Here is a 57,671-nt window from a genome sequence, read left to right on the forward strand (position 1 = left end):
TCACAAGCCAACGACCAGTCAAGCGTCATCACCCTCGTGTACGACACGCTCAAGGCAGTGGAGGGCAATGGCTCGGTCATCCAGCGGCGTTATGTCTTCGAAGCGATGCCCGAACAAACCAAGCCGCGCAACCGCTGGGTGGAATCGCGGGCCTCGGACCAATTGACGGTGCGCGTCATTCCTCCGGCACTTCGCAAGGCTGTGCAGGAATCGGGCAAGGACCAATACTGGGCATCCACTGAGTTCCCGGTCGGCAACCAGGACCATCCCGGCATCGCCGTCGGCAACAAGGTCACATTCAACGGCACGGTCTACGAGCTCTATCTCCTGTATGACCTGGATACCGCCCAACAAACCTTGGACGAAATCCAGAACGTGCTGTGGGCCGGCGGGGCCGCGCTCATCCTGATGATCGGCGGCATTGCCTGGTATGTGACCAGGAACGTCGTCAGTCCCGTGAGCCACGCCGCCGTCGTGTCCGAGAAGCTGGCCGCAGGCCAGTTGCAGGAGCGGATGGTGGTCAAGGGCGAAGACGAAGTAGCCAGGCTGGGCGCCTCCTTCAACCACATGGCCGCGAGCCTGCAGGAACAGATTACGCAGCTGGCCACCCTGTCCCAGATGCAGCAGCGCTTCGTCTCCGATGTGTCCCATGAACTGCGGACACCGCTCACCACCGTCCGGATGGCGGCGGAAGTGTTGTTCGATGCCAGGGACGACTTCGACCCCATCAACAAGCGCTCCGCGGAACTGCTCTACAACCAGGTGGAGCGTTTCCAGTCGCTGCTCTCGGACCTTCTGGAGATTTCGCGCTTCGACGCCGGGGCCGCGGTACTGGACGCCGAACCGACCGACATCTTCCAGGTCGTCGCCCACGTCATCGACGGCGCCTCGCCCGTCGCCGCAGAGTACGGCTCCGATGTGCGCCTTACCTCGCGGCACAAGCGCATCATCGTGGAGATGGACGCGCGGAGGATCGACCGCATCCTGCGGAACCTGCTGCTCAACGCCGTCGAACACGGCGAGGGGAAGCCTGTCCACGTTTCCGTTGCCGCCAACCACGATGCGGTCGCGATCTCGGTGCGTGACTTCGGCATAGGGATGACCGCGGCAGAAACCGCGCGGGTCTTTGATCGTTTCTGGCGCGCCGATCCCGCGCGTGCCCGGACCACGGGCGGCAGCGGATTGGGGCTTTCCATCGCCGCGGAGGACACCAAGCTCCACAACGGTTGGTTGCAGGCTTGGGGGCGCAAGGGATCCGGTTCCAACTTCCGGCTGACGCTGCCCCTCAAGAAGGGGGGCACCATCGTGAAATCGCCTTTGCAGCTTGAACCCGCGGACATCCATTTGCCCGGCGCGGCGCCGGAGCGCCACATGCTCGTCTTGGAAGCGGGCGATCCGCCCCCGGAGCGCGGTTCCGCCGTGGAGACTGGCCCGGCGGACGATCCGTCACTGCCGCCCGCACTGCCTGCGGCGCCCGACAACGACGTCGACGATCACCAAGGGGGGACGGCACCATGACTTTCCGACGCACCCGAGGGTCCGGGCGTCCGTACCTATTAAGGGCCGTGATTGCCGTTCTGGCCGTCCTCATGGTGGTTCTCAGTTCCTGCGCGCAGATTCCGCGGTCCGGGCCGGTGGGAAAGAGCAAGGACGAAAGCGCGGGCAACCCGAACGCTCCCGTCTTCTTCCCGCCGCCACCGCACCCCGGAGCCACCCCGGAGTCCATCATTGAAGACTTCTATGGTGCAGGCAGCGGTTACGAGGGCGACTACGCGGTGGCCCGGCAATACCTCACGCAGGCGCTGTCCGTCAGCTGGAAGTCCGACAAGCGCACGCTCGTTTTCCGCAAGGCGACCGTCGTCAAGACCGGCGTGGAGAATGAGTTCAAGTACCAGCTGGACCTCGCGTACTCGGTTGACGCCGACGGCGTTGCGACCCAGTTCCCGGAAGGAACCACCGAGACAATTCCGGTGACGCTGGAACAGGTCGACGGCGAGTGGCGGATCTCCGCGGTCCCGGACGGCACCGCGATCCCCGAAGAGACGTTCAAGGTCATCTACGCGGCCCAACCCATCTATTTCTACGACCCGACGTTTACGTATGCGGTTCCGGACGTCCGGTGGTTCATCAAGAAGAACACTGTGAAGGCCATGACCAGCGCCTTGCTCGACGGCCCTGCGCCCTACCTCCAAGGTGCGGTCGTCAGTGCTTTTCCTTCCGGCATGAAGCTGGCGAGGGAGTCGGTGCCTGTGGTGTCGGGAGCAGCGCAAGTGGACCTTTCCGCGAAGGAACTCGTGGATGCCTCAGCCGAGGACCGGCAGCGCATGCAAAACCAACTGACCCTGACGTTCCGCAGCCAGCCTGACGTGGTGAACGTCCAGCTGCGGGCAGACCAGGACCTTGTCCGGGTGGAGGACAACGGCTCGGTCCTTCCGCCGGTGCTGGAGAAGAACGCTCCTGCGCGCCAAATCGCCATCAGTAACAACGAACTGGTGCGCTACGAGAACAACAGGGTGTCCGCCCTTCCGGACATGCAGCCGGTGGCCGGACTGAACCCGAGCGCTCCCGCCGAGTCTCCGACATCACAGGCGGTGGCCTTCCTCAACGGTGCCGGCACGGTTCTGTATTCGATGATTCCGGGCCAGCCCGCCCGGCAATTGACAACCAGGACCACCCTGAGCCATCCCTCGTTCAGCCCGCAGGACTGGGTCTGGACGGCAGGTCCGGGGGGCAACGGTGCCACCGAGGTGGTGGCGTTCAAACCGTCCAATGTTCCTCAAGGCCAGCCCGTCCCCACTGTGACGATGACGCCGCCATGGCTGGCAGGGCGCGTGGTGAGGGACTTCCGGGTTTCCCGCGAAGGGACCCGCGCACTGGTCATCTCCGAGATGAACGGCAAGTCATCGGTGCAGGTGACCGGTATTCTCCGCAATCCCGACGGCACGCCCAAGGATCTGACGCCACCCACAACCTTGTTCTCGTCCACACCTGTTGATCAAGGGGTCTGGGTCAATTCCACGACGGTCGCGGTGATGAAAGCCTCGTCAACCGATAACGTGGTTCCCGAACTGTTGTCCTTGACGTCGGGCCAGCCGCAGCTGTTGCCTGCATGGCCGAACCTGACAACCATCAGTGCGGGCAACGGACCCGAGCAGATTTTCGGACAGTCGGGGGCCGGTGTGTTCCAACGGGTGGGCAACGGCTGGGAACTGCAACTCAAGGGTCCGATAGACCCTTCGTTCCCCGGCTAGGCGCCTTCTGCGAAACTCGGGTTTCCACATAGCCCGCTTGGGGAGTGTTTGCCGACGGCGATGAGCCGGATGCTGGGGGCATGGGAACTGAAAGCCGTTGCCGGGAGCGCGACCCGGACCTTGCCGTCGTCCCGGGTGGCGGCGCGCGCCATCGGGGAGTCCATCATTCCCGATTGGCGAGGTTTGCGCTGGGCGCAGGGGACTCCTTCCTTGAGCTGCTGGCGGTTCTTGCCCCGGTGGAATGTGTGTGCTGCGGTTCCGAGGATTCGGCGCTCTGCGGCACCTGTGCACGGCACCTCCGCCTTCTGTGCTCCCGACCATTCCGCGCTGAAGGGCAAGCTCCGGCCTTGCTCACGGTGGATGGAACCGTGCTCCTGCCCGTTGTCGCGGGCGGACACTATCGGGACGAATTGGCCCAGGCCCTTCTCTCCTTCAAGCATCTGGGCCAGGGACGGCTTGCCTCGGTGCTCGCGCCTGCACTGGGCACGGCCATCCGGTCTGCCGTTGGCGACGGGGAGGGCATCTGCCTTGTCCCTGTCCCCAGCAGCAATGCGGCCTTCCGGCGTCGCGGATTCAGCCCGGTCCATCTCCTGCTCGGCCGCCTGCGGCGCCTGGACGCCTTGCCGGGCATGCACCTGGCGGATGCGTTGAAGACGGCGCCCGGACCGGGAAACGGGCAAAAGGGTTTGGGCCGCGGCGAGCGTGCGCGCCGTGTCCGCGGCTCCATGACCGTTCGGCTTCTCCGAAAAGGTTCCCTGGAGGGCCGGGCTTGCGTCATCGTCGACGACGTCCTCACCACGGGTGCCACCCTCGCCGAAGCCGCCCGGGCAGTGTCGGCGGCTGGAGGTGTGGTGTGTGGCGCTGTGGTCCTTGCAGCCACCCGGCCACCGGCCGGATGGGACCTTCCTACGGGCGGACCAGCTGCCCTGCCCGAATCGACTCAAACAAAAAATAAGTGACGAAAGGATGAATTACCCGTGGCGATGAACTAACGTCGGTTATGGGTACCAAGAACAGATGTACCTGTCGATAGCGGCTCGGAAAGGGGCTCGACTGTCCGTCAGATCAGCCCCGAGAAGCGCCCTTATCGTGTCACCTGAGTTGTTTGGAGGGCACCATGGAGTTCATGATCAGCGGCCGTAATCTGACCGTTTCGGATCGCTTCCGCGAGTATGCCGGCGAGAAGATTTCAAAGATTGAATCGCTTGGGGACAAGGTCCAGAGGGTTGACGCGAAGGTTTCTAAGGAAACCAACCCGCGCCAGACACCGGGCCAGCTCACGGTGGAAGTAACAGTTCTGGGCCGGGGCCCTGTGATCCGGGCCGAAGCGAGCGCCGCTGACAAATTTGCCGCCTTTGATCTCGCCTACAGCAAGCTGCTGGAAAGACTCCGCAGGGCCAAGGACCGCAAGAAGGTCCACCACGGCCGCCACACCCCCAAAGCCGTTCGTGAGGCTACTGCGACGCTTGAGCCTGCCAGCGCGAGCGAACCCATCTATGTAGAGGCCAGCAACCACCAGGAGCCAACGACGCCACCGGTGGAGAGCTCGCCCTACGACGTCGACAACGACATTCCGGCCGGTGATTCCCCGGTCCTGATTCGTCGCAAGGTTTTCCCCGCCGCTTCGCTCACCCTTGATGACGCGGTGGACAACATGGAATTGGTGGGCCATAATTTCTACCTGTTCGTGGACAAGGAAACCAACACGCCGTCGGTTGTCTACCGTCGCCGTGGCTGGACATATGGAGTAATCACTCTGGACTCCACATGCGAACCAGGAGACGAACCCGTGGAGGAACAGATCCACGCTTACCGTTCGAAGGACCAGGCCGCCACGGCCTAGGCCGCCTTCGTATTCCCATGAAAGGACTGGCATGGCCGCTTCGCTGAGCCTGTTGCAGGCACGGCGGATTGCATTGGCGGCCCAAGGACTGGACAAGGAACGGCCCACCGGCCCCGTGACTTCACGGGCGGTGGGCCGCACCTTTGCCCGCCTCCAGGTGGTGCAGATCGACTCCGTCAATGTCCTCTCCCGCAGTCACTACCTTCCGTTCTTCTCGCGGCTTGGCAATTACGACCGAAGCATCCTTCACGCCATGGCCGGGCGAAGTCCCCGGCGCATGATGGAGTATTGGGCACACGAGGCCAGCTTCATCCGCCCGGAACACTTTCAGGATCTGCTTCTTTGGCAAAACCGTGCCTGGGTGGGCGCGGCCCACCTGGAACGCGGAATCCGGGAGGACATGGCCAGCCGGATCCTGGGCGCGCTCGCCTCAGGGCGCCCCATGACTGCCGCGCAATTGACCGCGCACCTGGGGCACCAGGAAGATCGGCAGCACGATAACTGGGGTTGGAACTGGAACCTCGTCAAAAGGGTTTTGGAGCACCTGTTTGAAGAAGGACTCGTGACGGCTGCGTCCAGGACGGAGCAGTTCGAGCGCCGGTACACGCTGACGTCGAGGGTTCTTCCTCCGGGGCTGCCTGGAGTCGCTGCCCGCGCGGGATCGCTCCCGGACGGGGACTCCGATCTGTCGGTAGCGGCCATGGACCGGCTGATCGACGCCGCAGCCCAGGCCCACGGCATCGGAACAATCCGTTGCTTCGCCGATTATTTCAGGACTCCGGTGAAGGCCGCTGCGGCATCGATCGACAGGCTTGTTGCCACCGGGCGCCTGGAGCCGGTCACCGTGCGTGGCTGGGACCGGGCCTTGTACCGGCATGTGGACGCCAGGCTGCCGCGGGCGGCCACGGGCCGCGCACTGCTCAGCCCGTTCGATTCACTCGTCTTTGAGCGCAGAAGGCTCGAGGAACTGTTCGGCTTCCATTACCGGATCGAGATCTACACGCCTGCGGAGAAGCGCAAGTTCGGTTACTACGTGCTGCCCTTCCTCCTCCGCGACGCCGTGGTCGCACGCGTGGATCTCAAGGCGGACCGCGCGGCGAAGCAGCTTCTGGTGCGTGCCGCCCATGCGGAGCCGGACGCTCCGGCGGACACCGCCGTCGAGCTTTCCGCTGAGCTGCGCCTGATGGCCGAGTGGCTGGGCCTCGACGACGTCGTCGTGTCCCCGATGGGCGATCTCTCGCCGGCGCTCGCCTCGGAACTGGCCCGCGGCTGAGATCCGGAGGGGCCGGCAGCGGCCTTGCGGGCGTTTGCGCTCCGCTCTCAGGGAAACGGGGCCGCGTGGCGCTGGTCTCTCCCGTAGACTGAAACCGCCAGAATTCGGCAGCTTGAGACTGGGAGCAACTTTACGTGGCATCACTTATCGAAAAACTTCTCCGCACGGGTGACAAAAAAACCCTGAGGCAACTGCGGACCTATGCCGATTCCATCAACGCCCTCGAAGACTCTTTCAAGACCTTCTCAGACGCCGAATTGCGCGAGGAGACGGACAGGCTGCGCGCCCGTCACGAGGACGGCGAGCAGCTGGACGATCTCCTGCCGGAGGCTTTCGCGGCCGTGCGTGAGGCTTCCTCCCGCACCCTGGGCATGCGCCACTTCGATGTCCAGCTCATGGGCGGCGCCGCTCTTCACCTCGGCAATATCGCCGAAATGAAGACCGGTGAAGGAAAGACCCTCGTGGCCACGGCTCCGGCTTTCCTCAATGCGCTGACCGGCAAAGGCGTGCACGTCGTCACAGTCAACGACTACCTCGCCGAATACCAGTCCGAACTCATGGGCCGCGTCTACCGGTTCCTTGGCCTCAGCAGCGGTTGCATCCTGTCCAACCAGGATCCCGAAGTGCGCCGTCAGATGTACGCGGCGGACATCACCTATGGCACGAACAACGAATTCGGCTTCGACTACTTGCGCGACAACATGGCGTGGGACAAATCGGAGCTTGTGCAGCGCGGCCACCACTTCGCGATTGTCGACGAAGTAGACTCCATCCTCATCGACGAGGCCCGTACGCCGCTCATTATTTCCGGTCCGGCCCAGGGTGACACCAACCGCTGGTACAGCGAATTCGCCAAGGTCGTGCAGCGTCTCCAGGCTGAAACCGACTATGAGGTCGACGAAAAGAAGCGCACTGTCGGCGTTCTCGAAGCCGGCATCGAGAAGGTCGAGGACTACCTCGGCATCCAGAACCTCTACGAATCCGCCAACACTCCGCTCATTGGGTTCTTGAACAATGCCATCAAGGCCAAAGAGCTCTTCAAGCGGGACAAGGACTACGTCATCCTGGACGGCGAAGTCCTCATTGTCGACGAACACACCGGGCGCATCCTTGCCGGACGGCGTTACAACGAAGGCATGCACCAGGCGATCGAAGCCAAGGAAAACGTCGAGATCAAGGCCGAGAACCAGACTCTCGCCACGGTGACCCTGCAGAACTACTTCCGCATGTACTCCAAGCTCTCGGGCATGACCGGCACAGCCGAAACCGAAGCCGCGGAGTTCATGAGCACGTACAAGCTTGGCGTGGTGCCTATTCCCACCAACCGGGACATGCAGCGCATCGACCAGTCGGACCTCGTGTACAAGAACGAAATCGTGAAGTTCGAAGCTGTGGTGAAGGACATCGCGGAACGGCACGAAAAGGGCCAACCCGTGCTCGTCGGCACCACGAGCGTGGAGAAAAGCGAATACCTTGCCAAGCTGTTGGCCAAGGACGGCATCCGGCACGAGGTCCTGAACGCGAAGAACCACGCGCGGGAAGCCGCGATTGTCGCGCAAGCGGGACGCAAGGGCGCCGTCACGGTAGCCACCAATATGGCCGGCCGTGGTACGGACATCATGCTGGGCGGCAACGCCGAGTTCACGGCCATCGCCGAACTGGCAAAGCGCGGCCTGGACCCTGAAGAAAACTCCGAGGAGTACGAGGCCGCGTGGCCGGAAGCACTCGAAGCGGCCAAGCAGGCCGTCAAGGACGAGCATGAGGAAGTGCTTGAACTTGGCGGGCTGTATGTCCTAGGCACGGAACGCCACGAATCCCGTCGAATCGACAACCAGCTCCGTGGCCGCTCCGGGCGTCAGGGTGACCCGGGGGAGTCCCGCTTCTACCTCTCGCTGACCGATGACCTGATGAGGCTCTTCAACTCCGGTGCGGCCGAGCGCCTGATGAACAGCTCGGTGCCGGACGACGTTGCCCTCGAATCCAAGCTCGTGTCCCGTGCAATTGCGTCGGCCCAGGGCCAGGTTGAAGGGCGCAACGCCGAGCAGCGAAAGAACGTCCTCAAGTACGACGACGTCCTGAACCGCCAGCGCGAAGCCATTTACGGCGACCGCAGGCGGATCCTGGAGGGCGACGACCTGCACGAGAAGGTCCAGTTCTTCCTGGAGGACACCATCAACGCCCTGATCGATGCCGCCACGGCAGAGGGAACCGGCGATGATTGGGACTTCCACCAACTCTGGACCAATCTCAAGACGCTGTACCCGGTAACCGTTACCGCCCAGGAGATTATTGACGAAGCCGGCGGCAAGGCCCGCGTCTCCGTTGAATTCCTCAAAAACGAGATTCTTTCGGACGCGCAGCTCGTTTACAAGGAGCGGGAAGAAGCCATCGGCGCCGAGAACATGCGCGAGCTCGAGCGCAGGGTTGTCCTCTCGGTCCTTGGACGCAAGTGGCAGGAACACCTCTATGAGATGGACTACCTCAAAGAGGGCATCGGCCTGCGCGCCATGGCCCAAAGGGATCCGCTGGTCGAGTACCAGCGTGAGGGATTCACGATGTTCCAGAGCATGATGGAGGCCATCCGCGAGGAGAGCGTCGGTTTCCTCTTCAACCTGGAAGTGGAAGTAACGCCCGCCGAAGACGTGGTGGTGGTGGACGGCAGCCCCGAAGGCGGTCACGTCGAACATCACGATCCGCAGATCCGCGCGGCCGGCCTCGAAGCCCCGGAGAAGCCTCTCCAGCTGCAGTACACAGCACCTGGAGAGGACGGCGCGAGCCAGACCCGCGTTGAGGGGCGGACCTCGGGACGCTCAGGCAACCCGGCCAAAGCCGCCGCCGATGACAAGCAGCGTGGATCCAACAAGAGGAAGCGCCGCTAACACTGCAGCGAAAACGGAGAGGGACCAGAACACCAGTTCTGGTCCCTCTCCGTTTGCTGCTTTGAACCCCGCTGTCAGCCGATTTCGAGGGCGGTGACCTTCCACGCGCCGTTGTTCCCTTCAAGCCTCATGGCTACGGCGCGGGAGCGGAGCTCTTCGGAGACGACCACGCTGGCCTCATACACTCCGTCCGTCACCGCGCAGAGGTGCACGGAGCGGACCATCGGACTTCGGTGAAGCCTGGATTGCCCGCCCTGGGCACTCGCGGCATGGGCCCTGGTCAGTGCGGCCCTATGCTGCAGTGCGGCGAGGCAGCCCGGATCCAGGGTCCGTGAGAGCTGTTGCACCGGCCGGGTACCGGCAAGGACTTCGACCGCAGCTTGGGCGATGGTACGGGCCAGTGCACGGATTTCCCCGTCGAGGCCAAGGAGCCGAGCTGGTTTACCGGTAGACGATGGCCCCTTATCGGAAGGCCCGCCCACCCCGGCCTTGGCGCGAGGCGAAACCACTGTTGAACGGGAGGCGATGGGTGGCGAAGCTGCCAGTCGGTCTGCATGGGGTGCGGTGTAGATGGCTGGTGATGCAGTCATGGGCTTCCTCGGTTGCGAATCGCTGGTCGGCGGCGGATGGCGGTGGATCGGCTGGTGGCTACCCAGGTGGTGGTTGCAGGATCTGGCCCGGGATAAGGAGACCAGGGTCGTCTCCGATGACGTTCCGGTTTGTGGCGTACCATTTCGGCCAGTGGAGGGCAATGTCGACGTCGCTGGCCATGGGGCCGAGCTGCCGGGCGGCAATGGACCACAATGAATCTCCCCGCTTCACCACCACTTCGCCTCGCTCCGGTGAGGCATGCTGTTCGGCTGCCCGCTGTGGCCTGGTTCCCAGAAGCCCCGGGTCGGCGACGGGTGGCCGGGGCTGCCAATGCGGGTCGATCTCGGATGATCCGGACTCACTCAAGGGAACGGCTGAGGGATGGCGAGAGAGGCCGCGGCCGGGCGTCCATTGGGCAGAGATGCTGCTGGACGTCGCGGAGTCGTGGGTCGGGCTCCAGGCCGGTTCGAGCTGTTCCGTTGGCGACGCGCTCGCCAACGGAATCCCCGAGAGATTCAGGCCCAGAATCGCAACAGCCAGTCTGCGCATGAAAGCCGGGCTGAGTTTGGCGGCGGCGCCCGCGCAACGATCCTTGCCTGATTGCCGGAGGAGCGCGGCGGCCACTGCCAGAAGGAACGTCGCGATCCACCAGGCCCCGATTCCCAGTCCAGCGGCAATTGCGATAAATCCCAGGAGATCGTCGAACATGGGTGCCTGGAGTCGTTCCGCCGCGGAGTGCCACCGGTCTATCAAGATCAAGCCGGCGACAGCGAGCAAAAGAGAGAGCGCCAGGATGGTCACTGCCATTGCAACGTCGTTCCGAAGGAGTCTTTTGCTCTGTTCCATGGGTTCCCCTTACCCAGTTGATGTTATTTGATGCACTTTGATAGCGATTGATTTATTTTGACCACAATAAGTGAATTTTGTCTAGGATTTGCTTGACTGTGAAGAAGGATTGACCACGGGGGAGTGCCCGCTTACGCTGACGCAATGCGTTGGGATGCTCTGTTTGAAGACATGGAGGCGCAACTGGCCTCCGAGCGATTACTGGGACTTGAATCCGAAATTTCAGAGCGGGCGCGGGTGGAGATCGCCGGCATCGAGGTGTTCGACAGGCTGCGTGGAGCCATCGGCCGGAAGATTGAGGTGAAGCTCCGGTCCGGGACACAGGTGTCCGGGACGCTTAGCCATGTCGGCAGGGAAACCTTGGTCCTGGACGAAGGTCGCCACCAGTGGTTGGTGCCTGTAACGGCCGCCCTGACATATCAGGGCCTGGGCCGGCACGTCCTGCCGGGACAGTCGAAGGTGTCGCAGCGGCTAGGCCTGGCCAGCGCGCTCCGAATGCTGGCCCGCGACAGGGCGGAACTGGCTGTTCATTTGCTTGAGCCGGTGCGGGAGGAGCGGACAATGCGCGGCGTCATCGATCGCGTGGGCAAGGACCACTTTGACCTCGCCATGATGTTGCCGGGCGAAGTCCGCCGGGCCGGCAATGTTGTGTCGGTGGCGACGGTTCCGTTCCAGTCACTCGCCGCGCTGCGTTCATTGCGGGGCCGGGACACCTAGTGGGGGCAGGCTTCCCGCCGCGACCTGGGCAGTGATCAGGACGACTTTGACTTGGCCTCTTGGATGATCCTGCTGGCCTCGGCATAGCGTTCCTCGATGTACTGCTCCAGCATCTTCTCTTCGACGCGCCACTGGCCCCTGCCACCGACTTGGATGGCCTTGAGTTCTCCGCTTCGCACCAAGGCGTATGCCTGCGGGGAGTTGATCTGAAGCTGTTCGGCGACATCAGCCAGAGTGAGGAATCGGGGCATGCATCCATTTTGCCACTGTTCCACCCACTTGCCGGGGTTATCCACAGTTGACGTAATTTGAGCCATGTGGCTTTCGGATGCGAGCAAAATGCGGTCAGAATATAGGCCAGTGGAGGTCGACGCCGACAAACTACGCAAATGGGGGAGCAAGATGGGTGTAACTATGGCGGCCGCTGGAGCTCGGCTCAGGAAACCGTCATGGAGGGATCCGAGGCTTTTGGTGGGGATTCTCCTGGTCTTGGCATCGCTGGCTGGAGTCATCGCACTCGTTGGAACCGCGGACCGCACCATACAGGTGTATGCGGCGCGAGGGCCGATTGCAGTGGGCCAGAGAGTCAGCAAGGACGATCTTGCGATCGTCAACGTCCGGCTCGACGACATTGAGTCCAGCTACGTTACCCTGGCGGACGGCCTGCCCGAGGGAAGAGTCGCTGTCCAAAGAATTGCCAAGAACCAACTCGTCCCGAAGGAAAGCCTGGGGGCCGCAGACTCCCTTGACCGCAAGCCGGTGGCGATCACGATCCAGGAATCACTGCCTCCCCAGGCGGTGGCCGGATCCCGCGTTGACGTCTGGGTAGCCCTGCCTGATGCGCGCAACGGCTTCGGCACGCCGCAATTGCTGTTGCCCGGCGCGGAGATCGCCCAGGTCACGGAAGGTGCATCCACCCTTGGAGCGTCCAAGGAGAAAGTGGTTCTGGTCCTCGTGAACGATGAGCACATGCCGAAACTTCTTGGAGCGCAGGCAAACAAAGCGAAGATTGCCGTCGTATGGAACCCGGGCGGTGCCGGCAAATGAGCATCCCCGTTGTCACAGTCGGGCAGTCCCGGGAAGACTTGGTCGGGGGACTCGAGCGGCTCCACGGGCCGGTGACTGTGGTGCGCCGGTGCGGTGAACTCGCGGAACTTCTGGGTGCTTGCCAAAGCGGCCTCGCGCGCGCAGCGGTCATAGCCGAAGGTGCGGGAGAGCTGACGGCATCGCTGGTCGACCGGCTCGCGGCTGTCGGAGTCTCCATCGTTGCACTCAGCGACGACCCGGGGGAAGCGGGCCGCCTGCGCAGCATCGGCGTCGTGACGGCGTCGTTGGAGGTGGACTCGGCAACGTTGGCTTCCAAGATCTCCGACGCCGTAGGCCAACTGCCCGGACAAGGTAGGCGACGCGCGGAACCACGGGACTCCGGATATGCGGACACCGCCGCGGAACTCCGTCCCGCTGATGCTCCGGAAGAACCGGAACACCTGCCGGCTGGTGCTGGGCGGATCGTCGCGGTCTGGGGGCCAACCGGGGCGCCCGGCAGGACTCTCGTGGCAGTCAATATCGCTGCGGAGCTGGCGGCTGAAGGCAAGTCGGTGGTCCTTCTCGATGCTGACAGCTACGGGGCAAGTGTCGCGGCGTCGCTGGGCTTGCTCGACGAATCTGCAGGACTGGCGCAGGCTTGCCGGCTGGCGGATCAAGGATTGTTGGATGCCGAATCGCTCAAGCGGATCGCCGCGCCTGTCTTCGCCAAAGGAACCAGCCTCCGGGTCCTCACGGGCATTACGCGCTCTGATCGGTGGACCGAACTCCGGGCCGCCGCGCTCTCCTCGGTGCTTGAACTCGCCAAGGAGATCGCGGAAATTGTGGTGGTCGATGCGGGTTTCTGCCTTGAAGCCGACGAGGAACTCAGCTTCGACACGATGGCCCCGCGGCGCAACGCAGCCACCCTGCGAAGCATAGAACTGGCGGACACCGTTTTCGCCGTGGGCGCGGCCGACGCCATCGGGGTTCCGCGACTCGTGCGTGGCCTCGCGGAACTTGAACGGGCAGTCCCTCACGCGGCTCCCCGGGTGGTCTTGAACAAGGTGCGGGCAGCATCCGCGGGCCGATCGCCCGAACGGGAGCTCCGCGAAGCATGGGAGCGATACGGCCCGGGCCACAGCATCGAGGTATTCCTTCCGTCCGATCCTGGAGCGTGCGACTCCGCCCTGCTATCCGGCGCCGTGCTCTTTGAAGCTGCACCCGAGTCTGCCTTGCGGCTCGCAATTGCAAAAATGGTCTGTGCACCTGTCCAGCAAAATCGTAAATCCTCTGTCATTTATTCCAGAGCAAGGCGAAGTCTAAAGCGTTAGGCTCGCCATGTGGGCTGCAAGGACGCAGCAATCGAGATGTGATGGAGGCGTTTGTCGATGTCGTCAGGATCCAGCGTGGAGGATCGTTCTAAACCTGCAGTAGTCCGGGAAGGGTTCTTCGGAGACTACTACGAGCATCTCGCAGAGGAGGACGCCCGCGGATACGCTGCCGAGCAATTGACCTCCAGGGCGGCTGCCCACCGGGAAGCGGGACAGAGCCGCAAGCCGGGCACCGCCAACGTCAAGATTGCCAACGAGGGTGATCGCAGCATTCTGTACATCGTCACTGATGACATGCCGTTCCTGGTGGACTCGGTGAACGCCGAACTCGTCCGCCAGAACTGCGCTATCCGGCTGGTCATGCACCCGCTCTTCGTGGTTTCGCGTGATCACGTCACCGGCGACCTGTCCGACATCGCGCGGGTGCCGTCGAACATCGGCATCTCAAGCGGTGACACCGCGGCGATGCCGAATATCGCCCATCTGATCTCGCAAGGTGACAACGTCTCCCACATGGAGTCATGGATCGCGGTCGAGGTCGACAGAGTGGCCGACGACTTCCAGAAGGAGCTCGTGGACGGGATCCACCGCGTCCTGAAAGACGTCCGCGCCGCCGTCGAAGACTGGCCCAAAATGCGCACGAAGGCACTCGAGCTGGCATCATCCCTCGACAAGGTAGCCCACCCGGAAGACATCGCGGAGCTCAGGCAGGCGCAGGATCTTCTGCGGTGGTTGGACAACGGCAACTTCACCTTCCTTGGTTACAGGGAATACGACCTCATCACCGAGAACGGTGAAGACGTCCTTGAGTTGCGCGAAGAGAGCGGCTTGGGACTTTTGAGGGCGGGGGACCACCCCCACCAGATCCAGCACCTCACCGACGCCGGACGCAGGAAGGCTCGCGAGAAGCGTGCCTTGGTCATCACCAAAGCCAACTCGCGGTCCACCGTGCACCGCCCCGCGTACCTGGACTACATCGGCGTCAAGAGCTTCGACGTTGCAGGCAACGTCAACGGTGAGCGCCGCTTCATCGGCCTCTTCGCCACGAGCGCCTACACCGGTTCCGTCAGGAACATCCCCATCGTCCGGGAAAAGGTCGACGCCGTGCTCCGCTCGGCCGGGTTCCCGCAGGACTCGCATTCCGGCAAGGACCTCGTCGGTATTCTCGAGACCTACCCCCGCGACGAACTCTTCCAGATCGAGACCGAGGACCTGGCCGCAACGGCTTTGGGCATCCAGCGTCTGCAGGAGCGCCGCCGCACGAAGCTCTTCCTCCGCCCGGACATCTATGGACGGTTCATGTCGGCGCTCGTCTACCTGCCACGTGACCGCTACACCACCAACGTCCGGCAACGAATCGAGCAGGAACTCCGCGAGACTTTCGAGGCCGACAGCATCGACTACGAGGCCCGGATCACGGAGTCCGCACTCGCGAGGGTGTTCTTCCGTATCCGGCTGCCCCGCGAAGCTGAGCTCCGCGACGTCGACGCCGGTGAACTCGAAAAGCGGCTTGTCCGGGCTTCGCGGTCGTGGGCTGAGGGAATTGCAGAGGTGCTCCGCGAGAACACCAGTGGCTTGGATGCCGAGCGGCTTTCCGCCCTGTGGGGGGATGCGTTCCCGGCCGGCTACCGTGTCGACTACGAAGTCGAGGACGCCCTCAAGGACATTGAGCGCTTCGAGAAGTATGCCGCCACAACCGATCGCGACGCCGTCGCTGTCCAGGCGATCCCCGGAGTGCATGTCTACCTGCCCAACGGTGCCGGCGAACTCCTCGAAGAAGATGCCCGCGTCAAGCTCTACCTCCTGGAACCCAAGAGCCTGAGCCAGATCCTGCCCTACTTCCACAATCTTGGCCTTGAGGTTCTCGATGAGCGACCGTTCGAGATCGAGACTGCGGACCACCGCGACTTCTTCCTCTATGACCTTGGCCTGAAGTACCCCGCCGGTGTCGATCCCGTGGCAACCGGCCAGCTCCTGGCAGACTCCTTCAGCGCCGCGGTGACCGGTTCCGTGGAATCCGACAGTTTCGACCGGCTCGTCCTCCGGGAAGGTATCCACTGGCGTCAGGTTGTCATGCTCCGCGCCTATGCGAAGTACATGCGCCAGATGGGGAACACCAACTCCTTCGAGTTCATTGCAGATACCCTTCTTGCGAACCCGGAGGTTGCCCGCGGCCTGATCGAGCTCTTTGGGGCCCGCTTTGATCCTTCTTCGCCTGACACCGCGCGTCCTGCCCGCCAGGAGGGCGCCCGCGCGGCACTGGCCGAAGCAATTGACCAGGTGGCCACGCTCGACGCCGACCGGGTCCTGCGGACTTTCGTCAACCTCATCGAGTCGACGCTGCGCACGAACTACTTCCAAGGCAAGTCGTACGTCAGCTTCAAGCTCGATCCGACCACGATCGACGGCTTGCCGTTCCCGCGGCCAAAGTACGAGATCTGGGTGTACTCGCCTCGCGTTGAAGGCGTGCACTTGCGCTTCGGCAAGGTGGCCCGTGGCGGTTTGCGGTGGTCGGACCGCCGTGAAGACTTCCGGACCGAGATCCTCGGGCTGGTCAAGGCACAGACAGTCAAGAACGCTGTGATTGTGCCGACCGGTGCCAAGGGCGGATTCTTCGCGAAGCAACTTCCGGATCCGGCACTTGACCGCGCCGCATGGATGGCCGAGGGTATTGAAAGCTACAAGACTTTCATCCGCGGCCTGCTCGACCTCACCGACAACCTCGTGACTACAGCCGACGGCGAGAGAATTGTGCCGCCGGCGGACGTTGTCCGCCAGGATGACGACGATTCGTACCTGGTGGTTGCCGCTGACAAGGGCACTGCTACCTTCTCGGACACCGCGAACGGACTGGCTGCCGAGTATGGATTCTGGCTCGGTGACGCATTCGCTTCCGGTGGATCCGTCGGATACGACCACAAGGCCATGGGCATCACGGCCCGTGGCGCATGGGAGTCGGTCAAGCGCCACTTCAGTGAGCTGGACCTTGACACCCAGACCGAGGAATTCACCGTGGTCGGCGTCGGCGACATGTCCGGCGACGTCTTCGGCAACGGAATGCTGCTCTCCAAGCACATCCGCCTGCTGGCCGCCTTCGACCACCGCCACATCTTCCTGGACCCGACGCCGGATGCTGCTTCGTCCTTCGACGAACGGCACCGTCTCTTCGAGCTGCCCCGCTCCTCCTGGGACGACTACGACCGCTCGCTCATCAGCGCAGGTGGCGGGGTCTACCCCCGCCAGGCCAAGGTCATCCCGATCTCGCCGGAGGTCCGCAGGGCCCTCGGCCTGCCGGATGGAACGGTTCAGCTTAGTCCTCCGGAACTTCTGCGTGCGATACTCCTCGCCCCTGCCGATCTCCTGTACAACGGGGGGATCGGAACCTACATCAAGGCCAGCACCGAGTCCCACGCCGAGGTGGGGGACAAGGCAAACGACGTCATCCGCGTCAACGGGCGCGAGCTTCGCGTGAAGGTTGTCGGCGAAGGTGGCAATCTCGGAATGACGCAGCGCGGACGCATCGAGGCCGCACTGCAAGGCGTCATCCTCAACACCGACGCGATCGACAATTCGGCCGGCGTGGATTGTTCCGACCATGAGGTCAACATCAAGATCTTCGTGGACCGGATGGTTGCCGCGGGGAAGCTGGATGCATCCGAGCGCACATCGTTCCTCGCCGACATGACCGACGAGGTCGGGCGGCTTGTGCTCGAAGACAACATCGACCAGAACATCCTGTTGCTCAACGACCGCACTCGCGTTGCCGAATGGAGCCCGAGCTACGAGCGTCTGATGGACTGGCTCGAGAAGTCCGCGGATCTCAAACGGGATCTTGAAGCACTGCCGACCACCGACACGCTTCGTGAGCGGCTGGAGCAGGGCCAGGGGCTGACGTCCCCGGAACTGTCCGTCCTCGCCGCGTACGCCAAGATCGAATTGGGTTCGGCATTGCGCGACAGCGACCTGGCGGATGACCCGTGGTTCCGCAAGACGATTCGCTCGTACTTCCCGAAGCAGCTTCGCGAAAGGTTCGACGCCGAACTGGACACTCACCCCTTGCGTCGCGAGATCATCGCAACCGTGGTGGCCAACGACATGATCAACCTCGGCGGCATCACCTTCGCGTTCCGCACCATGGAGGAAACCTCGGCTACCGAGGTGGCCGTCGCGAAAGCGTTCGTGGCGCTCCGTGAGATCTACGAACTCGACTCGATGGTTCGCGAGCTCAATGCCCTGCCTGCCTCGTTCCCCACGGAACACTGGAGCACCGTCCACCTCGACATCCGGAGGCTTCTGGACCGGGCCGTTCGTTGGCTGCTCAGCCAGGGCAACGCCTCGAAGCCGATCTCGGAGATCGTCGCGGAATTCAAGCCGATGATGGATCCAATGCGGGCCAGGGTGCTCGACTACTTGCGCGGGAGCGACAAGGAGCGGGTTACCGGTTGGCTTGAAAGGGCACGCTCTTGGGGCCTCCCGGACACGCTGGCCCATCGCTGGGCCGAGCTGTTCGAGAGTTTCGTGCTCCTGGACATCGCCAAGATCACGCAAAGCCGCGAGGCCCGTGTCGAAGAGGTCAGCCACGTCTACTACACAGTGTTCGACCGCTTCCACGTGGACTCATTGCTGGAGCGAATTACGGCACTCCCGCGTGATGACCGCTGGCAGGCGCTTGCCCGCGCAGCCCTGCGCGACGACCTTTATTCGACTGTGGCGGACATGACGTTGTCGGTGCTCGAATCGACCGACGCCGGCCTCGACGCCGAGGGTCGGTTGGAGGCTTGGGAGGATCTCAACGCCGAGCAGTTGGGGCGTGCGAAGAGCATGTTCGACGAGGTCAACGCGTTGGAGGCCGACGACATGGCTTCTCTGTCGGTAGCATTGAGGCTCTTGAGGTCAATCGTTCGACGCTAGGGACAAGCCCGCGCGTTATATGGAGGTGCAGTGGCAATCTTTACAGACCCCATCAGGGAGCACGCTGATTTCGGGCCTGGAGATGCTGAATGGCTGCACCTCCTGGTCGGCGACTGGCAGATGGTCGCCGACCTGGCGTTCGCGGACTTGGCCCTGTGGTTTCCGCATCCGGAATTCGGCTACATCGCGCTTGCGCACGTCAGGCCGTCAACGAGCCACACGGTGTTTCATGCGGACTTTGTCGGGGAAGGGATCCGCTCGGATCTGCAACCGATAGTCGACAAGGCCTGGTCCAGCCGTTCCATCGAGCGCTCCAGTGAAACAAGCTGGAGCAGCGAGATGGCCCTGCGGGTTGAAGCGGTACCGATGGTCAGGAACGGACGGACCCTCGCCGTCGTCACCTCGCACATGGACCTATCCAGTTCGCGGATGCCTTCGCGCCTTGAGCTCACGTACAGGCAATGCGCGTACGATCTGCTTCGGATGGGCACGCTGGGACTGTGGCCTGACTTCGCTTCACCGACGGGTTCGCGCCGCGGCGCTCCCCGCGTCGGTGACGGCCTGATCAGGCTCGACGCCGACGGCATCGTCCAGTACGCGAGTCCGAACGGCGTCTCTGCATTCCGCCGCCTCGGCGAGGTGGAAACCTTGGAAGGGCGGTCCCTCGCGGAAGTCACCGCAGGACTTCTCAAGGACCGGCGGATGGTGGACGAGACCTTACCGCTGGTCGTGACCGGCCGGATGCCGTGGCGGAGCGAAATCGAGTCCCGTGGAGTCAGCTTGTCGCTGCGCGCGATTCCGTTGCGCGACGAGAAGCATCGCTTCGGTGCTTTGGTTTTGTGCCGCGACGTCTCCGAACTGCGACGCCGCGAGCTCGAGCTGGTGACCAAGGATGCAACCATTCGTGAAATCCACCACCGCGTCAAGAACAACCTGCAGACGGTTGCTGCTTTGCTGCGCATGCAGTCGCGACGCATGGTGAGCGATGAGGCGAAACAAGGCCTGGAACAGGCTATGCGGCGGGTGGCGACGATTGCCTTGGTACACGAGACGCTTTCGCAGGGGCTGACGCAGAGCGTTGATTTTGACGAACTCATCGGACGTCAGTTCCGGCTTTCAGCGGAAGTGGCGTCCCCTTCGCAGCACGTCCGGACCGAGCGGGCCGGCCTGTTCGGCGAATTGCCGAGCGACTTCGCGACGCCGCTTGCGCTGGTCATCAATGAGCTCGTGACAAATGCCGTGGAGCACGGCCTCGAAGGACGGGCCGGAACGGTATGGCTGATGGCCGATCGTTCAACGGGGGAGCGCGGCGACGAACTCCTGACCGTGACGATAGCCGATGACGGCGTCGGACTACCCGAGGGCTCGTACACGGAAGGACTTGGCCTTCAGATTGTGCGGACACTTGTCACGAGCGAATTGGGTGGCAGCATCCAGTGGATGCCGCGCGACGGCGGCGGCACCGCCGTCGAGATTGTCCTGAATCTGGTCCGAAGCTGACCCCAGCCGTTGAACGTACGAAGATGGCCCGGACCTTTCGGTCCGGGCCATCTTCGTATGTCTTCTTTGCCTGAGACACCGGGCTGTGCCAGCCTCAGGCGCCCAGGACGCGACGCTTAGGAAGCGCGGCGCGCGCGGGCGGCACGACGCTTGAGTGCGCGTCGTTCGTCTTCGCTCATTCCGCCCCAGACGCCGGCGTCCTGGCCCGATTCGAGGGCCCACTGAAGGCATGTGTCCACGACGGGGCAGCGGCGGCAGACACTCTTCGCTTCCTCGATCTGGAGAAGCGCAGGGCCGGTGTTGCCTACTGGGAAGAAAAGCTCCGGGTCCTTGTCAAGGCAGGCTGCGCGGTTACGCCAATCCATGCTGATCAGTCACTCCATTCGTGAGTACTAGTTAAGCCTTTTGTGAAAATATTCACGAGAGGCTTCATAGGAAAGGGGACCCATTGGGCCCCCTTGGTCGTCTGAGTCAAGCGTGTCATGTTAACGCCATGTAAACAAGGGGTTCAAGCGTTTGAAACCGTGAGCGATGCATCACACTGGATGGCGGGCTACTCACAGGTATTCGACTATGTCGGGTAGTGTGCCAGTGTGTCAAGACCCCCTCTGAACCCCAACCATGACCCAGCGGCGCCCGGCAACGACGGCCAAGGAGCCGGCCACGACAACTCCGGCGGAGCAACGCGTCCTGTGGGAATCGTTGTCATTTCGATCGTGGTGGTGCTGGAAGCCCTTGCGCTATTGGCAGCGGCGGCACTGTATATATACGAGCTGGTGACCGGCGCTCCGGTGGCCTCCTTCTGGGGTGCCGTGTTTACTTTGGGTCTTCTGCTGGCCTTTTCTGCATTGTTGTTTGCGGTGGGACACTTCCTGTTCCGTGGCTACCGTTGGACCCGGGCACCTGCATTGGTTGCCCAGCTATTTGCCCTGACGATCGGCGTTCCCACCATGACCGGAGGGGTAGTTCCCGCCGGCCTGGCGATGGTGGTGCCGGCTCTGGCCGGAATTCTCTTCTTGTTCGACAAACGTGTCATTGCCTTCGCGTCCCGAACGGGCGGATCCCGCGCCGCGCTCTGACGGATATAACTGCGCCGCATCCCGTTAGCTCGGGGCCGCGATGTGGAGAGAACGTGTTTGTCCGTTCTCGATCAGGACTGCACGCCCTGGCGGTGCGGCTTGTTCGACGTCGACGCGGACGCCGAAGAAATCCCCAGCGGTCGGCGGCCTGTCGCCCAAGAGGATCCCGCTTCCGTGGTTTCGGGCCAGGGAAGCAAGGGGCGTCCGTTGCAGAAGGGCCGGGCTGTACCCGGCAGTTGCCACCACAGTGAAACCCATGCCGGGAAGCTCAGCAAGGAGTATCCCCGTTTCGCTGTTGAGGCGCTCGACGTCGTCCACGAGCGGGATCACCTCTGTGCTCACGCGCTTGCGGGTTGCTTCGCGGTGGAATTCCGCCCAAAAGGCGTCAGGATCGGCATCTCTAGGTGGTGTCCGCCACCGATTGCCTGGATTGAGCAGGGTCAGTGCTGTGAGCAGGGACGACTTGCCCGAACCGGGGCTGCCGAGGGCGAGGAGGACTGCCGAAGGCGGCAGTGTAATCCACGCAGGTTCGTTCTCGTCCCCTCCGACGCCGAGGAGCACCGATCCCCGCGGACGAGCGCTTGAATCTGCAGCGGCTTCGGCTCGGCCGTCCGATACGAGGTCCGACGCCCGGAGGAATTGCGGCAAGGGATCCACCCGGAACGGGCGCCGTGCAGGCTCTGGGGGTAGACAGTACGGCCAAGCCGCGTTCGGAGGGGGCGCCGCGAGTTGGGCGGCTGACGCGTCAACGTCGATGAAACTACCAACCACGACGGCGCGGCCCTTCAGGGGCTTCATTGCCGCGAAACGCGGCCATGCCAACCGCCCTTCTTCGGTGGTCCCGGTGGGAAAGAACGCCCGGTTGGTGATGGACGCGAACATACGCGACGTCACCAGTTCGCGGTCGCCAGTGACAAGAACAACCAGTCCTGACTTTGGTCCATCGCGGACAATGGCGTGGACGAGGTCTTCGGCCCAGGCCAGCGGACCGGTGCGCAATTCGGACATCCACGAACCCCAGCTCGAAATGACCAGCAGAAGGGGGACTTGCCCGGCACTGGTCCCGGAGGATTGCCGCGCCGACATTTCGGCAGCGAGTCTCTCCAAGATGCGGACGCCTCTCCTGATGTGGCTGAATGGGGCAATTGCCCCCACGCGTCCCTGGGCTTCGACGTCGGTGAATGAACCGTCTCCGTCAAGGACGTACAGATGGATTTCCTCGGCACTTCCAAGAAGTTGCGCCGCTGCTGCACGACAGGTATCTTCAACTCCGCTTCCAGGAGGGCCAACGAGTCCAAGATTCCCATGGACGAGCGGGTTCCAGCACAGTCCGGCGACTCGTTGCTGCGTCGGGAAGTCGGCCAAGCCAAGATAGGCTGCCGGGCGTGCGGACGTTCCGTTTGCTGCGTGCTTGCCTGGCAGTGAGCTCATGCCGGGGGACTCGTCACAGGAGATGAACTCCGGGAGCGGAGGTGCAACGGGTCTTCGGAGGGGTCTACGCCCGCGGATGTCCCAAACCCGGTCGATTGCCCTGATGATGGGGCGGACCGCTTCCGCAGGGGTTGCAACGGCACGCTGAGTCTTTGCCTCCGCGGGTTCAGACCAACCACTGAAGCGGAGCGAGACTGCTGTCGCCAAGGTCATGGTCTTCGAGGGTGGCCGGGCTGTTTCGCTTCTTGAGAGCGTCGCTGATTGAAATTGCCCCGCATCTTCCGCTCCGCGAACCATGTAGGCGCGACCAGGAAGGGACACTGGAATCGATGCCGCCGCCGGCGAGCTGATGATGTCCCGGGATTCCAGTTCCGATTGGACGCGAAGGGCAATGCTGGTGGTGACGTTGGCCCGGATGTCCGCACTCAGTGCGCCCTGCGGACGTTGTGTTGCCATGATCAGATGGATTCCCAGGGATCGGCCCAAGGTGGCGATCCGCATCAATCCGGCCAGGGCGTCGGGGGCGTCCTCAATGAGCATCCTGAACTCGTCGATCACAAGGACCAGACGGGGCAGTATCGGAGATTGGTTTTTTCGTCCCGCCCCGGGACCGTCCGCGGCGTCCCCTGCTTTGGCCCAGTACGCGGGCAAGTCAGGGACAACCGCCTTTGCAAGGATCGCTTCCCGTCTCCGAACTTCGGCACCGAGGGACGTGAGGCTACGCTCGAGCTCGTGTTCGCTGAGGTCGGTAAGCATCCCGACGCAGTGTGGAAGGTCGACCAGTGGCCCGAGCCCCGAGCCTCCCTTGAAATCGACGAACAGGAAGTTGACCCTGTCCGGGCTGTGGGTCAGTGCGATCGACGCAACGATTGTGCGCAGGAGCTCGGACTTGCCCGATCCCGTAGTTCCAGCCAGGAGGAGATGCGGGCCGTCCGAAACCAGGTCGAGGGACCGCGGTCCGTCGACTCCTTGCCCGATGACCGCGGACAGCCCGCCACCTGCCGAGGAATCGATCCAACGGGCGCCGATGCTTGGGGGATCGGCGGGAAGCAGTTCGGACAGCCGGCAGGTGGAAGGGAGAAGTGACGCCTTTTCCGTCGCCAAGCCCGGCACCCTGGCCAATGAGCGGCAGTAGCGGTCGAACACCTGGAACGGGACAAGGTCAGGGTCGAATTCCGTTGCGGAATGGTGCGAGCGGAGGACTGCGCGTTTGTTCCAAAGCTCGACTACGGAATCGCTTTCGTCCGCGCTCGCCGTGCCCTGGAAGACCCGCCAGCCGGATTCGACCGCCGCCAGCCGCAAGGCGGCGACGGCGGGATCACGCTCGTACCCAAGGAGAAACAGCGCCCCCGGTCCGTCCGTGAGCGCGGAAAGAACAGCCTGGGCTGAAGAGGTGTCCGTGGTCAACGTGGCGCGGGGAAGGAACCGGGCGCTCGACGGCAAGAGAGCGATCGGTCCGTGTATGAGGACACGGAGGTTGATTGCATTGGGAAAGGCCGCCAGCTGCATGAGCAGGAATCTGAACATTCCTTGGACTTTGGCTTCCGGTCCAGCGAAGGTGACGGTTTGGATCGAGGGATCCAGAACTACCGGAACCCGGCCCAACTGCGGTGGGTGGAAGTTCGGGTCCGGTGGATCGAGCGCAATCCGGGCTTGTTGCGGGGTCGTTCCGAGCCGGAGCCAGACATCGCGGCTCTCCGACCTTCCTTGAGTTGTATCGGTTCTTGGCGGCGTCGACTGGTTTAGCCCCCGATTTCCTGAGGCGAAAGCGGCTGAGCCGACGGCATGGACGAGTTCCGCGGCGGACGGCGAGCACCGCCGTCGTCGGGTTCGGTCTTGATCGACCGCCGCAGCGATCGCGGCAGCCAGAAGGCGGCGCTCGCGTCTTCCCGACAATGCTGGGGCGAGGACGGCGATGGCGGAAATTGCGGCGAAGCCGAGGAACATCCACATGCCAGTGGCCACGGCCATTCCGACTCCAAGCACGAACGGTAGCACGGCCGTGAGGAGAAGCTGTGTGCGGCTGCCCGCGTCATGGCGCCGCCGCACCGAGAGCGGCTCCGCAGCGCTTTGCCCCGCTGTCCCCAGGAATTCCGTCCCGAAGTCTTCGGCGCCGAAGACCACCGACATGACCGAGGCGCCACATCGGATCCTGGAAGCGGTTGAAAGAGCGGCGGAGCGGACCGTGCGGCCATCCACCACTGTTCCGTTGGCGCTTCCATTGTCGGTTATGGTGACCGCTGTCTCGGAGATTGTCAGGACCGCGTGAACCCGGGAAACATCAGGATCCGCCAGGCAAACATCCGCGTTGCTCCTGCCGATCCTGTAACTGCCACGTTCCAGCGGAACCACCAGGCCCGCGGCAGGTCCGGCGTGCACCAGCAAAGACAAGGCCGCAGGACCGCGTTTGCAGATCGAATCGTTTCGCGCCTCCGAATCAGCGCCGTCGACCAACACGGCTCCGGATATGAGGGGTGCAGAGCCCACGGCGAGATCACTGAGTGGATGCCCGTCGACTGTCAGTTGTCCCGCGCCGAACTCGGCCGCGACGGCGGCCTCGACGACGGTGCCGGGGGTGCCATTGCCAACGGCTAAGGCCAGTTCGACGGGTTCGCCTTGCCGTAGCGCCCGCGGGGCCCGGACCAGAGTGCAATGGAGTGTCACTATGTCCGCTCCTTCGGCTCGCGTGACTGCTGTTCTTCCACGATATTTGTGATGTTGACCGGGTGTTCCTGCTCAGTTTCCCTATGTGGAAAACAGTGCGTTCGCGGGCGGGGAACGGCCTCGGCGGCAATTGGATGCGGCATCTCAGGTAGGCTTGACCTGCAGCAAGTGCACATCATTAGGCTGCCCGCATTCGAACCAGGAGTATTTGTGACCGCTGACCTCGTCATCGTCGGGTCGGGCTTTTTTGGCCTGACAATCGCAGAACAGGCCGCCACTGAGCTGGGCTTGAAGGTTGTTGTCATTGACCGCCGGCATCACATCGGTGGCAACGCCTACAGCGAAACGGAAGAGCAGACCGGAATCGAGGTGCACCGCTATGGTGCGCACCTCTTCCACACCTCAAACGAGCGGGTATGGGAGTACGTCAACCGGTTTACGACCTTCACCAACTACGTGCACAAGGTGTACGGCGTACACAAGGGTGAGGTTTATTCCCTCCCCATCAACCTGGCGACAATCAACCAGTTCTTCCGTGCGAACCTGACGCCCAGCCAAGCGCAGGACCTTATCAAGGAGCAGGCTGGCGAGCTCGCGGGCACCGACCCGCAGAACCTCAACGACAAGGGCATCCAGCTGATTGGCCGCCCCCTGTACGAGGCATTCATCAAGCACTACACCGGCAAGCAGTGGCAGACGGACCCCAAGGATCTCCCGGCCGGCATCATTTCGCGCCTTCCCGTCAGGTACAACTACGACAACCGATACTTCAACGATAAGTACGAAGGCCTGCCGACCAACGGCTACACGGCGTGGATCGAAAAGATGGCCGAGCACCCGAACATCGAAGTGCGACTGAACACGGACTTCTTTGACGAGTCCCACGAGTATTCAAAGAACAAGGTCGTCGGCAAGATTCCCGTCGTCTACACCGGACCTGTGGACCGCTACTTCGACTTTGTCGCCGGAGATTTGTCCTGGCGCACCATCGATTTCGAAGAGGAAGTCCTGGACATGGGCGACTTCCAAGGAACGTCGGTTGTCAACTACAACGACGCCGACGTCCCGTTCACCAGGATCATCGAGCCGCGCCACTTCCACCCGGAGCGCGGCTACCAGACGGAGAAGACCGTCATCATGCGCGAATTTTCCCGGTTCGCAGAAACCGGCGATGAGCCGTACTACCCGATCAACACCCCGGATGACCGCGAAAAGCTGCTGAAGTACCGCGATCTCGCAGCCGCCGAAAAGGACGTCCTGTTTGGTGGTCGTCTCGGCACCTACAAGTACCTCGATATGCACATGGCCATAGGTTCTGCCCTGTCCATGTTTGACAACAAGATCCGTCCGCACTTCGAAAGCGGCGCAGAAATTGAAAGCGGAGGAGTGGACGCGTGAGCGTTTCAACGGAACCCACGAACCAGGACGCTGCGTCCGGACTGGGCGAAGAATGGCAAACCGTCCATCGCGTTGTCTTCCCGACGGATGGCGACTCTGACACACTTCCCTTGTACTTGGACTTCAACGCGGCTCAGCGGGTCGTGTCCGAGGAATCGCAGACTTCCAAGTCGGGCTCGGGCGTCACGGCTGTCACTTCCACTGGTGCAAAGATTCGTTCGGACTTCATTGAGAATCGTCGCCAGCTGCACTTGCCGGCGTACCGACGCATTTCCTTTGGCACGTACTTCAACGCCTTCCCCGCGAGCTACTGGCGAGCTCACACCGATGTCACGAGTGTGCGGCTTACGGTTGCCGTTGATGCCCCGGCTACTGTTGTGATTCTTCGGTCCACCGCGAGGGGCACCTCGAACAGGGTGGAAAGCATCAGCGTAGACGCTGGACGGCCGGTTGATGTTGTTCTGCCGCTGGCCAACTTCGGCGATGGCGGCTGGTACTGGTTTGACCTCGTGGCTTCCTCTGAACAGGTCAAGCTCCTCGGTGCCGAATGGTCCGTAAGGAAGCCTGAAGGATTCGAGGCAGGCACCGCCACAGTCGCGGTAACTACCTTTAACCGCCCGGATTTCTGCGTCAAGCACCTTTCGACATTTGCCGATTCTCCTGAACTCCTGGATGTCATGGACCGGCTCCTGATCACCGACCAGGGTACGCAGAAGGTACGCGACCAGGATGGTTTTGATGAGGCTGCCGCGCGACTCGGGGATAAGTTCGCACTGATTGAGCAGGGCAACCTCGGTGGTTCGGGCGGCTTTGCCCGCGGCATGCACGAGACGGTTGAAGATGGCCGGAGCAAATACGTGCTGCTGTTGGACGATGACGTGATCATCGAAACAGAGGGCGTGCTGCGCGCTATCAACTTCGCTGACTTCACGCGTAAGCCGTCGATCGTCGGCGGTCACATGTTCAACCTGTATGAACGCTCGGTGATGCACAGCTTCGGCGAAGAAGTCAACGAGTACAAGTTCCAATGGGGCGCGGTCGAAAGCACCAAAGAAGCCCATGATTTTTCGGCGAGCAACCTTCGCACGACGCCGTGGATGCATCGCCGGATCGATGTGGACTTCAACGGCTGGTGGATGTGCTTGATTCCGACCAGTGTTCTGCGCGACATCGGACTCTCTCTTCCCGTGTTCATCAAGTGGGACGACGCCGAATACGGCATTCGTGCCCGCCGCCACGGCTACCCGACAGTCACCCTCCCGGGCGCCGCTGTCTGGCATATGCCGTGGACCGAAAAGGATGACACGATCGACTGGCAGGCCTACTTCCACCAGCGAAACCGCTGGCTTGCCGCCCTGGTCTACTCGCCCTACAAAAAGGGCGGATTCCTGCCGCGCCAAAGCTTCATGGTTGATGTCAAGCACCTGTTGTCGATGCAGTACTCGGCGGTCGAGCTTCGCTTGGATGCCCTGGAGGACCTGCTCAAGGGACCTTCCCACTTGCACCAGACAATTCGGACCAAGCTCCCTGAAATTCGTGCGCGACGTGCAGACTTCGATGACGCACGTATCACGAAGGAAGTAGCAGCCTTCCCGCAAGTAAAGCGCGTGAAGCCGCCGAAGCGCGGAAAGAAGCCATCTTCGCCGAAGTCTATTTTCGCTGCCCTTGCGACCGCTGCCTCCGCAGGGGTTCGTCAGGTACAAAGCGTAAGGCCGGGAGCCCTGGAGCACCCGGAGGCCCTCGTTCCGGCAATGGATGCCCGTTGGTGGCGACTGTCGCAGCTGGACTCGGCAATCGTCTCTTCCGCTGATGGAACCGGTGCATCCTGGTACAAACGCCATCCTGAGCATTTCCGCAATATGATGGCCCGCAGCATCAAGCTCCACCAGCAGCTTCTCCAGGACTGGGAAAAACTTTCCGAGGAATATTCCCGGAGCCTGCCCGAGTTCACGTCGCAGCAGGCGTGGCGCGAGACTTTCGACGCGGTGACCACTACGACTCCGCAGGAAAAGGCCAACGGGTGACAACTGCGAGTGACTTCAGTGAGACCGCCCCGCTCGTCCGCCCGGGCGTGGGGGGCGGACTCGCCGACGTGTTTAGACAGCGCTTCCTGCTCAAACTCCTTGTTCGGAAAGAATTGCAGATCCGCTACAAGGGGTCGGTTCTTGGGCTGCTTTGGTCCTACGTAAAGCCGGGCGTTCAGTTCCTCGTCTTCTACATTGCCTTGGGCGTTTTCCTGGGACTTGAGAAGAGCGCTCGAAATCCGGATGGACTGGCAAACTACGCCGTCTACTTGTTCTCCGGAATCGTTCTGATCAACTTTTTCACCGAGGCGCTCAGCAACGCGGCCCGTTCCATAGTGGGCAACGGCGGTCTGATCAAGAAGATCTACTTGCCGCGCGAGCTATTCCCCGTCGCCTCAGTGTGGGTTTCGGCCGTCCATTTCATTCCGCAGTTGATTGTCCTGGTTGTCGCCTGTGTCTTCGCCGGATGGCACCCGAGCCTGCTGCAGCTTGTGGCGGCCATCGCGGGTTTCGTGATCGTGGCCATGTTGGCTACCGGTTTGGGACTCCTCTTTGGCTCTGCGAATGTCTATTTCCGGGACTCCGAGAACATCGTGGACATGCTGCTGATGGTCGCGACCTGGACCTCTCCCATCATGTACTCCTGGACCATGGTGCAGAGCAAACTCGGCGCGAGCTGGTACGCCGTCTACCAAGTCAATCCCATTACCATCGGCGTCGAAGCGTTTCATTACGCCTTCTGGCTTCCAACCACCGATGAAACCGCCCCCATGCCGCCAAATCTTTTGCCCCTTTGGGTTCCTGTGGGAATCGTGGTTTCCCTTGCAGTTCTCGTTCTCGGCCAGTGGGTCTTCCGCCGGCTTGAGGGCCGATTCGCGCAGGAGCTGTGACGATGTCTGTTGCTATTGAAGTCCAGAAGCTAAATAAACAGTTCGTGCTGAGGCATACGCGCTCCCTCAAGGAGGCCATTGTCTGGCTTGTCACCGGTCGCAAGGGTGATATCTCGAAGAAGTTCCATGCCCTTCACAACGTCGATCTTGAAATCCAACAAGGCGAGACGGTCGCGCTGCTGGGCTTGAACGGGTCCGGCAAGTCCACGCTGCTCAAGCATATTTCAGGGGTCATGTTGCCTGATAGCGGTTCAGTGCGGACGCGTGGCAGAGTCGCAGGCCTTATTGAGGTAGGCGCGGGGTTCCATCATGACTTGTCGGGCAGGGAAAACGTTTACCTGAACGGCGCGATCCTGGGAATGACGGAAGCCCAGATCGACGAACAATTCGACTCCATCGTGGAATTTTCCGAGATCGGCGAGTTCATCGATACGGAAGTCAGATTCTATTCGTCTGGCATGTACCTCCGTCTGGCATTCTCAGTCGCCGTTCACACGGATCCCGAGGTATTCCTCGTGGACGAGATCCTGGCCGTCGGAGACGAGCCGTTTCAGCGTAAGTGCCTCGCCCGGATCAAGGAGCTTTCCGCGGCAGGCAAGACCCTCGTCGTCGTCAGTCACGACCTTGAACTTGTTTCCCGTATTTGTGATCGCGGTGTGGTTCTCAAGCACGGAAACATTGTTTTTGACGGAGCCATCGACGCCGCAGTGGCCCAGCTTCGCAGCCAAGTCTAAACAGCGCGTTGTAGACCAACGAGTGAGACGCCCCGCTTTTGGCGGGGCGTCTTTACGCCTTTAAGAGGCGCTGGATCTTAGGTTGATGCCGGCCAGTCGGAGCCGACGCCGCGCCAAGCGCGGTCGATGCGTTCCAAGGTAGCGGCCGGGAGTGGGCCTCGGCTGGCGGCTGAGACGTTCCTTCGCAGGTGGTCCAGCTTGGCCGTGCCGGCAATTGCCGTGTGGACACCAGGGGCGTACACCGTGAAGCGCAAGGCGAGTTCGGCCCAATCAAGTTCGCCTGGATCAAGGTCGAGCAACTGAAGCCGTTGCCAATAGAGATCCGCATAGTGCCCGGTCGGTCGCTCGCGGAACCGCCACGGCGCGTTCGCGATCGGGCGCTTGGCGATCACTCCCGGTCCGGGATAGTCGCTGAGCAAGTTTCTGAGATTCCACTGGTCGGCGATGTTGACGCTGGTTTCGACAGCACCGAACCGCCCGGACTCCAGTGCGAATGCGAGCGGCTCATTGTCTCCGCTGTAGCCGGCGACGCCGATCTTGCCAGCCGCGACGGCTTCGTCCAGCGTCTCTTGCAGCTCACCGCGTCGCAGAATCTCAACCGGGCAGGAGTGCAGGAAAAAGATGTCGATTCGTTCAGACCGGGTCAAACGCAAAGACCGTTCGATACTCGCAAGCACGCTGCCCGAGGACCAATCCGGTTCGCCGTTGATCCCATGGCCCCCTTTGGTTGACAACACAAACTCGTTCCGACGTCGGCCGAGGTGCCTCCCGATACGCTCTTCGCTCAAGCCATAACTGTTGGCGGTATCGATCAACGTAACGCCAAGATCCAGAGCTCCGTTAAGCACTTCGGAGGCTTCGGCCTCGGTGACATCACTCTCGCCGATCTGGCCGGCTCCGAGCCCCACGATGGAGACGTTCAAATCGGTACTACCGAATGGCCTTCGCTCCAGCATTCTTGCACTCCTGCTCTCGTAACAGCCCGAACCTTTGAATGGTCAAATTAGCCGCAAGCAGTCACCTTGAACAGCTTCGCTTCACCGACCTGCGCGAGAAGCTGGAAGCCCGGAGTTGTGTTTTCGATCAGGAGTCCCTTGAATCCGTGATCGCCTCCATGGACCTCTTTGGTCCCGAAATTCAACGCATAGCCAACGCCGGCAGTATGGACTGCATTGCACACCTCGGGGTCGCTCGCGGCGTCCTTGAGTCGGTCGTTGAGCATGAGGACTGAGGGAGTGTACGCAGCGAGTGTGTGCTTGGATGTCGTGTTGCGATCGGCCAGCGCAAAGGCCATTGCGGCCCCTGTCCACGGATTCGCGGCGATTGTTGCGTTTTGTGGAACGTAATTATCCAGCTCGTCAATGAGAGTCATCTCGTCCCTGCTCACCAAGGGGGCATCCGGGGCCGTCGAGTAGATGTTGTGAGCCGAAGCAATTTCGCCACCGAGCGGAAGCGTTTGAAGCGGGAGAAACAACGCAAGGAGACCCGCAGGGATCACCAGAGCACTGACTGTTTTAGGACGGCTCTGTGATCCGAACCACCTCCGTCCGCGCTCCCACCCTGAGAGCCAGCTGAGTTGGATTCTTCTGATCAACCAGGCCAAACCGATGGCTGCAAAGGGAACGGCAACTGTTGGCAGCAACGCCGCCAGCCGGTAACTGTCGTTGTACCAGACACCGGTAAGTGCGTTCCGGAACCATTGGTCTGTTCCTGCGGAGACCACGACGAACAATACGGCAGAGACGAGAAACGACCCCACGAACCACAAGTTGTGCCGACTCCGCGCCACAACTGCTAGTCCCAGAAGCATCAACGCGCTTACTGCCCAGGCCGGGGCATGGTGCATAGGTGAATTCGTCACGATTTCACCAACGGCTTGGCCGGCACTTTGGACGGGCGCCCAGGTGGCGGTTTCGGCCGGCGGTCGAATATATTTCCACATCACCACGATGGTGACGAGGGCAAGCACCAAAGCTGCACCAAGGATGACTACTCGGCCATAGCCGGCGCCTTGGTTTTTCCGGCGAACCCAGTAGCAAACGTAGCTCGCGAGAAGGATCGGGACCGAGAGGGCGATCAACGACATCATGCCGTTGGGGTGCGCGATCGCGAGGCCCAACGCAAGGATTGGTGCCAAAGAGAAGCGGGCGATCACTGGGATTCCATCGATGTTACCGACCGCGAAGAAGACCGCCACGCTAGCCAAGGCGGCGGGGAGCATGCTTAAGGCAAGGAAATTTGGGTAAAGCACACCAAAGTCCAAAAGCAACAGCGGGAACGCGCTGAAGCCGGCGGCGAGGATGCCTGCAGCGGCAACGACGTAGGCGCTGGGACGGGCAATTGCCCGTGTGAGGAACATGCAGCCGAGAGGCCAGACAACCGCAGCAATGCAAATGTTCAGGATGTTTGCCGCAACGCTGATTGGTGCGCCGGTAATTTGGACCACGAGGGATGCGAGATCGTGCCAAGCCGCCGGGTAAAACGATGGCGGGTTGTCGCCGCTGGTCATGGTAGCTATGGACAGTGACGATCCATTGCCAGTGTTCAGAATGTAGCGAATGGCGTTCAGATGGAAGACGTTGTCAAAAGTCTGGGAAATGTTATCGGGTCGGTCGAATGCATCGACCAGTTGTATCCCGATAGACACACCACCGATCAAGAATCCGATTACCGCCGCGTATGTACCCGCTTTGGGACGCTCGAATCGCCAGCGAGATCGCATGGCGAGTTTGTCTCGCGTGAGATAGCTTGCTCCGTACAGGACAACGGCCAAGACCAAGGCCGCGACGACGACAGGCCCTAGGGACCAAGAGAGTCGCAGGAAGGGGAGGACAATGGCCGTGCAGGCGGCAGCACAGACACTGAGCGCTGGTGCCACGGCAAGGAAGGTCAAGCCCCGGAGGCCCAATGCCGCTGCGATCAAGCTTCCGGGTACAAAGAGGACTGCCAAACTGGCAAGAAATACTGGAAGCGTTGAATACCAACTCAATTGGACTCCACCTATTACTAAGGATGTGCGACGGTCGGCAAAATGGAAGCCTAACCGTCGAGAAGACCGAGCAAGTACTGACCGTAGCCGCTCTTGACCAGGGGCTCGGCCCGCTGCCTGAGTTCGTCATCCGTGAGGAAGCCTTGGCGCCAAGCGATTTCCTCAGGCGCGCCGATCTTGAGTCCCTGACGGTTCTCTACCGTGCGGATGAAGTTGGAAGCGTCGTTGAGGTCGTTGAATGTCCCGGTATCCAGCCACGCAGTGCCGCGGGGAAGGATTTCGACGTGAAGCTTCTCCTGCTCGAGGTAAGCGCGGTTCACATCCGTGATTTCCAGCTCGCCTCGTGCTGACGGCTGCAGATTCTTGGCGATGTCGACGACGTCGTTGTCGTAGAAGTACAGGCCTGGAACAGCGTAGTGGGATTTCGGCTTTTCAGGCTTCTCCTCAAGGGATATGGCCTTACCGGAGTCGTCGAATTCCACGACACCGTACGCTTTCGGGTCGCTGACCCAGTAACCGAAGACTGCGCCGCCGTCGATGTTGGCGTGCCGGCGCAACTGTGTCCCCATGCCTTGGCCGTAGAAGATGTTGTCACCGAGGACGAGAGCCACGGTGTCGTTTCCAATATGTTCCGCGCCAAGGATGAATGCTTGGGCAAGCCCATCGGGGGACGGCTGCTCAACGTAGCTGAGGTTTATGCCGAACTGGGAGCCATCTCCGAGGAGTCGTCGGAATTGCTCCGCGTCGTGTGGCGTGGTGATGATGAGGATGTCGCGGATGCCAGCCAGAATGAGCGTCGACAGGGGATAGTAGATCATCGGCTTGTCATACACAGGGACGAGCTGTTTGCTGATGCCGTGTGTGATCGGGTGAAGCCGGGATCCAGTTCCGCCGGCAAGGATAATTCCACGCATGGGCTCAATACTTCCGTACGCCGGGCCGCTCAGCAAACCAGCTTCGCTCAGTCCGAGACGAATTCGAGGTAGGCGGCAGCTTGGATTGACTGTTTTGACCCGACCGGAAGCCATTCGCCAGGGGCTGGTGCGGGTGCATTCGGTCGGATTCTGAAGGATAGCTGCAGTCCGGCGCAGATCTCACGCAGCTTTCGCGGAGACTGGGTCAGCTCATGTAGTCCGAACGAAGGGCCTTGATCGACGGTTTGATCAGGAGTAACAGCACTATGGCTTCGCTTGCTGCCATGCCGAAGGCTATGCCATCAACCGATTTCAGAGTTCCGAACACCACCATTGTGCTGACCCCCGCCAGAGCGGCCGCCACGGTCACTCCAAAAACGAGCGAGGCGCGCCCCGCTGGAATGAGCACGTTTCTCTGGAGCGGAGCGGCAATACACAAGAAGCACAAGGCCAAGCCGTAGAAAACACTGGTGACTTGGCCCGCGGCCAATGCCGGGCCGAACATAATCGACGAAACCAACGGGCCAAAGACCGCGAGGAGCGCTCCGCCAACTACGCCGAGCAAGACGTGTGCCCCAATTGCGGCGAGCTGCCGCCGTCGTCCTTGTTCACCGTCGAACTCCAGCGCCCAACCCTGAAATGCATTGGCAAGGACGACCACGGGAAACAGGGCATAGCGGTACAACTGGTCGGCGGAAGCAAAATTGCTTGCCCCTGGTCCAGAGACTGTGGCTGTTGCAATGGGGACCGGGGTGGAGCCGTAAGCGTTGCCCGCAAGATTGACGCCCGCAGCGGCGGCCTGGGACCTCAGGATGCAGAGCATGTCGCCGAGCTTCCAAACGATTTTCGGAGCCTTTCCCCGTGACCCCGGCGCGAGGTGGAGGAAAATACGCATCGTGACGACGGTTGCGATGATCTGCATTGCCGCGTAGAGCCAGATCTGTCCGGTTATGAGAAGCAGCGGAATTGAAATCAGCGATGCGACCACCCGAGGGATAGTGTCGACAATCCCTAGTAGCCGGGGATTGCCGATGCCGATGAAATACCACGCCGGGGACAAGCCACCCGATGCGGCCGATAGTGCGATCAGGATTGCGTCAAACCTATGCGCGGGGGCCGAAATCAGGTAGACCAGCGCGGCCGCGACCGGCATAACCACGATGCAGAGGAGCAACCGTGTGCCGATGCTCTCTCCGTATATTCGGAGTCGAACCTGAACGTCCCCGGACCTGGCGATCCGGACGGGGCCTTCGATGTTCCACCCGAAGAGGATGACGGTTGAAGCGAAAATACCGATTGCCAGTCCGCTGCCAATGCTGGACCACCCTAGCGGTCCAGCAATGCGGGCAATGATGGGCATGACGAATATCGGCACAACGGCAGACAGAAGAGGAAAGCCAGCGAAGCCCGCCAGACGTGTTAGGACTGTTCTCATTACTATCGGGGCTGCTCGCCGTGGCCAGCCAGCCTCGAAACCTCCTCGACATCGGTAATTCGAATCCCCGTACACTCTCCGGACGATCCAACCTCCTAAGTCTAGGGGGGTCGCCCGGCTGCTATCATCACTGGGTGAACGACAAACCCCAAGCGCTGCCGTCCTTCGGAACAATCGTCCTCGCGGCGTACAAACCGGATCCCGCGCTGTTCGAGCGTCAGCTGTTGTCGATTAGCAAGCAGACACATGCGAACTTTGAATGCGTCATCACGGCAGACGGCGATCCCGAGGGAGTGTCGAGGCTGGTTCGTTCGATTTTGCCCGGTGATGATCGGTTTCGCGTTGCTGGCTTTGGTGATCGGCTGGGGTTCTACGGAAATTTTGAACGTGGCCTGACCTTGGTCCCGCCTTCCGCGGACTGGGTCGCGCTGTCCGACCAGGATGACTATTGGTATCCAGAGAAACTTGAACGTCTTCTGCCGCACCTGGAGAGCGCCGTTTTGGTGACAGGTCAGGCAAGAGTGGTGACCGATTCGGGTCGAGTGGTCGCTGAGTCGACGATGCGGCGGCGGACCGATATTTGTGACCTTTTGGTTCAAAACCAAGTGACCGGCGGATTGTGCGTCTTTCGGCGCGATCTGCTTGAGGTGATTCTTCCTTTCCCACGCCTCTCGACCCTGACCCAGAATCATGATCATTGGATCGGTGTTGCCGCCGCCGCCTTGGATGACTATGTGATCGTTGACGACATTGTGCAGGACTACGTCCAGCACGCAGCCAACGTGATTGGTGAGGCCACAGAGTCGTTCAACCCGCTGAGATCCCTGCGTCGTGCGAGAGAACTTGCCCTTAGATTCGAGAATTCCGCTTCGGTACCCTCAGTGGCGGTCATGGTGGCCAATATGACCTTCGGGTGGAAGGCGCTCATGCTGGGGACGCTCGAAAAGCGGATGCCCGAGCGCACCCATAGTCTCGAGGCTGCCTCGAAGACGTTCAACGGCCCTTGGGCAGGCTTTCGGATTGTCGCGCTGTTGTGGCGTGGCGTCATTGGTTCACGAACCGATCTGGGACCGGCCCTCACACACTTGATAGGGCTCTTTGGCAGGCGGCAGGCAACCCGGCGGTTGACTGCAGCCGAGTCTTGAGCGCCAGTCGAGCTTTAGTCGCAGACGATCAGCCTGAAATGCGCGATATTTCGTCGTGCCTGCTACCGCCGGGGGCTTAGGCTGCTCGCGATGGCAGCATCAGCCTTGCCCAGATGGCCTTTGAATGCGTCTCGAATTCCACGGCGCCACGAAATGGCGTAGGCGCGACGGTCCGGGCCGAATGCAAGCCGTACCAAGTTGCTCTCGACTTCCATCCAAAGCCGTTGGAACATCCAGCCCGGGTTGTCTCGCCAGTAGCGTCGGGCAATGACGAGTGAATTTCTGGTGATGTAGTAGACCCGCAGAGGTGTGTGGTAAGTCAGGGCCAAGGGGCGACCGCGGAAATGGATCCTTCGTTTGAGAATCGTCACTTCACGAGGGTGTCCCAGCTCGTGGACGAGATTGCATCCAGGATCGGCCGGAAGACGGTATCCCAATCTGCGCAGTCGGGCATTGAAATCTGTATCCACCCCGTCGATGAACAAGTCTTCGTCCAAGTCGCCTGCCATGCGGAAGACGGCCGCAGGGATGAGGCAGCCGGACTGCATCGGATCAAATGCTTCGACGAAGTCGCCTTCACTCCTGAGGAGTTTGACGGGGAAACCGTTGTGCTTGCCAGGCGCAACCAATCCAACGTTGACACCCTGTTCCGCCAGCAAGGCGTAGGTTGAGAGCGCGTTCTCAACATAGCCGTCGGTGAGGTCGGAATCTTGGTCCAAGGTCAATATCCATGCATTCGGATCGATTGCGAGTCCGGCGGACACACCGGTATTCAGGGCGGCGGCGATCCCTCGGTTTTCATCATGGTGCAGAACTAGCGCCCCGGCATCCCGGAGTTCCTGCCAGATTTCACGGTTGCCGAAAGTGGAACCGTCGTCTACGACGACGACCCGGGTTACGTGCTTGGAGTGGTTCCTGACCCTGTCGATCAGGGCAATGGATGGGTTGAACGCAGATACAACGGCAACGACGGCCGGGATCCTGTCGGTAATGTTCATTTGGAGCTGTGCGCCAATCGGAGTAGACGGTGGTTACGGCCGGGCGACTGTTGCCGACACTGGCGCACGACGGGTGCTGGACGCCCGCTTGGTTGCCGTGAGCACATTGCGCAGAAAAGCCACGCGCGCACCCAAGATTTTGCGCAAGCTTCGGATCCCGGTAGGAGTGAGGTTACCTCCGTGCAGCCGATGAAGGATGGTATCCGTTTCCAGGTACAGAATGGAGCGGTTGACGATACCGACGAGGGCGATCCACTGATCGTGCGATTCAGTCATGTGGCTCGGGAACGGAAGGACCTGTTCGAGCATGGAACGACGAAAGGCCATCGCACATCCCCAGTGAAGGCGATAGCCCACCACAACCCCGAGGATGTTCCGGAAAGTGTGACCTGAATCCCGGGCCCGGAGACGGATCTCGTGGAAACGGCCCAGATCTCCTTCGATGTGCTGGCAGTTGCTCACAACCATGCCCTTGCTTTGCAGAGCGCCAATCATGATCCCGACTCGTCCTGGAATCCAAATGTCATCCTGGTCCGAGAGGAAAACGTACTCTCCGCGGGCCTCTGACAACGCCCGCTCAAATGTCTTGACGTAGCCAGCGTTCGATTCGGCGCGAATCAGCCGGATGCGGGAGTCCTCGATATCAGCCACCAATTGGGCTGTTCCGTCGGTGGAACAGTCATCAACCACAATGAGTTCGTCGTCCGGGGCTAGTTCGGACAATATGGAGTCGATTTGCTCCGCGATGTGTCGCGACCCGTTGTAGGCGGCCATGCACACGCTGACGCGAGGAACGGCTCCGGATGAGGCATACATGAACGGGAGTCACTTTCTCTTTCCCGCAAGAAGATATGAGCAGAGCGGGGGCTTGGCCAAACTTCCATCATCCTACCAAGCGATGCAACTGCCGCAGGTCCCGACCATTGGGCACCTATATAATCGAGGGAATACAGCCAGAGGTTTCTCGAACCGCATGTAATTTGCCCTCAACGCCTCGCCCGAAACTGGCTGAACCCACCGGAAGGAACAACAGGTCCATGACCGTTGACGTTATGTTGCCCTACTACGGGGACGTCGACCAGATGAAACTGGCGGCCCAGAGTGTCTTGAACCAGCAGTACCAGGACTGGAGGCTGATCGTTATCGACGATGGCTACCCGGACCCGGAACCCCGGCGCTGGTTCTCGGAGATCACCGACTCCAGGGTCACCTATATGCGCAACGAGGAAAACCTCGGCGCCAACGGAAACTACCGTAAGGCCCTGGGGCTCGTTGAGGCCCCTTATGTGGTGATCATGGGTGCCGACGACATCATGTTGCCGAACTATCTCGGCGTCGTTGTGAGCGCTTTCGAGGAGTATCCGAAGGCCGACGTCGTTCAGCCCGGAGTGCAGGTCATAGACGAGAAGGGCATTGCCTGCACGCCTCTCGTTGACGCAGTGAAGAAAGTGTACGCACCGAAAACGAGCGAGCGGATCGAGCTCAAGGGCGAGGCCATGGCCACGAGCCTGGTCCGTGCCGATTGGGCCTATTTCCCTTCCTTGGCCTGGAAGTCGGAAACAGTCACACGCATCGGCTTCACCGAGGGCTTGGACGTTGTCCAGGATCTTGCGCTGCTGCTGGACATCGCAGCAGAGCATGGCTCCATGGTCATCGATCCAGTACTCGCGTTTCTTTACAGGCGCCATTCGGCTTCGGATTCTTCGGTGCGCGCGCTCGACGGCCGGCGCTTCGATGAAGAGCGGCACTTTTTTGAGAGCCAGGCTGAGCGCTTCGCGGCTCTCGGTTGGAAGAAGGCTGCCCGTGCGGCGAGCTTCCACACAACATCGCGACTGAATGCAGCCACACTGATCCTGAAGTCAGTCGGTAAGGGAAAGTTCGACTCCCTTCCCCGGCTGGCCAAGCACATCGTCGGCTAGCGGACGATGGAAACAGAAGAGGGCGCCTCCCAGGAGGCGCCCTCTTCTGTTTCCATCAATTGTTCTGAGAGTCCGGGGGAGTTTCAACCTTATTGTCGAGTGTCTCCGGGTCTCCAGAAGCCGTCTGCTTAGCCTGGATCGCCTTGAATTCCGCCCGCAAGATTGCGAGTTCCTCGGCCAGGATCCGCACTTCGTCTTCAGCTGTGGATTGTTCACGTGACAAGTGAAGGCAAACACCGACGAGCAGAATCAGCGTCATGATGAAGAGCAGATTCGCCGGGATCTGGATGCCCAACAGCTTGCTTGCCCCTGACAGCAATTGCGGGAAGGCCGAAAGTACCAGCGTTCCGATGCCGACGATGATCCAGAGGACGGCGTACTTCTCCCGCAGTTTTTGGCGCCGCAGCATCTCGAACACGTAAATAAGGATCGCCACCACGACGATCGCGCCCATGAGGAGTGCCATGTGGATGTCCTAGTTGGTTGAAGGAATGGATTTTTTGCGGGTCAGCGCAAAGATCAGGGCGAGCCCCGAACGTCCAAGGTAAAGTGCCGCCTTCACGGCGTCGTGGCTCGGTTCTCCGCCTTGGCGTTCACGCATGGAAACACCAACTTGGCGTACTGTGCATCCCGAGCGGATGGCCACGACCAGCGAATCGATGGTGTCGCCGAGGTATTCAGCGGGGTAGTGATCGACGTACTGCCGGATGGCCTTGGCATTGGCAGCGCGGAAGCCGGAGGTCACGTCGGTAAGCTTCGTTCCGGCAACCTTGGACAGGGTCCAGGCCAAGACGATCATGGCCCATTTGCGTGGACCCCTGACCGAGTAGGTCCCTTTATCGGCGAACCGGGCACCGATTGCAATGTCCGCCTCCCGGAGCCCCTCCAAGACGACTTTGATATCCCGTGGGTCGTGCTGGCCATCAGCATCGACCTGAATCACCTGGGTGTAACCGTGCGACTTGGCGTATTTGAAACCAGTGCGCATCGCTCCACCGACGCCCATATTGAAGGGGAGTTGCAGGACCGTGGCGCCGGCGCCCTGTGCCACCGCTGCAGTGTTGTCGCGCGAACCGTCGTCGACAACCAGGACGTCGCACGGCGGCCCGAAAGCGAAGACCTCGCGGATCGTGCTGCCGATGGCCTCGGACTCATTCCACGCTGGCATGATGACCAGAACATCGTGGCGGCGAACAGCGCCCACGGCTAGACCAACCTGTTCCGGACGTACGACGTGAGCCGATCGTCAGACGAGCCCGGCTCGAATCCCGCTGCCCGGATCTTGCTCAGGTCAAGGACACTTTTGAGTGGGCGGGGTGCGGCCGCTTTGCCGCGGAAGTACTCTTCGGTGGTGACGCCCGTGACGGAATCCCGTGCCGCACCGCTGAGCTCGTAGACGTCGGCGGCGATGTCCGCCCAGGACTGCGGCTCACCGGCGTTGCTGAGGTTGTACGTGCCGTAGCTGGCCTTGGAGTCCAGCAAGTGCTTGATTCCCGCGGCGATATCCTCGGTGAAGGTCAAACGTCCGATCTGGTCGTTGACGACGGAAGGTTCAATTCCACGCGCAGCGAGGGAAGCCATGGTGCGGACGAAATTGTTACCCTCGCCAATGACCCAGCTCGTGCGCACGATGTAGTGCCTGGGAACAACGCTGACAACGGCGTCCCCGGCGGCCTTCGTCTGCCCGTATACGCCCAGCGGCGAGACCGGTTCGTCTTCGCCGTGGGTGTCAGCAGCGCCGTCGAACACATAGTCGGAGGAGACATGCACCAGGGTCAGGTCGTGCTCGACGGCGGTCCGGGCCAGACGAGCGACGGCAGTGACATTCGACTCCCAGGCGGCCTGGCGGCCTTCAGCGGTTTCCGCGGCGTCGACGGCGGTATAAGCGGCCGCGTTGATGACAGCGGAATAGTTCTTCCAGTTCTTTTGCGCAATCGCATCCTCTGACGTGAGGTCGAACTCAGCGCGGCCGGCAAATTCAACGGAGGCGTCGCCGTCGTACAGTTCCCGAAGGGCTTTGCCCAGCTGGCCGTTGGCACCCAGAACCAGCGTCTTCTTCGGGCCCATCGGCCGCACATCCGCGAGACGCGGATGTGCTTTGTCTTTGTCCGAGAGCTCGGCCCGCTCGAGTGGAATGGGCCAGTCGATCGCCGCTGTCTCGTCAGCCAGGTTCAGGAAGGTGTACTGGCCCTGCGCATCGGCGCTCCAGTGGTCGTTGACCAGATAGGTGTAAGCGGTATTGTCTTCCAGGGTCTGGAAAGCGTTGCCCACACCCCTCGGGATGAAAATTGCCTGACTAGGGTCCAGCTCGGCGGTGAATACCGCACCGAAGGACGGACCTTCACGCAAGTCCACCCACGCGCCGAAGATCCTGCCGGTGGCCACAGAGATGAATTTGTCCCAAGGTTCGGCGTGGATGCCGCGCGTGGTGCCGGCTTTCTCGTTGAAAGAGATGTTGTTCTGTACCGGCTTGAAGTCCGGAAGCCCGAGGGCCACCATCTTCTCGCGCTGCCAGTTCTCCTTGAACCAGCCGCGGTTGTCGCCGTGGACGGGAAGTTCGTAAAGGACGACGCCGGGAATAGGCGTTTCGCGGGCACTCAGCTGCTTGGAAAACTCAATCGACATCGTCTATTGGCCCTGTTCCTTGTACTTGGCCTCGGTTTCGGCTTTCTGGGGACGCCACCATGCTTCGTTGTCGCGGTACCACTTGATGGTGTCTTCGATGCCGGCCTCGAAGTTGGAGAACTCGGGCTTCCAGTCCAGCTCCGTGCGCAGTTTCGTGGAGTCGATCGCGTAACGGAGGTCGTGGCCTGGGCGGTCCACCACGTGGTCGTAGGCATCGTTGTCCTGGCCCATGTGCGCCAGGATGAGCTCCACGACATCCTTGTTGTTCTTCTCGCCGTCCGCGCCGATGAGATAGGTTTCCCCGATCCTGCCCTTCTCGATGATTGCCAGAACGGCGGAAGAGTGGTCGTTCGCGTGGATCCAGTCGCGGACGTTCTCGCCCTTGCCATAGAGCTTTGGGCGGATCCCGTCGATCACATTGGTGATCTGGCGCGGGATGAACTTTTCCACGTGTTGGTACGGGCCGTAGTTGTTTGAGCAGTTGCTGATGGTGGCCTGCAATCCGAAGGAGCGCACCCATGCCCGCACCAGCAGGTCTGAACCGGCCTTCGTCGAGGAGTAGGGGCTGGAGGGATTGTACGGAGTGTTCTCGGTGAACCGTTCCGGGTCATCGAGCTCAAGATCGCCGTAGACCTCGTCGGTGGAGATGTGGTGGAAGCGCTTGTCATGCTTCCGGGCGGCTTCGATGAGCGTGTAGGTGCCGATGATATTGGTGTCCAGGAAGGGACGCGGGTCATGCAGCGAGTTGTCATTGTGCGACTCTGCGGCGTAGTGGACCACGACGTCGGCCGCGGCCACGAGGGGCTCGACGACGGAAGGGTCCGCAATGTCCCCCTGGACGAACGTGAGCCGCTCGCTCGGTAGGTGCTTGATCGACTCCAGGTTCCCGGCATAGGTGAGCTTGTCCAGCACTGTGACGTGGTGGTCCGTGTTAGCTATGACAAAGTGGACGAAATTTGAGCCGATGAAGCCGGCGCCGCCGGTTACGAGGAGTCGCTGCATAGTTCCATACGTTACCGGATTTACGCCAGTTATCTGTTCCGCAATGGCCGCGGACGAGCGTCGCATTGATCCTGTCAACGACGCCGGTTCACGGCGAGAGCGAAAAACCCTCCACCTACCCCGAAGGCGGGGACCCAGCGATGGGTCCCCGCCTTCGGGCACTTGCTGCAGCTACGGGGTGAGAAGCTTGACCCCGCTTGCAGAGCTCCAGGTAATTGTTGCGCCTTGGAACGACTGGGTGCAGCTCGTCCCATCGGGGCTGCAGGTCTGACTCGTCGTCGGATAACCAGCGCGGCCGCCTTCAAAGCCCTGACCGGCCCAGGCTTGTTGGATCGGTCCGGGCACCATGGCTTGCGCACCGCTCGTCGGGGACCACATGATGGTCCCGTTCTCGAAGTTTTCGAAGCAACCGCCATTGCGCAGTCCGCAAATCGTGGCGCTCGTCGGATAGCCGAGGCTCCCTGATTCGAAGCCTGACTGCCCCCACCGTGCACGGATCGGGTCGGAAGTCATAGGCTGGGCGCCCGTGGCCTGGGACCACATGACGGTTCCCTTTTCGAAGTTCTGGAAGCAGCCCCCGTTGCGGAGTCCACAGATCTGCGCGCTCGTGGGGTACCCGAGGGTCCCTCCTTCGAAGCCCGACTTGACCCAGGCGTCCCGAATCGGACCCATCAAGAGAGCGTTGGCACTTGTCCCGGCAGACAACATGATGGTGCCGCCTTGGTAATTCTGGAAGCAGCCACTGTTCCGGAGGCCACAAACGACGCCGGAGGCCGGGTAACCGAGACGCCCGCTCTCGAAGCCTCCTTGTTGCCACAGGTCGCGGATCGGACCGTTGATGCTTGGCTGCGCACCGGTAGCCGGCGAGTACATCAAAGCGCCCTTGGCGAACATCTGGAAGCAGCCGCCATCCTTAAGGCCGCAGATTTGAGCAGAGACCGGATAGCCGAGTGAACCTGTCTCCATGCCTGAGAGCTTCCACGCGTCCAGCATTGGGCCCGCGGCTACCGATTGGATGGGTGTCGAGTTCGAATAGACCACGGATCCCTTTTCGAAGGACTGGATGCATCCGGAGTCTGTGAGTCCGCAATTTGCGGACGAGGTCGGATATCCGAGGGATCCGTTCTCGAAACCGGACTTTTGCCAATAATCCAAGAGCCTTCCGGTGAGCGTGAAGGCGCCGGTATTCGGGGAGAACATTATTACCCCGCCTTGGAACAATTGGTAGCAGCCGCTGGCGCGGAGTCCGCAGACTTCCTTGGCCAGAGGGAATCCGATTGGCACTGACTGGGCACGCGCGGTGTTCCACGTGTCCGCGATTCCCAGGATGATCGGCCACGCGCCGGAGGTTGATGTCCAGGCGACCACACCTCCCTGGAATTTCTGCACGCACGAGGAAGCGTCACACGTCGCTTCCGCTACCGGATATCCGAGCACCCCGTTCTCGAACCCGGTTCCTCCCCAGGCATCCAACATGGGTCCGGATTTGACGAGCACGGGTGGCGTGGATGGGCTCGACAGAACCGATCCGGCCTGGAACGTCTGGAAACATCCCCCGTTCTTGAGCCCGCATGTCAGGGAACTGGTCGGATAGCCGAGCGCCCCGCTTTCAAAGCCTTTCGACGCCCAGTAGTCCCGAATTGCTCCCGGTTGGACCAGCGCAGCCCCTGAGGCTGGTGACCACAGGAAACTTCCACCCTGGAAGTTTTGGAAACAGCCACCGTTCTTGAGCCCACAAATGAGCTCGCTCGTGGGGTAGCCGGCCCGGCCGCTCTCCAGTCCGGTACTCCGCCAGGCATCGGCTATGGGGCCGGGGGTGATTGGCAGCGCCCCGGTTGCCGGCGACCACATGATCGTTCCGCCCTGGAATCCTTGGAAGCAGCCGCCGTTGACGAGACCGCAGGTGATCGCCGTCGTCTGGTTCCCCAGGGCCGGGTGGCCGTTGCGATACGCACTGATCTGGTCGGACGCCGCCTGCGGGACGGAGTTCCCCGCGAAAGTCGAGAGTGAGGCGAAGTCGCCGTTCCAAATGTTTGAGTCGCCCGAGAACGGGCCTGTGCTGCTGTATTGCCAAAAGCTGAATTGATTCCAACTGGCCGGAAGCGTCCCCGGCGAACTGCTGGGACTTGAAGGATAGGAAGCGATCCACAGCGGATAGTTGGCGAAACTGCCCGAGTTTCCTGTGCATGTGGCCCACCAGTCAGTGGTGCTGTAAATGACGGGGTATCGTCCGATGAGCGACTTGACGGTATTTCCAAAGTCGGAAATCCACGAGGCCATCTGGCCTGCAGACATTCCATAACAAGTGTTACCGAAATAGAACCCATTGATGGTCTGGCCCTCATACGGGTTGTACTCGATGTCGAGCACGGGAGGCAGGGTGTATCCGTCAGCGGACCATCCACCACCGTTGGCCACGAAATACCTGGCTTGGTCTGCGCCGGATGACCAGTTGGGAATGGCAAAGTGGTAAGCCCCCCGGATCATCCCGACGCTGCGTGAACCATCGTATTGCTGGGAGAAATTCCCATTGACGTAATAGTTGCCCTCAGACGCCTTGACGTAAGCGAAGCGCGAACCTTGGTTCCACTGCGCCGCCCAGTCAACGTTGCCCTGGTACGCGCTAACGTCCTGGCCGGCGATCCCGTACGGCGGACTCCAATGGCCCGGGTCGGTCGCCTGGGAAATGGCTAGGGGAATTGCACCGGCTACTGCCCGGGAGCCGGCCACCACATGCAACGACTCTTCCTGCTTGTTTGCCATGACACGAGGAGAGCGTTGACCCATCTCGGCACCGCCGGACGGGATCGCCTTTCGCATTGCGGCCTTCATAGCGTCGGCGGTCGTCGGGTTTCCGCCGGGCATCTTGATCGCATCTGAGGCCTGCGGCGTGGGAATTGCGGGATCAGAGCCTTGAACGCTTGGCGCCGGGGAAGGCGCTGGCGCGGGGACCGACGGCGTTGCCGGATTAGGAGCGCTTGGTTTGGTCGCTGATGTCGTAGCCGGAGACGACGGTGACGGGGCTGTTGGCACCAGCTCCGAAGCGCCGGACTGTGCAGGGGCAGCGACGGTCATCAGCAGCACCAAGGATAGCGCCGCGCCTGCGCGGGCCAAGGGTGAACGACGGGCCGTTTCGGCTTTGGTTTTATTCATTTTCAATTCCGGCAAGGTGCCGCTCAATTGACGGCACATGGTGATAGCTTGCGACTGCAGCTCCAGCAACTAACGCTTCTGCAGTGCACCATAAGGGCCAGCTCCTAACCGGGACACCATAGCATTCGGGGGCAGGAGTGGCCAGAGTTTTATGTGTTGCTGGTGTGACTGGTGGTTGAACAGTTACCCAACGACCACGCCAGCTCGGTCGCCACCCTGTTTCTGTCCGAACGCGGGGTACTCCGAGCCAGACGGTTCACGGCGACCGGACTGGCATCCAGCTGTGCCCGATTGCGGTCCTCAACGTCCGATTCTGGCGTTGTAGCGGTACATGAACGCCGCCATGGCGTCGCGGTTGACGGGGTTCAGCGGCTGGAAGGTGCCGTCGGCATATCCGGTCGTGATGCCGGTGGAGGCCAGCCACGTGATTTCGAGATAGAACGGGCTGACTGGGGTGAGATCGGTGAACGGTGAGACGCCGGGCTGGGTGTATGCGGGTTTACCGGCAAGTCGGTAGAGAAATGCAGCCATGGCGTCGCGGTTGACGGGATCCGAGGGGCGATAGGTGCCGTCGGGGTATCCGGTCGTGATGCCGGTGGTGGCCAGCCACGTGATTTCTTTGTAGAACGGTGAAAGGGGCCCAATGTCCTTGAACGGAGAGATCGCCGGGGGCACGTAGGCGGGGCTTCCCCTCAGGCGGTAGAGGAAAGCGGCCATGGCCTCGCGGGTGACGGGCTGGACAGGGCGGAACGTTCCATCGGGATATCCGGTGGTGATGGCGTTGTAGGCCATCCACGTCACTTCCGTGTAGAAGGGGTAGCTTCCGGGGATGTCGGTGAAGGAAGGCGGGCTCGAAGCCGTGAATGCCGTCAGGCCTTGCGCGGTGCCGAGTCCGGTGGGTCCGTCATAGCCGAAGCCGGCGGTGCATAGATAAGGGATGGTGCACGTGCCGTTCGCACCGTTCGCAACGTCATTCAGCGCCCAGGGGGAGCCGTAGGCAAGTTGGGCAGGGGAGGTCCCCGCAGGTGGAGGGCCGGCGAGGGCGTATGTGGCTGCGATGACGGGGGCGGCCGCGCTGGTTCCGCCAAAGACCATCCACCCGCTCATCCCGTTGCTGGGCGTGCTGTCGTAGACGGCGACGCCGGTGCTCGGGTCGGCGACTGAGGCCAGATCGGCGACGGTGCGGTTCGGGCAGCCCGTGTCGTGCTGCCAAGCGGGCTTCGGCTCGTAGGCGGAGCAACCGCTGCCCGGCCCGGCAGCGCCGGAGCCGGTGGCTCCCCACGCGCGTTCCGTCCAGCCCCGGACTTTGCTTGTGTCGAGGTTCAGGGTGGTGCCGCCGGCTGCGACGACGTTGGGGGAGGACGCCGGGTAGTTCACCGTGGGCGGGGCGGTGGCGTTCGTGTAACCGTTGTCGCCGGAGCTGGCCACGAGGGGGATCCCGGGGTGATTGAAGTATTCGGCATCGTATCGGGTGATCCCGGAGGATTCCGGTCCACCGAAACTCATCGACACAGCACTGGCACCTAGGTTGACCGCCGTATTGACCGCTGCACCCAGATCGGTGAGGGAATTGGATGAGGCCTCGACCAGCAGGATGTTGCAGTTCGGGCAGGCCGCCGAGACCATCTGGACATCGAGGGACGCTTCCTGCGCCCACCCTGCGTCGGCGCCCGGCAGGGAATTTCCGCCTGCCTGGTCCACTTTGCGGAAGCATCCGGTGGCTGAGACGCACTCACCCAGCTTGTACTTCGTCCGGTAGATACCAAGATCAGCCTCGGCAGTCGGGGCATCGTACGGATCCACTACCGCTACCGTTCTGCCGGTGCCTGCGGTGAGTGAAGGCAGCTTATAAGCGGACTGCAGGTCTGCCGGTCCGTATCCAGCTGGAACCAGCTGCCCCACGGCCAGGGGACCGGCAATTTCATCATCGATCTCCGCATGGCACGATGCGTAGCCCGGGGGTGCGTCGGCGCAAACCTTTGAATGCCGGTGTCCCTTCAGCCGTGCCATGGCCTGGGCAGCCGGTGTGGGCTGAGGGGGTGGGACAGTTGCCGTTGACGGTCCAGGAAGAAGACTGGTTGAGCTTTCTTCTGCCTGCGCAGGCCCGACGATCGCGATCGGCAGCATCAGAACCGCCGTGGCGGCTAACCATCGTGGCCGGCTGAACCAGCGACCGCGGGAGTATCCGCGCGGTGTTTTCGGCATGAGATCCTTCTTTGCACGGGATTTGGGCGTCGGGAGTGACCAGAGATTCACGTGTTTCTGGTGTGACTTAGAGATAAGACAATTATCCACAAGTCACTCAATTTGACTTGGTCTCGCCTAGAAGCCTCCCCTACTTTTAACCTTGTTGAAGGTTTTCCGCAGCGCCTGGGCGCATGCTGCATTGGGGGGAAAATGGAGGCTTTGCGCATCGTAGAGGATGAAGTCCGCGAGCTGATTCGTCGCCGCGGACTGGATCCTTTGAGCCAAGCGGTCGAAGTGCACCGGCTCGTCGAGGCCGCCGTCAATGACTACGACGAGCGGGCACTCCTTGGTCCGTTGCCTCCTTTGGGACACTTGGACAGCGCCCGCAAGTACGTGTTCGACGCCGTTGCCGGCTTCGGGCCGCTCCAGCCGCTTCTGGATGACCCCACCATAGAAGAGGTCTGGCTCAACGCGCCCAACGAGGTTTACGTTGCCCGGAATGGCGAATCCGAACTTACCTCGATCAGCCTCGGCGAGCAGCAGGTTCGCGACCTCGTTGAGCGGATGCTTAAGAGTTCCGGGAGGAGGCTCGACCTCTCGTCACCCTTTGTTGACGCAGCCCTCCCCGACGGTTCGAGGCTCCACGTCGTCATTCCCGACGTAACCCGCCGCCATTGGGCCGTGAATATCCGGAAATTCGTGGTCAAGGCGACCCGGCTCGAGCATCTAGTGGAGCTGGGGACACTGACCCCCGAGTCAGCCCGATTCCTGGGAGCTGCGGTGGCCAGCGGATTGAACATTCTCGTCTCCGGAGCCACCCAGGCAGGAAAGACGACAATGCTCAACTGCCTGGCAGCCAATATCGGCTCCCGGGAGCGGGTCATCACTGTCGAAGAGATCTTTGAACTCCACCTTCCGTTGCGTGACGTCGTCGGCCTCCAGTGCCGCCAGCCAAACCTCGAGGGTCAAGGCGAAATTCCCTTACGCCGGCTCGTCAAGGAGGCACTTCGCATGCGGCCGGATCGCCTCGTGGTGGGCGAAGTCCGGGAAGCGGAAAGCCTGGACATGCTCATTGCGCTGAATTCGGGCCTTCCCGGCATGTGCACCATCCATGCGAACTCCGCCCATGACGCCGTGACCAAGATTTGCACGTTGCCGCTGCTGGCCGGCGGGAACATCTCGAGCGCGTTCGTGGTGCCGACCGTCGCATCGTGTATCGACCTCGTGGTCCATTGCAGCCGCCACCCGGACGGACGCCGCCAAGTCACCGAGATCCTTTCGTTGGGTCGGCGCGTGGAGAACGGCATCATTGAGTCGTCACAGGTGTTCGCGATTCAGGACGGCAGACTCCAACCCACGTCGAATTCCATGCCGGCAGCAGAGAAATTTTCCCGGGCAGGTTTCGACGTCGCCGCGCTGCTGGAGCATTACTGATGGCCCCGCTGCTTGGCGTTCTCTGCGGACTGGGGATGTTCCTCATCTGGTGGTCTGCGTGGGAACACCCTCCCGCCGTCAAGGAGCCCAAACCGAAACGCCTTGAGTCCTTGTTGCTCACGGCCGGGATTGAAAAGGTGAGCGGCGGGGGATTCATTGCATCGTGCCTCGGATTGGGACTTTTCACCACACTCGTGATCTATATCGTGACAACGTCCTTTTCGATCGCGGCGTGCTTCGGCCTCTTTGGTGCGTGGCTTCCCCTGGCCGTTGTGAGATGGCGGGCGCGCAGGCGGACCGCCATGCTCCGCGAGCTCTGGCCCGACGTGGTCGACCATTTGCGCTCGGCGATCCGCGCGGGACTTTCGCTGCCGGAGGCGCTTATCCAGCTCGGGGACAAGGGCCCCGAAGAGCTGCGGGCACTCTTCCGGGAGTTTGGTGCGGATTACCGTTCCGGTGGCCATTTCGATTCGGCGTTGAACAAACTCAAGGAGCGCTTGGCGGATCCCGTTGCCGACAGGATCATTGAGGCGCTCAGGCTGACCCGCGACGTGGGCGGATCCGATCTGGGCCGGCTTCTGGGAACTCTCGCTGAGTTCCTTCGTGAGAGCGCGAGGACCCGCAGTGAACTTGAGGCACGACAATCATGGACCATCAACGGAGCGCGCCTCGCGGTTGCGGCCCCATGGATCGTCCTGATGCTGCTGGCTAGCAGGCCGGAGGCTGTTGCCGCTTACAACTCCGCGGCCGGGATCAGCGTGCTTGGAGGCGGAGTGCTGGTCTCGGCGCTCTGCTACTGGGTCATGCTGCGCATTGGCGCGCTTCCCGAAGATGAAAGGGTGCTTCGATGACGGCGCTGACTGCACTAACCGTATTGTGCGGACTTCTCATGGGCGCCGGACTTTGGCTGATCTTTGTTCGCATGCCGTTCATGCGCCCCATTCCGTTCGCGGAGCGGATCGAGCCGCAGCTCAGGTCCCAGAACCTTGGATCGCGGTTGCTGTCGGCCCCGGACGTCGCGCCGTTCGGCCCGTTGGAGCGTATTGTGCGGCCTGTTTTCCAGGACGCGCTCCGCTATCTGGCGAAGTTCAACCTCGGCACCGCGTCCCTTAACAAAAGGCTGGCCAAGGCCGGCTCCGCAAAGTCCGCCCTGGACTTCCGGGCAGAGCAGTTGCTTTGGGCGGCGGCGGGCTTTGCCGCGGCGGTGGTCGTAGTGCTCATGAGTGCGGCGGGGGGACGGTTCAGTCCGGGGATTGCCGTCGTCTCGGTCTTGGTTTCCGCGCTGGGTGGATATCTTTTCCGCGACTACATGCTGGGGATGCGGATCAAACGCAGGGAAAGGCTGATGCTGGCGGAATTCCCCAGCCTTGCCGAACTGATGGCCCTGGCGGTGGGAGCGGGGGAGAGCGCCAGCGGGGCCCTCGATCGAGTATGCCGGACGGCCCGCGGCGAGTTGGCGAAGGAGTTTTCCTTGGTACTGGGCGCCATGCGGGCAGGTACGCCCTTGGTCGAGGCCTTGCACGGGTTTTCGGGACGAACCGACCTCGGCCCGCTGGTTCGGTTCGTGGATGGAATTGTCGTTGCCGTCGAACGCGGTACTCCATTGGCCGATGTCTTGCGGGCCCAAGCTGCGGATGTCCGCGATTCAGCCAAGCGGGAGCTGATGGAAACGGCTGGTCGCAAGGAAATCGCGATGATGGTGCCGCTGGTTTTCGGAGTCTTGCCGCTCACCGTGGTCTTCGCCGTCTATCCCGGCTTGGCCGCGCTGAATCTTGGCTTCTGACGATGACCTCCGGCAAAGCCTTTCCATCACATGAATATCGGTTCGAATGCCGATACCAAAACCGCACGGAAATCTACAACGGATTCCTGCACAGGGAAATGGGGGAAAAATGAAACAGGGAAAAATGAATAAGCGCGGACGTCGAGGCCTGCCCGCATCCGGCCTTTTGCTGTGGCAGCTGTGGACGCTCCTGTCGCCCGGATCAGCACTAGGAACAAGACCAAACCAACGTCCGATGCCCGACGACGACCATCCCGAGCGGGGCGACGTGCCTGGTTGGGTGATGATCACCTTGATGTCCGCCGCGCTTGTCGCCGGTCTGCTGGCGCTGGCCGGCCCGGCACTCGAGGCACTCTTCAACCAGGCCATGAGCAAGGTCGGAAAGTAGTCCATGCCGTTCCGCAGCAGGGGAGCGGGAGACGGCAGTTGCATGAGTGCAGGTCGCGGCGATGAACGCGGCTCCGCCGTCGTGGATTTTGTGCTGGTCGGCGGTCTGTTGACCGTATTTTTCCTTGCCGTCATTCAACTGGCCCTTGTGTTGCATGTGCGCAATACCCTCATTGATGCGGCATCGTCCGGAGCCCGGTACGGCACTCTCGCCGACCGGACTCCGGCCGATGCGCGTGAGCGCACCGCAGACCTGATCGGAACAGCGCTGAACGCAGACTTCGCCCGGGACGTCTCGACGTCGGAGGCTGGTTTCCAAGGAATCCGCACCTTGGAAGTGACAGTGCGGGCACCGTTGCCGGTCATCGGGTTGATTGGACCCGTGGGGGCGTTGGAGGTGAGGGGGCATGCTGCGTCTTCCCGCTGACCTTGGCCGTACCGTCCTTGCCCGTTTCAGGGAGGCCGCCCGCCTGCCGTTCCCGGACGGCCCGGAATCCAGCGGTTCACAGTGTGGCGCGGAGCGGGGAAGCGCGGTAGTCGAGTTCATCCTTATGGCACTCCTGCTCATGGTTCCCTTGGTTTATTTCATTGTCACCATTGGACAAATCCAGGGTGGCTCGTTCGCCGTTGTGGGGGCAGCGGACCAGGCCGCCAAGGTGTACGTCATGCAAAAGGACACCTCCCAGGGGCGCGTCGCCGCTGAACAGGCTGCTCTTTTGACCCTCGCCGACTATGGACACTCCGCGGAGCAGGCGCTTGTGGACGTCGCGTGCGACCGTGGCGATTGCCTGTCCGCCGGGGCAGCGGTCACGGTTACGGTCAAGCTCACGGTTCCGTTGCCGATGGTGCCTTTTGGAGAGGCTCTGAGCCTGGACGCCGCGAATCTGAGTGCGTCGGCCACGCAAATCGTCGGACGGTTCCGGTGAGGGATCTTCCTGGGCAAGGGGATGTGCTGCGGACACGCGGATCGGAGGGGGAACACGGCCAATTGACGGTCTTGACCATCGGTTATGTGGTGATCGCGTTGTTGCTTGCAACGGTCGTTGCTGCGGCTTCCGCCATCTACATCGAGCATAAGAAGCTCCTCTCCCTGGCGGACGGAGCTTCGGTGGCAGCGGCGGACAGCTATTCCCTTGGCCAGGTAGACGGTGGTGCCGAAACCCCGTCGGCCGTCCTCAACAGCGAGCGGGTGCGCCACGTGGCCGGGTCATACCTCAGCCAAAACGGCGCCCATTCACGATTCGATCAACTTGCCGTCGCCCCTGGTACCGGAAGTCCGGACAGCACTACGGCCGAGGTTGTGCTGAGCGCGGTCGCCCATCCGCCCGTGGTCAGCTTCATCCTTCCCGCCGGTGTGCCGATCGAAGCCCGTTCCACCGCGCGTTCCCGGTTGACGCGCTAGTTCCAAGCGTCATACGTCCAGTCCCGTGCGGAGGCAACCAACGGATGGCGTACTCTGGAACAACCATGGCTCAGATTGATTTTCCCGCAGAAATCCGCGCGCTCCGCTCCATCTACCGCTCCATCGAACAGGTTTCCGATGTCGAAAAGCTCAAGGAAGAGATCGCTGAACTGAGCGAGCGGGCGGGTGAACCGAACCTCTGGGACGATCCAGCATCCGCGCAAGTGATTACGTCCAAGTTGTCCCACCGGCAGTCCGAACTTGAGCGGTTGAACAGGCTGACGGGCCGAATCGACGACCTTGAGGTCCTTGTCGAGCTCGGCCAGGACGAGGACGACGACGCCTCCATGGTCGAAGCCGCCACGGAACTCGAATCGATCCGCAAGTCCCTCAAGGAACTTGAAGTGGTAACCCTGCTCTCAGGCGAATATGACGAACGCGAAGCCGTCGTCACGATTCGTGCCGGCGCCGGCGGTGTTGATGCGGCGGACTTCGCCGAGATGCTCATGCGCATGTACCTGCGGTGGGCAGAGCGCCACGGCTACCCGACCACGGTCATGGACACCTCATACGCCGAAGAAGCCGGCCTCAAATCAGCGACTTTCGAGGTCAAAGCGCCGTACGCGTTCGGGACCCTCAGCGTCGAAGCCGGGACGCACCGGCTCGTCCGCATCAGCCCGTTCGACAACCAGGGCCGGCGGCAAACGTCCTTTGCCGCCGTCGAAGTCATCCCGCTCATCGAGCAAACCGACTCAATCGACATTCCGGACAATGAGATCCGCGTCGATGTGTTCCGGTCTTCCGGTCCTGGCGGGCAGTCCGTCAACACGACGGACTCCGCAGTACGTTTGACCCACATTCCCTCGGGGATTGTGGTGTCCATGCAGAATGAGAAGTCCCAGCTGCAGAACCGCGCAGCGGCAATGCGCGTTCTCCAATCAAGGCTCCTCCTCCTGAAAAAGGAGCAGGAAGATGCCGAGAAGAAGGCATTCGCAGGTGACGTGAAGGCATCCTGGGGTGACCAGATGCGTTCGTACGTGCTCAATCCGTACCAGATGGTCAAGGACCTGCGTACTGAACACGAAGTAGGCAACACGTCAGCGGTATTCGACGGCGACATCGACGACTTCATCGACGCCGGCATTCGCTGGCGCACGGGTAACCGCAACGCCGAAGGGTAACGCCGCCTGAGCTGGGAGCCTGATTAGGCGACACACCGCAGCAAGCCCGCGATTCCATGGCGGAGCGTGCGTATAGTCGAAGAGCCGGCGCTCAACTTCCCCCAACGAAAGCCCGTGCGCTGGCGGTTGGACTGGCCGAACGTGGCATGTCCGGCGGGGTTCTGAAGAGTCATGATCCGATTTGAGAATGTCACCAAGGTCTACGACACCAATGCCCGTCCGGCGTTGGATGCTGTCAACCTTGAGATTGACCGTGGAGAATTCACCTTCCTCGTCGGGGCCTCGGGCTCCGGCAAGTCGACGTTTCTACGACTCATCCTGAAGGAAGACCGGGCAACGTCCGGTTCGGTCTACGTCGCCGGCCAAAACGTAGCCAACATTTCAAGCTGGCGGGTCCCCAAGCTTCGCCGCGGAATCGGCGTCGTTTTCCAGGACTTCCGTCTGTTGCCGCAGAAGAATGTCTTCGCCAACGTGGCCTTCGCCATGCAGGTGATCGGCAAGAGCCGCAGCATCATCCGGGAGACAGTTCCTGAAGTGCTGAAGACGGTCGGGCTTGAAGGCAAGGAACGTCGCATGCCCCATGAGCTGTCCGGTGGCGAGCAGCAGCGCGTGGCCATCGCCCGCGCCGTCGTCAACCGCCCGGGCATCCTTCTTGCTGACGAACCCACCGGAAACCTGGATCCCATTACCTCGATGGGCATCATGGGCGTCCTCGACAAGATCAACCAGAACGGCACCACTGTGGTCATGGCAACTCACGACGACGACATTGTGAACGAGATGCGCAAGCGCGTCGTGGAGCTCCGGAACGGAGTGGTGGTCCGTGACGAGGCCAGGGCGCTCTACACCTCGATGATTCCGGTGGTAGGGGAGTCCCGGCGAATGAAGGACGCGAGCGGTGCGGAAATCGACCGCGCGCAGGGGGTCCAGCAGTGAGGCTCGCTTTTATCCTGGGCGAGATCGGCAGCGGCCTGCGCCGGAACCTGTCCATGGTGATTTCCGTTGTCCTGGTGACCTTTGTCTCCCTCACCTTCGTCGGCGCAGCCGGAATGCTGCAGATGCAGATCAACCAGATGAAGGGCTACTGGTACGACAAAGTCCAGGTCGCTATCTTCCTCTGCAACGACTCCTCGACGTCGACCGGATGCGCTTCGGGCGCGGTCACCAAAGAGCAGCAGGACAACCTGGTCAAGATGCTCGAGTCACCAGCAGTCAAGCAGTACATCAACGATTACCAGTTCGAGTCGCAAGCCGATGCGTTCAAGCACTTCAAGGAACAGTTCTCCAACTCTCCGATTGTTGATTCGGTCACCCAGGACCAGCTTCCTTCGTCCTTCCGGATCAACATGAAGGATCCCCAGAAGTACCAGATCATCAGCGAGACCTTCTCCTCCCAAGCCGGCGTGGAGACCGTGAGCGATCAGCGCCAGGTCCTTGAACGGATCTTCGAGTGGATGAACGGTGCCTCCGTGGCGGCAATGGTGGTCGCGGGAGTCATGATCTTCTGTGCAGTCCTGCTCATCACCACAACCATCAGATTGTCCGCATTCAGCAGGCGACGCGAGACAGGCATCATGCGCCTCGTGGGAGCATCGAAGACCGTCATCCAACTGCCGTTCATCCTCGAAGGCGTCATCGCCGCCGTCGTGGGTGCAGTCCTGGCTTCCGGAACGCTGTGGTTGGTGGCCCAGTTCTGGCTCAACGGGGACTTGTCGCAGCAATTCCTGAATACTCCGTTTATATCCTCGACCCAGGTACTCGTGATTGCGCCTGTCCTGATAGCGTTGGGCGGCGGCCTGGCGGGGATTTCCTCCCTCCTGACCCTCCGCCGATATCTCAAGGTGTAGCCATGAAAAGCACTGATCCCGAGCGAACAGGACAGCCGATGCCCCGGAAGTACCAGGCTGCCCTGCAGCTGCGCATGGCGAGCGGCCGCGCCAAGGTTGCCGGCTCGGTGCTTGCCATCGCGCTGGTTGCGAGCCTTGCAACTGCCCCCATGGCACAAGCGGACGACCTCGACGACCAGCAAGCGGCCCTCAACGCCGAATCGGCGCGAGTGCAGCAGTCGCTGGAATTCGTTGATGCCAACATCGCCAAGGCTGCCGGCGACCTCGTGGTCTACCAAGGCCAGCTTCCGGGAGCGCAACAGGCACTGCTCGATGCCCAGGGCAGGGTCGCCAGCGCAGTGAAGGACGCTGATGCCCTGGCTGCCCGCGTTGATCTGGCGCAGCAGAGCAAAGCCCAGATCACCCAGCAGTTGGAAAACGACAAGCAAAAGATCACTGAGACCAAGAAGCTCATCGGCCAAATCGCGGCTCAGGCTTACAAATCCGGTGGTGTTCCGACGAACGTTGCCTTGCTGTTCGGATCGAACGACGGCGGCAACCTCACGGAATCCATGGACCTCGCCAACCAGGCGATGCGCAGCCAGAACGCCACGATGACGAAGTTGACGCAGCAGAGCGCCACGAACGTGAACTCGCAGGCCCGGCTCGCCGCCGTCGAACAGGAAATCCGAGATCTGAAGGCGAAAGCGGACGCCGCACTGGAGCGGGAAAAAGCCGCCCGCGATGACGCCGCAGCCAAGAAGGCGCAGGTGGACAAGCTCATTTCCGATACCACCCGCCTCAACAGCCAGCTTCAGGCGGCCAAGCCAAGTATCCAGGCCCAGCTCCAACAAGTGAAGGCGAACCAGGATGCCGTCGCGGCGGAAATTTCCGAGCGGGACC

General features: G+C 61.7%; 46 protein-coding genes (2 of these 46 only partly in view). 29 read left to right on the forward strand and 17 right to left on the reverse strand.

Annotated features, from left to right (window positions below; translation table 11 throughout):
* The 6 genes from mtrB to secA form a co-directional block, all read left to right on the forward strand.
* Positions 1-1,518 carry the 3' portion of an MtrAB system histidine kinase MtrB gene (mtrB, locus tag QRN45_RS01695; protein ID WP_241709210.1) on the forward strand. 462 nt of this gene lie to the left of the window's left edge, so the window shows 1,518 of its 1,980 coding nt (coding positions 463-1,980); its start codon lies off the left edge, out of view; the stop codon is at positions 1,516-1,518.
* Complete coding sequence (locus QRN45_RS01700; protein WP_241709211.1) at positions 1,515-3,251, forward strand: LpqB family beta-propeller domain-containing protein; 1,737 nt, start codon at positions 1,515-1,517, stop codon at positions 3,249-3,251. Before mtrB ends, QRN45_RS01700 begins: the two co-directional genes overlap by 4 nt.
* 80 nt (positions 3,252-3,331) lie before the next feature.
* Positions 3,332-4,210 carry a ComF family protein gene (locus QRN45_RS01705; RefSeq protein ID WP_284762274.1) on the forward strand — a complete coding sequence of 293 codons (879 nt, stop codon included), beginning with the start codon at positions 3,332-3,334 and terminating at the stop codon, positions 4,208-4,210.
* 158 nt (positions 4,211-4,368) lie between these two features.
* Positions 4,369-5,094, forward strand: a complete 726-nt coding sequence (gene hpf, locus QRN45_RS01710; protein WP_241709213.1) for a ribosome hibernation-promoting factor, HPF/YfiA family — start codon at positions 4,369-4,371, stop codon at positions 5,092-5,094.
* A 31-nt stretch (positions 5,095-5,125) separates the two neighbouring features.
* Entirely contained in the window at positions 5,126-6,367 is a 1,242-nt protein-coding gene (locus tag QRN45_RS01715; RefSeq protein WP_284762275.1) for a winged helix-turn-helix domain-containing protein, read from the forward strand.
* 134 nt (positions 6,368-6,501) lie between these two features.
* The gene (gene secA, locus QRN45_RS01720) at positions 6,502-9,246 is read left to right on the forward strand and encodes a preprotein translocase subunit SecA (protein WP_284762276.1); all 2,745 of its coding nucleotides are present in this window, start codon (positions 6,502-6,504) and stop codon (positions 9,244-9,246) included.
* 74 nt (positions 9,247-9,320) lie between these two features.
* Here the strand turns inward: secA and QRN45_RS01725 are convergent, their stop codons facing one another.
* Together QRN45_RS01725 and QRN45_RS01730 are read right to left on the reverse strand one after the other, a co-directional pair.
* A complete protein-coding gene (locus QRN45_RS01725; RefSeq protein ID WP_284762277.1) occupies positions 9,321-9,836 on the reverse strand; it encodes an Rv3235 family protein in 516 nt (171 codons plus the stop codon).
* Positions 9,837-9,894: 58 nt separating this feature from the next.
* Positions 9,895-10,683 carry a LysM peptidoglycan-binding domain-containing protein gene (locus QRN45_RS01730; RefSeq protein ID WP_284762278.1) on the reverse strand — a complete coding sequence of 263 codons (789 nt, stop codon included), beginning with the start codon at positions 10,681-10,683 and terminating at the stop codon, positions 9,895-9,897.
* Positions 10,684-10,827: 144 nt separating this feature from the next.
* On the opposite strand from QRN45_RS01730, the gene QRN45_RS01735 reads away from it, so the two are divergent.
* Positions 10,828-11,400 (forward strand): hypothetical protein, encoded by a 573-nt coding sequence (locus QRN45_RS01735; RefSeq protein ID WP_241709218.1) that lies wholly within the window; start codon positions 10,828-10,830, stop codon positions 11,398-11,400.
* 35 nt (positions 11,401-11,435) lie between these two features.
* Here QRN45_RS01735 and QRN45_RS01740 read toward each other — a convergent pair whose 3' ends face one another.
* Positions 11,436-11,651, reverse strand: a complete 216-nt coding sequence (locus tag QRN45_RS01740) for a helix-turn-helix domain-containing protein (protein WP_059387549.1) — start codon at positions 11,649-11,651, stop codon at positions 11,436-11,438.
* A gap of 151 nt (positions 11,652-11,802) precedes the next feature.
* On the opposite strand from QRN45_RS01740, the gene QRN45_RS01745 reads away from it, so the two are divergent.
* The 4 genes from QRN45_RS01745 to QRN45_RS01760 are packed head-to-tail and all read left to right on the forward strand — an operon-like array spanning position 11,803 to position 20,168.
* Positions 11,803-12,447 (forward strand): CpaB family protein, encoded by a 645-nt coding sequence (locus tag QRN45_RS01745; protein ID WP_284762371.1) that lies wholly within the window; start codon positions 11,803-11,805, stop codon positions 12,445-12,447.
* Positions 12,444-13,757: a CpaE/TadZ family protein gene (locus tag QRN45_RS01750; protein ID WP_264636616.1), complete on the forward strand. Its 1,314-nt coding sequence runs from the start codon at positions 12,444-12,446 to the stop codon at positions 13,755-13,757. The genes QRN45_RS01745 and QRN45_RS01750 overlap by 4 nt, the downstream gene beginning before the upstream one ends.
* Before the next feature lie 57 nt (positions 13,758-13,814).
* On the forward strand, positions 13,815-18,668 hold the full coding sequence (locus QRN45_RS01755) for an NAD-glutamate dehydrogenase (protein WP_284762279.1): 4,854 nt from the start codon (positions 13,815-13,817) through the stop codon (positions 18,666-18,668).
* A 30-nt stretch (positions 18,669-18,698) separates the two neighbouring features.
* A complete protein-coding gene (locus tag QRN45_RS01760) occupies positions 18,699-20,168 on the forward strand; it encodes a sensor histidine kinase (RefSeq protein ID WP_078108392.1) in 1,470 nt (489 codons plus the stop codon).
* A gap of 116 nt (positions 20,169-20,284) precedes the next feature.
* On the opposite strand, the gene QRN45_RS01765 is transcribed toward QRN45_RS01760, so the two are convergent.
* On the reverse strand, positions 20,285-20,533 hold the full coding sequence (locus tag QRN45_RS01765; RefSeq protein WP_003804966.1) for a WhiB family transcriptional regulator: 249 nt from the start codon (positions 20,531-20,533) through the stop codon (positions 20,285-20,287).
* Between the two features lie 327 nt (positions 20,534-20,860).
* Between QRN45_RS01765 and QRN45_RS01770 the strand changes: the two genes are divergently transcribed.
* Positions 20,861-21,247: a hypothetical protein gene (locus QRN45_RS01770; protein WP_370873873.1), complete on the forward strand. Its 387-nt coding sequence runs from the start codon at positions 20,861-20,863 to the stop codon at positions 21,245-21,247.
* Positions 21,248-21,271: 24 nt separating this feature from the next.
* On the opposite strand, the gene QRN45_RS01775 is transcribed toward QRN45_RS01770, so the two are convergent.
* Entirely contained in the window at positions 21,272-25,342 is a 4,071-nt protein-coding gene (locus QRN45_RS01775; protein WP_284762282.1) for a type VII secretion EssC family protein, read from the reverse strand.
* A 210-nt stretch (positions 25,343-25,552) separates the two neighbouring features.
* Between QRN45_RS01775 and glf the strand changes: the two genes are divergently transcribed.
* From glf to QRN45_RS01795, 4 genes are all read left to right on the forward strand, one after another.
* Positions 25,553-26,740, forward strand: coding sequence for a UDP-galactopyranose mutase (gene glf, locus QRN45_RS01780; RefSeq protein ID WP_078108395.1), 1,188 nt, complete (start codon positions 25,553-25,555; stop codon positions 26,738-26,740).
* Positions 26,741-26,883: 143 nt separating this feature from the next.
* A complete protein-coding gene (locus tag QRN45_RS01785) occupies positions 26,884-28,764 on the forward strand; it encodes a glycosyltransferase (RefSeq protein WP_372489666.1) in 1,881 nt (626 codons plus the stop codon).
* On the forward strand, positions 28,761-29,654 hold the full coding sequence (locus tag QRN45_RS01790) for an ABC transporter permease (protein ID WP_078108397.1): 894 nt from the start codon (positions 28,761-28,763) through the stop codon (positions 29,652-29,654). The genes QRN45_RS01785 and QRN45_RS01790 overlap by 4 nt, the downstream gene beginning before the upstream one ends.
* Positions 29,655-29,656: 2 nt before the next feature.
* Entirely contained in the window at positions 29,657-30,388 is a 732-nt protein-coding gene (locus QRN45_RS01795; RefSeq protein WP_241709229.1) for an ABC transporter ATP-binding protein, read from the forward strand.
* A gap of 77 nt (positions 30,389-30,465) precedes the next feature.
* Here QRN45_RS01795 and QRN45_RS01800 read toward each other — a convergent pair whose 3' ends face one another.
* The 4 genes from QRN45_RS01800 to QRN45_RS01815 all read right to left on the reverse strand — a co-directional run bounded on the left by QRN45_RS01800 (position 30,466) and on the right by QRN45_RS01815 (position 35,444).
* Complete coding sequence (locus QRN45_RS01800) at positions 30,466-31,344, reverse strand: aldo/keto reductase (protein ID WP_241709231.1); 879 nt, start codon at positions 31,342-31,344, stop codon at positions 30,466-30,468.
* Between the two features lie 47 nt (positions 31,345-31,391).
* Complete coding sequence (locus QRN45_RS01805) at positions 31,392-33,377, reverse strand: DUF6541 family protein (protein ID WP_308196801.1); 1,986 nt, start codon at positions 33,375-33,377, stop codon at positions 31,392-31,394.
* Between the two features lie 50 nt (positions 33,378-33,427).
* Positions 33,428-34,291, reverse strand: coding sequence for a glucose-1-phosphate thymidylyltransferase RfbA (gene rfbA / locus QRN45_RS01810; RefSeq protein WP_078108401.1), 864 nt, complete (start codon positions 34,289-34,291; stop codon positions 33,428-33,430).
* A gap of 205 nt (positions 34,292-34,496) precedes the next feature.
* The gene (locus QRN45_RS01815) at positions 34,497-35,444 is read right to left on the reverse strand and encodes a polysaccharide biosynthesis protein (protein ID WP_264636613.1); all 948 of its coding nucleotides are present in this window, start codon (positions 35,442-35,444) and stop codon (positions 34,497-34,499) included.
* Positions 35,445-35,860: 416 nt separating this feature from the next.
* On the opposite strand from QRN45_RS01815, the gene QRN45_RS01820 reads away from it, so the two are divergent.
* The gene (locus QRN45_RS01820) at positions 35,861-36,871 is read left to right on the forward strand and encodes a glycosyltransferase (protein ID WP_241709236.1); all 1,011 of its coding nucleotides are present in this window, start codon (positions 35,861-35,863) and stop codon (positions 36,869-36,871) included.
* Positions 36,872-36,933: 62 nt separating this feature from the next.
* Here QRN45_RS01820 and QRN45_RS01825 read toward each other — a convergent pair whose 3' ends face one another.
* Positions 36,934-37,869, reverse strand: coding sequence for a glycosyltransferase (locus QRN45_RS01825; RefSeq protein WP_241709237.1), 936 nt, complete (start codon positions 37,867-37,869; stop codon positions 36,934-36,936).
* A gap of 33 nt (positions 37,870-37,902) precedes the next feature.
* Positions 37,903-38,685, reverse strand: a complete 783-nt coding sequence (locus QRN45_RS01830) for a glycosyltransferase (protein ID WP_284762284.1) — start codon at positions 38,683-38,685, stop codon at positions 37,903-37,905.
* A gap of 221 nt (positions 38,686-38,906) precedes the next feature.
* On the opposite strand from QRN45_RS01830, the gene QRN45_RS01835 reads away from it, so the two are divergent.
* A complete protein-coding gene (locus QRN45_RS01835; RefSeq protein ID WP_078108406.1) occupies positions 38,907-39,788 on the forward strand; it encodes a glycosyltransferase family 2 protein in 882 nt (293 codons plus the stop codon).
* A gap of 55 nt (positions 39,789-39,843) precedes the next feature.
* Here the strand turns inward: QRN45_RS01835 and QRN45_RS01840 are convergent, their stop codons facing one another.
* From QRN45_RS01840 to QRN45_RS01865, 6 genes are all read right to left on the reverse strand, one after another.
* Positions 39,844-40,254 carry a DUF2304 domain-containing protein gene (locus QRN45_RS01840; RefSeq protein ID WP_241709239.1) on the reverse strand — a complete coding sequence of 137 codons (411 nt, stop codon included), beginning with the start codon at positions 40,252-40,254 and terminating at the stop codon, positions 39,844-39,846.
* Between the two features lie 9 nt (positions 40,255-40,263).
* Positions 40,264-40,956 (reverse strand): glycosyltransferase family 2 protein, encoded by a 693-nt coding sequence (locus QRN45_RS01845; RefSeq protein ID WP_078108542.1) that lies wholly within the window; start codon positions 40,954-40,956, stop codon positions 40,264-40,266.
* A 38-nt stretch (positions 40,957-40,994) separates the two neighbouring features.
* Positions 40,995-42,413 carry a sugar nucleotide-binding protein gene (locus QRN45_RS01850; RefSeq protein ID WP_241709240.1) on the reverse strand — a complete coding sequence of 473 codons (1,419 nt, stop codon included), beginning with the start codon at positions 42,411-42,413 and terminating at the stop codon, positions 40,995-40,997.
* A 3-nt stretch (positions 42,414-42,416) separates the two neighbouring features.
* Entirely contained in the window at positions 42,417-43,415 is a 999-nt protein-coding gene (gene rfbB / locus QRN45_RS01855) for a dTDP-glucose 4,6-dehydratase (RefSeq protein ID WP_078108409.1), read from the reverse strand.
* Positions 43,416-43,586: 171 nt separating this feature from the next.
* Positions 43,587-46,178 carry a GH25 family lysozyme gene (locus tag QRN45_RS01860; RefSeq protein ID WP_284762288.1) on the reverse strand — a complete coding sequence of 864 codons (2,592 nt, stop codon included), beginning with the start codon at positions 46,176-46,178 and terminating at the stop codon, positions 43,587-43,589.
* Between the two features lie 690 nt (positions 46,179-46,868).
* Positions 46,869-48,578, reverse strand: a complete 1,710-nt coding sequence (locus tag QRN45_RS01865; RefSeq protein ID WP_284762289.1) for an S-layer homology domain-containing protein — start codon at positions 48,576-48,578, stop codon at positions 46,869-46,871.
* Between the two features lie 387 nt (positions 48,579-48,965).
* On the opposite strand from QRN45_RS01865, the gene QRN45_RS01870 reads away from it, so the two are divergent.
* The 11 genes from QRN45_RS01870 to QRN45_RS01920 form a co-directional block, all read left to right on the forward strand.
* Entirely contained in the window at positions 48,966-50,189 is a 1,224-nt protein-coding gene (locus QRN45_RS01870) for a TadA family conjugal transfer-associated ATPase (RefSeq protein WP_284762290.1), read from the forward strand.
* Positions 50,189-51,040 carry a type II secretion system F family protein gene (locus QRN45_RS01875; RefSeq protein ID WP_284762291.1) on the forward strand — a complete coding sequence of 284 codons (852 nt, stop codon included), beginning with the start codon at positions 50,189-50,191 and terminating at the stop codon, positions 51,038-51,040. Before QRN45_RS01870 ends, QRN45_RS01875 begins: the two co-directional genes overlap by 1 nt.
* Positions 51,037-51,972, forward strand: coding sequence for a type II secretion system F family protein (locus QRN45_RS01880; RefSeq protein ID WP_284762293.1), 936 nt, complete (start codon positions 51,037-51,039; stop codon positions 51,970-51,972). The genes QRN45_RS01875 and QRN45_RS01880 overlap by 4 nt, the downstream gene beginning before the upstream one ends.
* A 235-nt stretch (positions 51,973-52,207) precedes the next feature.
* A complete protein-coding gene (locus QRN45_RS01885) occupies positions 52,208-52,360 on the forward strand; it encodes a hypothetical protein (protein WP_241709249.1) in 153 nt (50 codons plus the stop codon).
* Positions 52,361-52,402: 42 nt separating this feature from the next.
* A complete protein-coding gene (locus tag QRN45_RS01890; RefSeq protein ID WP_241709250.1) occupies positions 52,403-52,786 on the forward strand; it encodes a TadE family protein in 384 nt (127 codons plus the stop codon).
* On the forward strand, positions 52,767-53,285 hold the full coding sequence (locus tag QRN45_RS01895; RefSeq protein WP_284762294.1) for a hypothetical protein: 519 nt from the start codon (positions 52,767-52,769) through the stop codon (positions 53,283-53,285). Before QRN45_RS01890 ends, QRN45_RS01895 begins: the two co-directional genes overlap by 20 nt.
* A 62-nt stretch (positions 53,286-53,347) precedes the next feature.
* Positions 53,348-53,761, forward strand: a complete 414-nt coding sequence (locus QRN45_RS01900; protein ID WP_284762295.1) for a pilus assembly protein TadG-related protein — start codon at positions 53,348-53,350, stop codon at positions 53,759-53,761.
* Positions 53,762-53,826: 65 nt separating this feature from the next.
* A complete protein-coding gene (gene prfB, locus QRN45_RS01905) occupies positions 53,827-54,942 on the forward strand; it encodes a peptide chain release factor 2 (RefSeq protein WP_284762296.1) in 1,116 nt (371 codons plus the stop codon).
* 171 nt (positions 54,943-55,113) lie between these two features.
* The gene (gene ftsE, locus QRN45_RS01910; protein ID WP_284762298.1) at positions 55,114-55,878 is read left to right on the forward strand and encodes a cell division ATP-binding protein FtsE; all 765 of its coding nucleotides are present in this window, start codon (positions 55,114-55,116) and stop codon (positions 55,876-55,878) included.
* A complete protein-coding gene (gene ftsX, locus QRN45_RS01915) occupies positions 55,875-56,789 on the forward strand; it encodes a permease-like cell division protein FtsX (protein ID WP_241709256.1) in 915 nt (304 codons plus the stop codon). Before ftsE ends, ftsX begins: the two co-directional genes overlap by 4 nt.
* A gap of 74 nt (positions 56,790-56,863) precedes the next feature.
* On the forward strand, positions 56,864-57,671 hold the 5' portion of the coding sequence (locus QRN45_RS01920) for a M23 family metallopeptidase (RefSeq protein WP_284762372.1). Its footprint extends 548 nt past the window's final position; the window shows 808 of its 1,356 coding nt (coding positions 1-808); it begins with the start codon at positions 56,864-56,866; its stop codon lies beyond the right edge, outside the window.

This window comes from Arthrobacter sp. efr-133-R2A-63, from assembly GCF_030209795.1.
GTDB lineage: Bacteria > Actinomycetota > Actinomycetes > Actinomycetales > Micrococcaceae > Arthrobacter > Arthrobacter bambusae_A.

Bases quoted from the DNA above. Each gene is read 5' to 3' on its own strand.
- QRN45_RS01700 (WP_241709211.1), top strand. From the start codon at position 1,515: ATGACTTTCCGACGCACCCGAGGGTCCGGGCGTCCGTACCTATTAAGG.
- QRN45_RS01705 (WP_284762274.1), top strand. From the start codon at position 3,332: ATGGGAACTGAAAGCCGTTGCCGGGAGCGCGACCCGGACCTTGCCGTC.
- hpf (WP_241709213.1), top strand. From the start codon at position 4,369: ATGGAGTTCATGATCAGCGGCCGTAATCTGACCGTTTCGGATCGCTTC.
- QRN45_RS01715 (WP_284762275.1), top strand. From the start codon at position 5,126: ATGGCCGCTTCGCTGAGCCTGTTGCAGGCACGGCGGATTGCATTGGCG.
- QRN45_RS01725 (WP_284762277.1), bottom strand. From the start codon at position 9,836: ATGACTGCATCACCAGCCATCTACACCGCACCCCATGCAGACCGACTG.
- QRN45_RS01730 (WP_284762278.1), bottom strand. From the start codon at position 10,683: ATGGAACAGAGCAAAAGACTCCTTCGGAACGACGTTGCAATGGCAGTG.
- QRN45_RS01735 (WP_241709218.1), top strand. From the start codon at position 10,828: ATGCGTTGGGATGCTCTGTTTGAAGACATGGAGGCGCAACTGGCCTCC.
- QRN45_RS01740 (WP_059387549.1), bottom strand. From the start codon at position 11,651: ATGCCCCGATTCCTCACTCTGGCTGATGTCGCCGAACAGCTTCAGATC.
- QRN45_RS01745 (WP_284762371.1), top strand. From the start codon at position 11,803: ATGGGTGTAACTATGGCGGCCGCTGGAGCTCGGCTCAGGAAACCGTCA.
- QRN45_RS01750 (WP_264636616.1), top strand. From the start codon at position 12,444: ATGAGCATCCCCGTTGTCACAGTCGGGCAGTCCCGGGAAGACTTGGTC.
- QRN45_RS01755 (WP_284762279.1), top strand. From the start codon at position 13,815: ATGTCGTCAGGATCCAGCGTGGAGGATCGTTCTAAACCTGCAGTAGTC.
- QRN45_RS01765 (WP_003804966.1), bottom strand. From the start codon at position 20,533: ATGGATTGGCGTAACCGCGCAGCCTGCCTTGACAAGGACCCGGAGCTT.
- QRN45_RS01795 (WP_241709229.1), top strand. From the start codon at position 29,657: ATGTCTGTTGCTATTGAAGTCCAGAAGCTAAATAAACAGTTCGTGCTG.
- QRN45_RS01800 (WP_241709231.1), bottom strand. From the start codon at position 31,344: ATGCTGGAGCGAAGGCCATTCGGTAGTACCGATTTGAACGTCTCCATC.
- rfbA (WP_078108401.1), bottom strand. From the start codon at position 34,291: ATGCGTGGAATTATCCTTGCCGGCGGAACTGGATCCCGGCTTCACCCG.
- QRN45_RS01815 (WP_264636613.1), bottom strand. From the start codon at position 35,444: ATGCCGGTCGCGGCCGCGCTGGTCTACCTGATTTCGGCCCCCGCGCAT.
- QRN45_RS01825 (WP_241709237.1), bottom strand. From the start codon at position 37,869: ATGAACATTACCGACAGGATCCCGGCCGTCGTTGCCGTTGTATCTGCG.
- QRN45_RS01830 (WP_284762284.1), bottom strand. From the start codon at position 38,685: ATGTATGCCTCATCCGGAGCCGTTCCTCGCGTCAGCGTGTGCATGGCC.
- QRN45_RS01835 (WP_078108406.1), top strand. From the start codon at position 38,907: ATGACCGTTGACGTTATGTTGCCCTACTACGGGGACGTCGACCAGATG.
- QRN45_RS01840 (WP_241709239.1), bottom strand. From the start codon at position 40,254: ATGGCACTCCTCATGGGCGCGATCGTCGTGGTGGCGATCCTTATTTAC.
- QRN45_RS01845 (WP_078108542.1), bottom strand. From the start codon at position 40,956: ATGCCAGCGTGGAATGAGTCCGAGGCCATCGGCAGCACGATCCGCGAG.
- QRN45_RS01850 (WP_241709240.1), bottom strand. From the start codon at position 42,413: ATGTCGATTGAGTTTTCCAAGCAGCTGAGTGCCCGCGAAACGCCTATT.
- rfbB (WP_078108409.1), bottom strand. From the start codon at position 43,415: ATGCAGCGACTCCTCGTAACCGGCGGCGCCGGCTTCATCGGCTCAAAT.
- QRN45_RS01860 (WP_284762288.1), bottom strand. From the start codon at position 46,178: ATGGCAAACAAGCAGGAAGAGTCGTTGCATGTGGTGGCCGGCTCCCGG.
- QRN45_RS01865 (WP_284762289.1), bottom strand. From the start codon at position 48,578: ATGGCACGGCTGAAGGGACACCGGCATTCAAAGGTTTGCGCCGACGCA.
- QRN45_RS01870 (WP_284762290.1), top strand. From the start codon at position 48,966: ATGGAGGCTTTGCGCATCGTAGAGGATGAAGTCCGCGAGCTGATTCGT.
- QRN45_RS01875 (WP_284762291.1), top strand. From the start codon at position 50,189: ATGGCCCCGCTGCTTGGCGTTCTCTGCGGACTGGGGATGTTCCTCATC.
- QRN45_RS01880 (WP_284762293.1), top strand. From the start codon at position 51,037: ATGACGGCGCTGACTGCACTAACCGTATTGTGCGGACTTCTCATGGGC.
- QRN45_RS01885 (WP_241709249.1), top strand. From the start codon at position 52,208: ATGCCCGACGACGACCATCCCGAGCGGGGCGACGTGCCTGGTTGGGTG.
- QRN45_RS01890 (WP_241709250.1), top strand. From the start codon at position 52,403: ATGAGTGCAGGTCGCGGCGATGAACGCGGCTCCGCCGTCGTGGATTTT.
- QRN45_RS01895 (WP_284762294.1), top strand. From the start codon at position 52,767: ATGCTGCGTCTTCCCGCTGACCTTGGCCGTACCGTCCTTGCCCGTTTC.
- prfB (WP_284762296.1), top strand. From the start codon at position 53,827: ATGGCTCAGATTGATTTTCCCGCAGAAATCCGCGCGCTCCGCTCCATC.
- ftsE (WP_284762298.1), top strand. From the start codon at position 55,114: ATGATCCGATTTGAGAATGTCACCAAGGTCTACGACACCAATGCCCGT.